We start from the raw sequence: 57,671 nt of genomic DNA, 5'->3' as shown, positions 1-57,671 counted from the left end.
CGGTTGGCGACGTTGTCCCAGTGCTTCGACGCGATCTCGGTTTCGAGGGCGACGATGCGGCCGGCACGCTCAGCCGGGGCATCGAGACCGGCGAGCGTGAGCATCCGCTCAATAAAGGTTTCGTACTTGGCGAGAATTTCGGCGAACTTTTCTTCGCGGTAGTACGACTCGTCGGGAAGGCCGAGGCCGCCCTGCTCTAGGAAGACGAGGTAGCGCTCGGGGTTGCCGGGGTCGTTGTCGACGAAGAGTTGGAAGAAGCCACTCGTGCCGCCGCGTTCGAGGCGACCGAGAGTGCTGAGAAGAGTGGGGATGGAATCGACAGCGGCTACGTCGGCAAGCTGCGGTGCGATGGGGGTAGCCCCGAGCTCGTCGGCACGGGCCTCATCAAGGAAGCTTGCATAGAGGTCGCCGACCTTGCGCGCTTCAGTGCCCGGCTCAGCCGACTGCGACTCAATGATGATGTCGCGCACAGCGGCTTCCGACTCTTCGGCCAGCACCATGAACGAGCCATAGCGCGCCTTGTCCGACGGAATCTCGGTGCGGTCAATCCAGGCACCATTCACATGGCGGAAGAGATCGTCTTGAGGGCGCACCTTCTCATCAAGATCGTTGACGGCAATTCCGGAAGGCAATGACGATTCGACACTCATGCACCCCAGCCTAGAGCGTTCTTTACAAGGATTCGCTGCGAATCTGAGACCAGTGGATAGCCCTACACTTAAGCGATGACAGCCTCTGACTCGGCCGCCACACCACCATCTCTTCCCCACGGCCTCACCACCCACCAAGTGCTTTCGTGGCGCAACGCGATTGCAACCCTCTTCGCCCTCGCTGGCTTCTCTTTTGCCAGTTGGGTAGGTCGCATCCCGACCGTTCGCGACACCTTCGATGCCAGTCACTCCGAAATCGGCGTGCTGCTGTTTGGGCTCGCCATCGGTTCCCTTCTGGGGCTTGTCGTCGCGGGCAAGTTGGTCGAACGATTCGGCGCAAAGATCGTCGTGCGCGCGTGCGTCGTGCTGTTTGTCGCGTCACTAGCGGCCACCGCGATCATCATCGGGCTCGTCGGAAGCTTCTTCGGCGCGGTGATCTCGCTCGCCGTGTTCGGCTTGGCCTTCAGCACGTACGACGTTGCCATCAACCTGTCGGGCACCGCCAACGAACGGCTGCTCGGTCGCTCGAGCATGCCAACGCTCCACGGGTTCTACAGTCTCGGAACGATGGCCGGGGCTGGGTTCGGAGCCGCGGCGGAAGCCCTGCACGTTCCTCTCGCCACCCACCTGATCGTGGTGTCGATCATCGTGCTGATCACCGCACTGGTCGTTTCCGCGTTCATCCTTCCGGAGCGCCTGGCGGATCCCCCGCCCAACACCGTCGAGATGAAGATCGCCGCGGGAGAGCTGACCGCGCCGAAGCTCAAGAGCGTCTGGCTCGAACCACGCACCATCCTGATCGGCATCATCGTGCTCGGGATGGCATTTGCTGAAGGCTCCGCAATCGACTGGCTCGCTCTCGCCATGGTTGATGGCTACGAAATCTCCAACGCCTTCGGCACCCTGATTTTCGGTGTCTTCGTGACAGCAATGACCGCGACCCGCTTCTTCGGAGTTCGCGCCCTCGACCGCTTCGGTCGCGTTCCCGTGCTGCGGACATCCGCTGGCCTAGCCGCTGCCGGCCTGCTGCTCGTCATTTTCTCGCCCGTTGTCTGGCTCGCGGTTGTGGGCACCGCGCTGTGGGGCGCAGGTGCTGCGCTCGGATTCCCCGTGGGAATCTCGGCCGCCGCCGACGACCCCAAGCGCGCCACCGCCAGAGTCACCGCCGTCGCGACGATTGCGTACGCTTCGACCCTCATCGGACCGCCCATGATTGGTGTGCTGAGCGACCAAGTCGGCGTGCTGAACGCGCTGCTACTCATCGTCGTTCTCGCGATTATTTCCGGGCTGCTTTCGCCGTACGCCCGCGAGTTGGCAGGCCGCCACGCGTACACCTACATCGACTTCTCTTCGCCGGGTCCAACATCCGCTGCCGTCAGTATGGCGACGACCGAAATGCACTTCGTCATCACTCCCGAGCAGATCGAAGAAGCGCAGCGGGAGAACGCGCGGCGGGGTCTCGGCAAGTTCAAGCGCAAGCGCCCCGGCAAATAGCGCGGCAGCAAATAGCAACTGCCTGCCGCACACCGTTAGGCTCATCGGGTGCGACTTGTCATAGCCAAATGCTCCGTTGATTACGCCGGACGCCTCAGTGCCCACCTGCCCCTCGCGACGCGACTGCTGTTGCTGAAGGCCGACGGCAGTGTGCTCGTGCACTCCGATGCGCTCTCGTACAAGCCGCTCAACTGGATGAGCCCGCCCTGCGTGCTTTCCACCCTTGAGCCCGAAGCCGAGCAGTCGGATGCCGGAGTCACCGAGATCTGGAAGGTCGCCCACACCAAGTCGGCTGACATGCTCATCGTCTCTATTCACGAAATCCTGCACGATTCAAGCCACGCGCTAGGCGTCGACCCCGGACTGCAAAAGGATGGTGTCGAGGCTCACCTGCAGAAGTTGCTGGCCGAGCACATCGATATTTTGGGTGACGGCTACCGCCTCGTGCGCCGCGAATACATGACCGCCATTGGGCCGGTCGACATTCTTGCGACCGACGAGAAGGGCGCGAGTGTTGCCGTGGAGCTCAAGCGCCGCGGCGACATCGATGGTGTCGAGCAGCTGACGCGCTACCTCGAGCTGATGAACCGCGACCCACTGCTGGCTCCCGTCACGGGCATTTTTGCCGCCCAGGAAATCAAGCCACAGGCACGCACGCTCGCGAAGGACCGCGGCATCCGCTGTGTGCTGTTGGACTACGACGAAATGCGCGGCCTCGACGACCCCAACATGCGATTGTTCTAGTATTCAGGCGCGCGCCTTAGGCTGGTAACAAATGGCTAATAACTGGACTTGCATTCTCGTTGACCTCGACGGCACGATCGCTGACTCGGCGCCCGGAATCACGGCGTCGCTCGCCTACATGTTTGAGGAAATGGGCTACCCCGTTCCCTCCGCTGATGAGCTGCGCGCCTACGTTGGCCCGCCCATTGTGGACTCGTTCCGTGACCGCGCCGGGTTCACGCCCGTTGAAGCGGCGCAGGCACTCTCGATCTACCGCCGCCATTACATGGAGGGCAACAGCGCCAACGGAAGCGACATCTTCCCCGGCATTCCCGAGGTGCTGAAGACGCTGCACGCGAGCGGGATTCCGCTGTCGCTGGCCACCTCGAAGCCCGAGTTTCCGGCATCCGTGATTCTGGATCATGCGAACCTCACGCAGTACTTCCGCGTGATGGCAGGCGCCTCGATCGATGAGATTCGTAGCGCCAAGAAAGATGTGGTGGCCGAGGCCATCACCCGTCTGAAGATGATCGGTGCCGACGTCAGCAACCCGGTGATGATCGGTGACCGCTTCTACGACATCGAGGGTGCTGCCGAGCACAACATCCCCACGATTTATGTCGACTGGGGTTACGGCAACCCCGGCGAATCCGACGGCTCCATCGCTGTGGTGTCGAAGGCAGAAGAACTGCTGCCGCTGCTGCTTCCTAGCTAGCGGGTAGCGACCGGGTTTCGGCCCGCACCGGCACGAGCGCTGCTCCGACTACCCGAATTTAGGGTCAAGCGGGTATTTGATTTCGCAGAGGTACTGCACCGCATAGAACTTCTCTTTGTCGAAGTCTTCAGTCTCTTCCCAACCGATGCCGCCGTCCTCGACCGTAACGTCGAATCCGTGAGAGCTGAGACAGTCGGCACGGGCGATCGGTAACTCTTCGATCGTGACAAAACGTACGAACGATGCCTCAGGCACTTCGACGTCGGGATACAACTCCAGCAACCTCTCCAACGCTGCATCAGCCTGCTCTTCGGCACGCTGCGCAGTTTCTACCGGAGGAAGGTCTGGCTGGGCAATTGTTCGAGGACCCTCGGACGTGCAGCCAGCGAGAGTCGCCGCGGCGACTGCGGCAATGAGCGCGATCGAGATTCGGTGTGATGTGCGCATCATTGACATCGCTGTCTCTTTCTTTGCCGCAGGAACGTGGTCTTGTCTCAAAGTACGTCGCGGCCTGAAGACCGTCAATGCGATTCAGCAGGTTTACAGAGAAAAAATCATATTTGTGGGTTGGATGCTCACCGGTAGTCTCTGCTGCTACCTCGCCGGGCCCTCTACCTCGCGAGGCTTTCCACCACACGACCGTAGACACCGGGCAACCGCGCGGCGAACGGCACGATGGCTCGGCGCAGCGGTGAGCTCGCGGCCGCCACGAGCCCGGTGGTGAGCAGCCGGAAGTCGCGGGTCACTCGACGCCACTCGCGTTCGTAGCGTTCGGGTTCGCCGGCGACTATGCACTCGATTGCGGCGCGCGCCTCCGCCAGCCCTAAGCGGATGCCCTCCCCCGTGATCGCATCGACATAGCCAGCGGCGTCGCCCACGAGCAGCACTCGGCCCGCACGCTGCCCGGTCGTGTTCTGCAATAGCGGACCAGCACCCCGCACGCTTGACGCCGGCGTCGCCCCGCGCAGTCGTTCGGCGAGCGCCGGCACACTCGCCAACGCCTCCTCGAACGACGTTCCACGCGGGCCCAGCACCGCAATACCCACTTCGGTATCGCTCACCGGCGTGACATACAGCTCGGCATTCGGCGCCCAATGCACCTCCACGAGATCAGTCCACGGAGCAACCTCAAAGTGCTGCCGGATGCCGAACCGCCGAGAATCACGTCGCCTCACGCGGCGAGGGCGCGCGGCCAGGCCGACCAGCTCACGCACTGTGGAGTGCAGACCATCGCAGCCGAGCATCCACCGCCCCTCGATGGTGCGACCGTCAGCGAGGTGCGCGGATACCGCGCTCGCGCTCGCTTGCGCCTTCGCGCCACTCCGCCCGCTTACTTCACGGTTCGCACTGCGGCTCCGGATACCCATCTGCGCCCCGTCGCCAGGCTGCTCAATCGCCTCGACCTTGCCGTGGTCGAACTCGACGCCGAGCTCAACCGCTCGTTCGCTGAGCGCCCGGTGCAGTTCGGTGCGACGAACGCCGAGCGCGGCATCCGAGGCGAAACGGTGTTCGGCCGTGCGGGTGCCGTCTTGATAGCTGATGCCCGCGATCCTGCGCCCGTGCGGGTGAACCCCGAGGGCGGCGAGTTCGGTGACGGCTCCCGGCATGACTCCCTCGCCGCAGGCTTTGTCGATGCTGCCGGTGCGGGGTTCGATCACGAGCGCGGTGAGGCCGTGCATCCGCGCGTTGATGGCGGCGGCGAGACCGATCGGCCCGCCACCGACGACGAGAACGTCGACGACTGGCGAAGCGCTCGGTTCTGCCACAACATCATCGGCCGCACCTGTAGCAACCGCATCCGCGCCCGCCGCGCTCATGGCGTCAGTTCGCGCAGGGCCCGGTTTTCGGTCGGGATGCGGAACGCCAACAGCAGCACCGCATTCAGCACGGTGAAGACAATCGCCGTGACCCAGGCGGTGTGCACGAGCGGCAACGCGATGCCCTCGATCGCGACAACCAGATAGTTCGGATGCGGCAACCACGTCAGCTTGTACGGTCCGCGGTTCTGCACGCGGCCGGCTCCGGGCACCACGATCACGCGCGTGTTCCACTGAGCGCCGAGCGAGTTGATGATCCAGTAGCGTGCCGCCTGGCTCAGCAGAGTGATCACGAGCATCGGAATTCCGAGCCACAACAGGAAGGGGCGGTCGGCGACGATCACTTCGACGACGCAAGCAATCAGCAGCCCGGTGTGCAGGGCCACCATCCACGGAAAATGCTTCTGCCCATACTCGCGACCGCCGCGCTCGAAGGCTGCGGCGGCATTGCGCTTCGAGATGCGCAGCTCATAGAGGCGCTCCATGCTCGTGCCCACGATGAGGGCGATGTAGGCAATGACGGTCATACTCACCACTCCAAGAGAACGAATTCGGCGCTCACGCCTGGCCCGAGAGCGAAGGCGAGAGCGTGACTGCCGGGGGCTGGCGCCGGGTTGGAGTGCAGCGCATCCGCCAGCACATGCAGCACGGCCGCCGACGACAGGTTGCCGACGCGAGCGAGGCAATCCCAACTCGACTGCAGGTCGCTGCGCTCGAGCCCAAGCGAACTCTCGAACGCTTCGAGCACGCGCGGACCACCCGGATGCGCGATCCACGTGTCGATGTCGGCGATCGTCAGACCGTTGCGGCCCAGAAAGTCGCTGACCTCGCCCGGGAAGCTGTTCTGAATTACGTCGGCCACGCCCGCGCTCAGCACGATCTCGAAACCGGTGCCACCCACGTTCCAGCCGATCACGTCGTGACTGTCGGCAACGAACGTGCTGCGGGTGTCGATCACGCGCGGGCCCGGTTCGCTGCGGTTCTCCCCCACCATCACGACCGCTGCGGCACCGTCGCCGAAGAGGCCGGTGGCAACAAAGTTGGCCATGGTGTGGTCATCGCGCTGCAGGGTGAGCGAGCACAGCTCGACGCTCAGCAGAACGCCGACCTCATCCGGATGCCCGACCAAATAGTCATGCACGCGGGCCAAGCCCGCGGCTCCCGCCAAGCAGCCCAGGCCAAACGAGGGAACCCGTTTCACGTCGGGGCGTAGCCCCAAGCGCGGGATCAGCAGCGCGTCGATCGACGGCGCCGCAATGCCGGTGACGGAAGTGAAGAAGACGAAGTCGACATCGCTCGGGGCGAGGCCGGCATCCGCGAGCGCGGTGGTCAGTGCACGCTCAAGCAGCTCGGTCGAGACGCGGATGAACTCATCGTTCGTTTCGCGAAAACTGCCGAGTTCGGGATACCGCTCGAGTGGAAGCGCCATGTGGCGACGGTCGATGCCACTGGCTCCGTGCATCCGCTCAATCACGGCCTCATGGCGAGGATTCTCGGCCAACAGCGGCGCGAGCATGCCGGTCATTTCGGCCTGCGTGTAGCTATATTCGGGCACTACCGGGGCGACTGCCGCGATCCTGCTCATTCAGCGACTCCACTCATCCAGTGACTCTGCCCATTCTGTGAAGTTATCACGCACCGAAGCTGCGGCCGTCGTTGCGGCGATAGGCACGCCACGCGCGCCAGGCGCCGGTCGACCAGAGCGCCCAGAGAACAAGCACGGGCTGGAACGGCATCCGAATCCAGCGTTTGAGGTCAGTGTCGAGACCGAGTGAGTCAACCTGATTCACGAGCTGCGAGATGTTGCCGGGGTAGATAGCGATGAAGAATGCCGCCGCGACCCAGCCCACGTAGGGGCGGTATTTCTTGGTGAAGATGAGTGCACTGCCGAGCGCAATCTCAACGACTCCGGATGCCACGACCACAAAGTCTTGGTCAAACGGTTGCCAATCCGGCACTTGCGCCTGAAAGTCTTCGCGCGCAAAAGTGAGATGGCCGATGCCGGCGAACACGAGGGATGCGCCAAGCGCGATACGTCCGATGCGGCGGCCGATGCGGCTGGCACGGGATGGCTCGGTGGGCGCGGTTGAATCTCTAACAGACGCGACTTCGATCTGCTCGCGGGGTGGTGTCGGCTCCATCTTCCCTATCTTGGTGCGCTCGGCTTAGAGTCTGCCGAGCCTGAAGCCGCCCGCGGCCCAAAGATGACGAACATAATGGCGACGAGGATCGCCCACGCGGGATACGTCAGCCACACCCATTCGGCTCCCGGCTCACCGGAGTCGGCGAGGGCGTAAATCACACCGGCCGAGCCGCTTCCGACCGCGCCTCCGATCGCGTTCGCGAGGCCCTGCACTCCGAAGTAGCTGGCGACGGAACCGTCGGGGGCGAAGCGAGACACCGTGGCGTTGAGCACGGGCTGCACCAGCATCTGGCCGACGATGAACACGGCGACGCCCACGAGCATCCCGACCAGATTGGTCGACAGCCCCATGAGCCCGACGCCTGCGCCGAGACAGGCGGTAGCACCGGCGAGCGTGATGCGGTCGGGCAGGAAACGATTGGCGGCACCCGTGAGCGGCAGCATCGTGATCACCATCACCACGGCCGCCCCCGAATAGATGAAGCCGAGGTCAGACGGCCCCGAGGTGAACTCGGCAGCTCGGAACGGGATCACGAGATAGAACTGCGCGATGAGCACCGCGGTACCCGCGACGAGCGCGCAGTAACGCAGGAATGCGGCATCTGCGAAGGCCACTCTCAAGCGCGGAGGCGTGCGGGCCCGCTCTTCGTCGCTCGGGTGCGGCAAACCGAAGGCGCTGATGATGAACGCGATCACGAACATCGCCGCCGCCGACAAACTCACGAAGGCAAAGTCGGCGCCGGCGAGAAAACCACCGATGATGGGGCCAACAATGAAGCCGACGTTGCTGACGACTTCGCGAGTCGAATACACCCGCACCCGGTCGCCGCCGGTTGTCAGAGCGGCATAGGCCGAATAGCTTGCGGGGTGAAAGAGGGCACCGCCCAGCCCGGTAAAGATCGATGCCACTACTAGCAGCGGAATCGACTCGACAGTGCCGAGCATCGCGAAGCCCAGCGCCCGAACCAATACCCCGATCAGGATGGCGCGGCGAAAGTTGATGCGGTCAGCAACCCACCCGGCGATCGGCATCATCCCGTTTTGGGCTGCCGTACGGAGTGCCGTGAGGGCTGCGACGACCGCGATCGTGAGGGTCAGATCTTGCAGAAAGTGATACGCCAGCAGCGGCACGAGCATGTAAAAACCGACGGCCATCGTGAAGGTGTCGCCATAGAGAACCTTCAGCGCAAACGAGATCGGCGGGCGTTTCGCCACTCCCCTAATCCTGTTCGTCGTTGACGGGAGGCTTCGGGCCCCACGCCCGCACGCCCACGTAGACCGGCAGCGCGATTGCAGCGAAGGGCGCGATCGTCGGAAGCAGAATCGACACCACGAGAGTCACCGCAATCGTGAACGAAACGAAGAGTGCGCGACGCGGATGCTGCAGCATCAACAGGAATCCCTCCCGTACCCAGGTGCGAGCATCCGCTTCCGGGCTGAGGGTCGCGGCGGCGGTCGTGGCGACGAACAATACGCACACGCCAGCAGCCACCGGGATGACGGCGGCACTGAGCATCAGCGCGATCGAGCCGCCGCCCTGGGCCAGTTGGTACGCCAAGAAGACGCCATCGCCGACCATGATCGCAAGCACCACGGTCGCGATGATGCCGAGGCCGAGCGTGCGACGCCACGTGTCACGAAACTCCCGGAAGGTGTTCGAGAAGACCTTGTCGTCGTTGTCGACAATCCAGTGTGCGAACGCTCGCGCCAGAGCAATCGCAGCAGGAAGCACCGTGATGATGCCGAGCGAGAGAACCAGCACCGCAAGCGAACCCAGAAAAATGTTGCCCGGATAGGTGAGCGCGGTCAGCATGCTGCGCTCCCACCGCGGCGTGCGGCGCTTGGTTCTCTTCGGCTGGCTCATCGTCGCGCGTTCGTGCTTCCTTGGAATCCTTCGCCAATGACAGCGGTGGCGCCGAGAGTGGGAGCGTCGCCATCAAAGCCCAACGATACGGTTTCGGTCACTCCGTCACGCTCGATCTCCACACGCACTCCCCCAGCTGCGACGTCGTAGCGGATGGTCGCGGGTGCGGTGTCATCCCAATTGCGCGACTCCAGCACTGTCACAAACCGAGCGCTCATGGTTGGTTCACTCAGCCGCTTGAGCGTGTGCTGCTTCTTGCTGATCGCCAAGCTCGGCGTGGATGACGTGGGGTTGGCGTGCACGAACGTTTCGACGATTTCGCTGCTGGGGTTGTCGTCGAGCGCTGCGATCGGCATGACACCGTGTCCGGCATCCGCTCGCCACCGCTTGTCGCCGATGGCGACCGGAGCGTTGTCGGTTTGCAGCAGCCAGGTCCAGGTGCGCGGTTCGTCGGCGGCGAGGTCATCGGCGATCACGAGGCTGCCACCGGGCGTCAGTACGAGGTGGCGGCGCACTCGAGTGACACCGAGGTCCCGGTCATACATCGCGGATGACTCGCTCACGGCGTGCGTCCAACCATCCTTGATCGTGGTCGTCAAAATCTCGGCCGTGAACTCCTCGGCCAGCTCTTCGAACACGTGGTAGCGGTCTTCGTTCACGAAACCGTTGCCGTCGATGAGGATCGAGTTGTGGTGCTCGGTGAGCTTGCGCGACGAATACCCTTCGTCGATTGCGAGGTACGAGCCGTGGCCGAGGAACACAAAGCTGCCCGAGTCGGGGTGGTGGTGTCCCGCGTTCAGCGTGACCCAGCCGTTCTGCTCGCGCTGACGGTGCGACTGATTCCAGGCCTTGTGGCCGCCACCGGGTGATGCCTTGAACGACACGAGTGCCGCCTGCTCGTTCCACGACGTGCGACCAACAACAAGGCCAAGGTCTTCGAAGTACTTGCTCGGCGGGAGAGTTTCGGGGCCAGCAGCCTCGACGCTGGGGTCGAACCACAGCAGCTCTTGGTAGGCCTCGGGGCGAACGCCCGGACGCACGCCACTCTCGTAAGCTTCGCGCCAGTAGAACTCGGTTGACACCTTGTTGGCCAACCACTGCGCCTGCGGAATGCGGTATTCGGCAGCCAGCTTGTAATACAGGGCGACCGGATGCCCGCTGCGGCGGTCGTGGCAGTCACCGTGATCGACAATCCGCTCCAGGTCGGGAGCCGCCTGGTAGAGGCGGTACCAGAACGTTTCCTTCAAGTAGGTGCCGCGGTTGAACCAGTCGAGGCCCTCTTGATCGCGAAGTACGTCGAGGTAGCTTGCGATCCATGGCACTCCGTAACGCCAGTAGACGACACCCTCGTTGTTGGAACCGTCGTCGGGAAGCGAGTCGAGAACGAGGGCGAAGTTGTCTTTCGCGCGCTCGGTCCAGGCTTTCGCTTCGGGGTACTTCTCTTGCAGCGCGTACCCGGCGGTGGCGAGGCCGGCGTAGCAAATCCAGTTGTGGTTCTGCCAGTACGACGACGACCACCATCCGCCCTCTTTTTCGACAGCGAACTCGTACATGCGCTGGCCCTGCAGTAGCAGTTTGTCTTCCAGCGCCTGCTTCTCTTCAGGACGCAGCGCGTCGCCGGCCCACGAGTACGCGAGCGAGAGCCCGTGCAGAATCCAGCCAGCATCGAGGTCATGGTCGGGCAGATTCGCCTTGCCCCAGTGCGGGAACGACAGCGGCGGCGCCAACCAGCGACGCAACTCTTCGAGGTAGGCCTCTTGCCCGGTCAATCGGTAGGCAAGCGCAAGGTTCGCCGAGCCTGGCCCGAAATAAGTGATGGATGCCAGCGGGTGTTCCTGCGGAAGTTCCATTCCCTTCGCGCGCTCACACTCCTCGAGCAGGCGACGGAACTGCGCGCTCAAGGGGCCGTCAAGTGCGCTCCGCAGCTCAGCTTCGCGGCTACCAATCAGCATGGGGGTGGTCACAGTGCTACCTCTATTCGGGAAGTGTCGTGGTCAGCGGTGGCGATCTCAATCACCACAGAGGTATCGGAAATATGGGTCTCAATGGAGTCGATGGTGGCGTCGGGATCGAAGCTGTAAACGCTCACGAAAGTCGCGGCCGGAGCCGTCGTCACCCAGTCGCCGATTTCTTGGAGCCGGCTCGGGTCGTCGGAGGGTCCGCGACCCGCATGCAGGTCGAGTGTGCTTTCGCCGGAGGCCCAGTGCCAGCCGTTCAAGGCCGGCAGAGTCTGCTCGCCAGTTTTGGCGTGCGCGCCCGCGGGCGAACCAGTCGCTCCCGCACCAGCACCCCATGTCGAACGCCACGAGTCGCCGACAACTCTGACGCTGAAATCGACGGCAGGGCGAAGGCCAAGCGCAATCGTGTGCGGTGCGCCGTCGTCGCACGTGACGCGCACAACATCCACGAGCAGTCCGTCGGCGAGCTGCACCGTGCGGCTCAGGCGCACGCCCTCGATCGCGGTCGTCGTCACGGCCGTGACGCGAGAGGCAGCAGCATCCCACGCGGTGATCTCGGCGGTTGCTTCGACCTGATCGGCGCCATCAATGCGAACGGTCGGATGCGCGATTGTGCGCGCATAGTACGAATGACGCAGCGCGTGCCCATACGGCGGAACCGCGGGAGCCGGCTGCCAGCGAACACCATCGCCGTACAGATAGAGCGCAAGCTTGTCGAAATGACCGTGGGCTCCGCCGTGGGGTCCAGCATCGAGGATGCCGACCATGCGATTGCGTGGATCACGCAATACGACATACCCGGCATCCTCGAATGCTCGCGAACCGACCACCACCGGTGCGCGGTCAAGCGGTGCTCCCACGAACCAGCCATCGAGCATCCACTCGAGACCATCGTGGTCAGCACCAAGTCTTTCGACGACCCACGACTGCACAGTCGCGAGGCCGGTATCGCTGAAGAACTGGGCACTCAGGGTGCAGATCTCCAACACTTCGCGGTGCATGGCGACCCGGTCGTAGGGGCCGTCGTGCAGCGCGGGCAAGAAACCGTCGGGAGCCGCGATCGACACCAGCACGTCGATCATGCGGCGCAGCGTGTCGACGACTGCGTCCGGAAGCTCGGCGAGCTCGACTCCGCGCAATCCCAGCAGATAGGCCCGCAAAACGAACACGTGATAGTAGGTGGATGCCTCCCACTCCCAGCCGTCGGAACGCACCGCGAGCTGCAGGTGATCCACGATCGCGGTCTCGAAGTGTGCGGCAATAGGCTCGCCACCCAGCGACTCGCGGGCTAACGCGATGAGCCGAGCGGCGGCATCCAACCACGCGGTGTAGTTGCTGCGCTGGTCGTTGCGGTCTTCGACGAGGATGCGGCGGGACTCGGCCAGCGTGTCAGCGAGCCCCTCGAGAGTGCGGTTGAGGGTTGCCGACTCTTGAAGTTCAGGGATCGGGCCGAGCGTGATGATCGCATCCGCGAAGCCAACGGCCCACTGCGCCTCAGAGAGTGCTTGGGCAAAAAGCTTGCCGCGCAGCATCCACGATTCACTGCGTTCGCTCCAGCCGCCGGCCGAAATCTGGTCGTACAGTGCGGCGTAATCGAGCACGAGCTCGACAGCACGCTCACGATCGGCGACGTCACCGTGCAGCGCGTACCGTCGCGCAGCAACCCGGGCGACCCGAGCCAGGGCTTGATGTTCAAGCGCGAGCCAGGCCGCTTCGATCTTGTCGCCGGTGAGGCGACAGCCGTAACTGCACAAAAACTCGTTACCCTCACGGGCACCCAACTCGACGCCGTGAGTGGGGCAGACATAGTCATGCCACCACCCGCCCGGCTGCTGCGGAACTGAACTCATCGGAAGTTGAGGCCTCCGTTGATGTCGACAACTTGGCCGGTGACATACGACGAGAGGTCGGATGCCAGGAACAGAGCAACGTCAGCAACGTCACCGGCGGTGCCAGCCCGACCGAGCGGGATGCCCGCCACGATGTTCTTCTGGGCTTCGCCCGGAGTGAAGGTCTCGTGGAAGGCGGTCTCGCCGATGAAGCCAGGGGCCACCGCGTTGACGGTGATTTTCTTGCCGGCGATCTCCTTGGCGAGAGCACGCGTGAAACCGACAACGGCAGCCTTCGAGGTTGCGTAGACAACCGATCCAGCACCACCACCGTTTTCGGCAGCGAGAGATGCCATCGTGATGATGCGGCCGTGCTCCGACTCGGCGAGCGCCGGGAGCGCCTGACGAGTAGTGAAGAAGGTGCTCGCGATGTTCACATCCATGACCTCGTTCCAGCGCACATCCGTGGTCTCGGTGATCGTCGCGCGGCCCACCAAGTGGCCGGCGTTGTTGACGAGGATGTCGAGGCCGCCAAGGAACTCGACTGCGGCATCTACGAGCTTTGTCGCCTGCTTCGAATCGGTGAGGTCGGCCTGAACGGCGAGCGAGCGACGACCACCCGCTTCGATCTCTTCCTTTACGGCGGTGGCTCCCGCTTCGCTGTTCGCGTAGTGCACCACTACGTCAGCTCCTGCCGCCGCCAGTGCTTTCGCGATGGCCGCGCCGATTCCTGCTCCTGCGCCTGTTACGAGTGCGCGTCGTCCGGTGAGGTCAATGCTCATGTCTAATTACCGTGCCTATCTATTGATTGGGTGTTGATTAGTCGAAGGTTCGTGCGGTGCCGCCAGTCGTTCAGGGTGGCTACCGTGCTGTTCCGCTACTTGATGCCAGCGTTGGTGAAGCCTTGAATGAAGTACTTCTGGGCGAAGATGAACAGCACCACCATGGGCACCGTCGCCATCGTTGTTCCAGCCATCAGGTACTGCCATTGCGTGTTGTCGAGCTGCTGGAACACTGCGAGCCCCACCTGAATCACGCGCAGATCGCTGCTGGTCGTCACGAGCAAGGGCCACAAGAAGTTGTTCCAGCTCTCTTGGAACGTCAGCAGCCCGACGGTCGCGATCGCTGGCTTGATGAGCGGCGTGTAGATCTGCGCGAAGATACGAAACTCGCCAAGCCCATCGATGCGCGCTGCCTCTTCGAGGTCCTTCGGCAGCGACAAATAGAACTGACGGAAGAGGAAGATAGCGGAAGCGCTGAGCCCACCAGGAATGATGAGCGCCCACCAGGTGTCGAGCCAACCGCTACCGCCCTGGCCGAGAATGTCGTTGCCGCCGAACAGGGGCATGAATTTCACGAGCAGGAACTGCGGAACGATCTTCGTGTAGGTGGGGATCATCAGCATCGCGATAAAAGCGAGGAAGATCGCCTCCCGCCCCTTGAAGTAAATGCGGGCCAGCGCATACCCCGCCATGGAGCCCAACACGACAGTGATGAGGGTGTGAGTGGTGGCGATCACAAAGCTGTTGCGAAAGTACAGGCCGAACGGCGCAGCATCCAGAGTCGCCGCGTAGTTGCTGAACATCCACTCTTGCGGAAAGAACGTGGGCGGAAACTGTGCCAGTTCGGCCGGCGACTTGAGGCTCGTGAGCACCATCCACAGGAACGGCACCAGCATGGTGATCGAGCCAAGGATCAGCGCCACATTGATGAGCGCCGCTTGACGGCCCTTCGCGTGGTGGAACCACCGCTTGCGCGGAACAACCGTGACCTGCTCGCTGATCGCGAGGGCTTTGATAGTAGGGAGAGTCATCACTAGTCCTCTTCTTTGGTGACGCGACGGCTAATGAGAGTGACAAAGAGGAGGAAGGCAAAGAGTACGACCGACTGAGCGGATGCCATTCCCATCCGGAATTCTTGGAACGCCGAGCGATAGACCTCGTAGGTCATCATCGTCGTGGCGTTCGCGGGGCCACCGTCGGTGAGCACGTAGATCTGGTCGAACACTTGGAAGGCGCCGATGATCGAGATGATGAAGACGAAGAATGTGGCCGGCTTGAGCATCGGAACGGTGATGCTGAAAAACTTGCGAATGGAGGATGCGCCGTCGAGCGATGCTGCCTCGTAGAGCGATTCGTCAATGTTCTGCAGTGCCGCGATGTAGATGAGCATCTTGATTCCGATGCCCTGCCACGCGCCGACCAAGATCACCGAGGGCAGCGCCCACTGCGGGTCGACGAGCCAGGCTTGACCGGGAATGCCGATCGTTTCCAGCATGGCGTTGAGCAGACCGTACTGCGGGTTGAAGATCCACAGCCACACCATCGCGATGGCGACGGTGGCGGTGACCTGAGGAAGGAAGAAGGCGGTGCGGTAAAACTTCTGCAGCTTCAGGCCCTGATTCAGCAGCACGGCCACCACGACAGCGACGGCCATTGATACGGGCACTGTCCAGAACGTGTACCAAATGGTGTTGCCGATGGACTGCATGAAGACGGCGTCGTTGAACATTTCGACGTAGTTGTCGAACCAGATCCACTTCGGCGCTTCGAAAATGCCGTAGTCAGTGAACGAAAGATAGAAGGTCGCGATAACAGGGATCAGTGTCCACAGTCCTACGTGGATTACCGATGGCGTGATCATCAGCCAGCCAGCACGGCGACGCTTCTTCTCCGCGGTACTGATCCGCTTGCGTTTCTTCGGTGCGGTGGATGGGGAACCCTGCTTCGCTGCCGCTTCCGCGCTGCGAATGGGGTGTCGCTCTGTAGTGGTCATCACGCCCTCGTGTGGTTGAAGTCTGGGGAGGTAGTGCCCGGGCGGGTTGGTCGCCCGGGCACTCAGGGGAGGAACTAGCGGTCTATTGCTGTCTGAACGAGAGCAGCGAGATCGTCAAGTGCTTCCTGGGGAGTTTTCTGTCCGAGCAGAGCGCCCTGAACTGCGGGGGCGAAATCGCCACGCACCTCAAGCCACTGTGACGGGCCACCCTCGCGCTGGGCGACATCCAAGTTCTCCATGGCGAACTGCACGAAACGGTTCGACTGCACGTAGTCAGAGTCGAGCAGTTCGGTCAGAGCCGGAACGTTGCCGCGCTGTTCGTTGGCCGCGAGTGCTGCGTCAGGGCTCGAGAGGAACTCGAGGAGTGCGCGAGCTGCCTGCGGGTTCTTCGAGTTGTTGGCAACAGTCGCCAAGGTTCCGCCGAAGAACATGCCGGATGCTTCGCCCTGAATCACAAAGGGCTCAAGGTTGTCGAGCACGGTTTCATCCGCTTCGAGCGCTTGCGTCCACAGGTTGTTGTGAGCGATGCCCATTGCGGCCCGACCATTGATGAGCGGGTTCACGATGTCATCCGTCGACGTGAAGCCGATGTCTTCAACTTCGTACTTGTTCACGAGGTCAGCCATGAGGCCAAGAGCCGCAACACCTTCATCACTGTTGAAGGCGGGTGCCGTTGCGTCGTCATTGAAGAGTTCGCCGCCGGCCGAGAAGAGAATCGTTTCGAAGGCTTGGCGGGCATCCAGCGACATCATGTCGAAGCCTGCACGCTCAAGCGAACCGTTGGATGAGCGCACGGTGGTCGCTTCGGCGATCTCGATGAGCTCTTCCCATGAGGAGGGCGGGCTGTCGTAACCAGCTTCTTTGAGGATGTCCATGCGAGCGACTCCGAAGCGAGTGTCGAGCATGATCGGTACGGCGTAGACATTGCCATCCCACATGCCGGCTTCGACGATCTCGTCGGTGTAACTCTCCTTGAGGGTGTCTTCGCTCAAGCCGAGTTCGCCGAGGTCGGCAAGTACTCCCTTGTCGGCGAAGGCTTCGATCCAGCCGACGCCCATGAGCATCACGTCGGGCACGAGGCCCGAGACGACAGCCGTCGTGAGCTTCTCGTTGAGGTTGCCATAGGTCGTGTAGTCCACGTTGACCGTGACATTGGGGTACTCCTCGTAGAACTGCGGAAGCAGCTCGTCTTCGAGAAGGTCTTGCCCGGGGCTTCCTTCAAAGATGGGGGTGAGCAGGCTGATCTCGCCCGAAACCTCGTCGGGGTTGAGATCAGCGTCTGCTTCTCCTGCTGAACAGGCGGCGAGACCGAGACCCAACAGGGCCACCATCGCGACCGATGCTGTGCGGCGCATTCGTGACTTCACTTCCATGTGCATGTCCTCTCAAGCTGAGATTGAGCGACGGCTCCAGTGCCTTCGTTCCGCGACGTCGTCGTCGGCTCATTCGATTCCTGGCCGATTTCCTAGGGGGGTGGGTGAAATCGGTGTAACGATGCACTGACCATAGACGAGTCTGTCTCGTTACGTCAATAGGTTTTATTTGAATAGGTTCTACGCTGGCGCGAGTGGTTCAGAGGCCGTTTGCCGAAAACCAATAAATCGTTACACTGAAACAGCGATCATCAGGATCGCCATCAACCAAAGGAGGTCACGTGGCTCGAGTAACCATCCAGCATGTGGCGCAGGCCGCTGGCGTTTCCCCCAGCACCGTCTCCAACTTCCTCAACGACCGTCAGGGTCGAATGGTCGCTGCGACACGAACACGCATTGAGACGGCGATCTCAGAACTCGGCTACCGGCCCAACCGTGCGGCCCGCCAGTTGCGCAATGGCAAAACTCAAACCGTTGGCCTCGTCGTGCCGTCTGTCGGCAACCCATTCTGGGGAGCATTCGCTCACGAGGTTGAGGTGGCAGCGCTGGCTTTGGGATGCAGCGTTCTGCTCTGCAACAGCGAGCGCGATCCCGAACGCGAGCGCCGCTATGTCGAAGAGTTGTGGGAAGACGGCGTGCGCAGCATCATCCTCTGCACCTCATTGCCGTCGCTCGATCACGTCAGCAATGTGATCGCCGAGGGCCTCCGCCTTGTCACTTTTGATCGGCCAGCTCAACCGAATGATCCCGAATCGGTGGTGAGCATCAGCATCGACAACAACGTGGGCGGCCAGGTCGCGACCGCTCACCTTCTGGAATTGGGTCACACCAGCATCGCTTTTGTGTCTGGTTCGATTCGCTCGGTCAACCGTTCAGCGCGCTACCGCGGGTATTGCGATGCCATCGAAGCTGCTGGACTCTCGGTCGCTGACATGCCGCAATGGACAGGGATGGATGCCGCACACTTCGGCGACGTCGAAGCTGCCGAAGTGGGGCGGGCTGCCGCACGCGACCTCTTCGCTGACCCGAAGAATGCCCCCACTGCGGTGGTAGCGATCAATGACATGACGGCACTGGGATTCTGCCGCGGCCTGCGCGATTTGGGGCTCAAGGTCGGGCGCGATGTTTCCGTGATCGGCTTTGACGACATCATCCTCGCTGACCTTTATGACCCGCCACTGACGAGCGTTCGCCAACCCATCACGCGGATGGCGCAGCTTGCCGTTTCGGAGGCTGTCGAGCGCGGCTCGAACGAGTCGACCGACCCGGGCAGCTCGGTTCTCTTGCGCCCAGAGCTTGTGGTGCGAGAGTCTACGGAGCATGTCCCCTCAACCCCACGACCGTAAGCGTCCCGCTCTTCTCCGCCACTGGAATGCGACCGCGATCACTTTCGCGGTGCTCTCCATCATCGGTCTGGTCGGCACGTGGATCTTCAACGCGCTGGCAATCGTGCAGATGCGCGACTACCTCGGCGACTGGTTCGGCAGCGGCCCGGCCGTCAACTCGCTCGGCGTTGACCTTCTCATCGTGGCCGTTGCGGGCAGCATCCTGATCATCATCGAAGCGCGCCGACTCGGGATGAAGCGGGCCTGGCTCTACATCGTGCTCTCGGGCATCACGGCCTTCGCGTTCACCTTCCCGCTGTTCTTGGCAATGCGCGAGCGCAAGCTCGTGGAGCTCGGGCGTCGCTAGCCAGGAGAACAGAAAAGGGGAGCAGCCGCGACGCGGCCACTCCCCCACTCGCGAAACTACGCCCGACGGATGAGCTTGCGGTTCACGAACTCGGCCATGCCGTATTCGCCAAGCTCTCGGCCCATTCCTGATGACTTCACTCCACCGAAGGGGAGGTCGGCCTGGGTTTGCGACGGGGCGTTGATTGCGACCATGCCGACTTCGAGCTGCTCGGCAACAACCTGAGCTCGCACGTCGTCAGTAGTGAAGATCACACTTCCGAGTCCATACGGCGAATCGTTGGCGAGGCGGATAGCCGCATCCTGATCCGCAACCCGGTACACGGCAGCGACAGGTCCGAATATTTCTTCGCTGTAGGCGCGGGTGCCTGGTTGAATATCCGCGATGACGGTCGGCTGCACATAGGCACCGGGGCGATCGATGCGACCACCGCCAGTGAGGAGCGTTGCGCCGTTAGCGACCGCATCCTCTACCTGACCAACAACCTGAGCAGCAGCGGCCTCGGATGACAGGGGGCCGAAGGCGACGCCTCCCTCTCTAGGCTCACCCACCTTCAGCGCCTGAACCTGAGCCACGAAACCCTCAACGAAACGGTCGTAGATTGCATCGAGCACAATGATGCGCTTCGAGGCGTTGCAGGCTTGACCGGCGTTGCCCATCCGGCCTGCAACCGCACCGGCGATAGCTGCATCGAGGTCAGCATCGTCAAGAACAATGAACGGGTCCGATCCGCCGAGCTCAAGAACGAGCTTCTTCATCTCGCGGCCCGCGATCGCGCCGACGGCACGCCCAGCACGCTCAGAACCGGTCAACGAGACACCCTGAATAACGGGGCTCCCGATGATCGTCTCGACCTGCTCGTTGGTGGCGAAAACGTTGACGTACACGCCTTCCGGCAATCCGGCATCCGCAAAGATCTCGGCAATAGCTTCGGCCGATTCTGGGCAGCTCGGGGCGTGCTTGAGCAGCATCGTGTTGCCTAATGCGAGGTTCGGCGCCGCAAAGCGGGCGACCTGGTAGTACGGGTAGTTCCACGGCATGATGCCCAGAAGGGCGCCAATGGGTTCGCTGCGAACATAAGCCGAACCGGATGCCACATCGATGGGCTTGTCAGCCGCGAACGCCTCCGCGTTGTCGGCGTAGAAAGCATAAATGCTCACGCACAGGTCAACTTCGCCAAGAGCTTCCGCGGTGGTCTTCCCCATCTCGCGGATGATGATCTCAGCAAGCCGTTCGCGATCGGAAGCGTAGCGATCAGCAACCTTCCGCAGCATGGCCGCACGCTCCGCGATGGGAACGAGACGCCACTGGCGATAGGCCTCGCCTGCTGAAGCGACAGCCGTTGCTACCTGTGCGTCGGTCGCGGTCTCGTAGCGTTTGACAACGAGACCGGTAGCGGGGTCTGTGACCGCGTAGTCGATCATGAAAGTTCCTTGTCAACTGAATCGGATGCCACCGGCGCGAGCTCTCCCGCCACCAGACGGCGAGTCACCTCAGCGATAACAGCGAGACCGGCCACGAGGTCTTCGTCGGTGGTGTACTCGCCTTCAGCGTGAGAGATTCCGTCGACCGAGGGAACGAAGAGCATGACGGTGGGAACAATATCTTTCATGTTGGTCGAGTCATGACCGGCAACGGTCATGATGTCCATGTGCGAAAGGCCCAGTGCTTCCGCCGAGGAGCGACTGACGTCGACGCCCTCAGACTGGTAAGGATTGATGCCCCACGAGTGCGACAAATCGATGTCGACCGAGACTTTGGCATCCGCTTCAATCTCGGCAATGGTGCTGGCGAGAATCTCGTCGGCTTCCTTCAGAACTGCTTCGTCGCCTGACCGCAGGTCGAGCAGAAGGGCGACCCGTGAGGCTACGACAACAGGCGAGTTGGGGTAGACATCCAGTTGACCGACAGCAGTGTGGAGGCTGCCGGGGAAACGGTCGGCGAGACGACGAGCAGCGACTACGAGCAGCGAAGCGCCGAAGAGGGCATCGTGACGATCCTCCATTACAGTCGCGCCGGAATGAGCTTGCTCACCGTTGATCACAATGCGGTACTTGCTGGCAGCCCAGGTGGCCGTGACCAGGCCGATCGTGACCTTGGCATTTTCCAAGAGACGGCCCTGCTCGATGTGGATCTCTGCACAACCAACGGCCTGAGGACCATCACCCGTGCCCACGAAGCCAGTGTCAGCCAACGCCTCCTCAACCGTGACGCCGAGGTGGTCGGTGACGGCGAGCGCCGTCTCCAACGCCATCTTGCCGGTATATACCGAGCTGCCCATCATCGATGGCGCGAAGCGTGAACCCTCTTCGTTGAACCAGTTGACGACTGCGAGGTTGTAGGCAGGAGTAACCGAACCCTGCTCCCACGCTTCCTTAAGGCGGAAGGCCGAGTGCGCAGCAGCGAGAACACCGTACGCGCCGTCGTACTTGCCGGCGGTCGGCTGCGAGTCCATGTGAGAACCGACGATGACGTAGGGAGCACCGGGCACCAGTTCGAGAAGACCGAACTGGTTCGCGATGCGGTCGTACTCCACAGTGAATCCGTGAGATTCGAGCAACCCAGCGAACCAACGTCGCTGTTCGATATCGGCAGCGCTGGCGGCCTGACGGTCAACGCCACCGGATCCGGTGGCTCCGAACAGGCTCATGGTGGCAAAGTCGGCCAAGAATGCGGCGTCGGTGGTGATGTCGTTAGCGTCCACGGGGACGGGTCCCTTCTTCGTTTGTGGCAAGAGCGCTCAAGGCGAATGCCCTCTTTGTGCTTTCCTGCTGCTCCGCTGAAGTCGGCGAGCGATCTCGGGAGAACTGTTCACCCCGCCAGGATCCCTCTGACCATTTGCACACCTCGATAACGAGGCGTGTGCGGTCAGGGTTTGCTGACGATAGAACCGGTGAATCAATGATTCCAACGATGTTGAGTTCCAGCAATCACGGATACGCGTATCATTGAGCAGACATTGTGTGCATCTGCACAGACTGAAATCTGTTCGAAATGTGATTGAAATTGACCGAGCTCTCTGTGCCCACAATCCTCTCCCGCGCCACCAGGGCGTGCCTGAGTGAAGTCGACACCCTCGTTGAACGATGGACAGTTCAGCTCGGCACGATCGAGGTGTACACAGAGGGCCTCGTCGACTTGGATCGTGTGATCGCCGATTGCCGGATGATCTTCATCCGCCTTCTCACAGACATCGGCGGGCATGAGATCCCATCCGAAGCCCGTGACGTCTCAGAGCGCGTCGGCCACACTCGGGCGCTGCAAGGAATTCCCCTCGTGGATGTGATGTCGGCGATCCGTCTCGACTACCGCGTGATGTGGGAGGCAATCTCGACACACACCACCGATGTCGAAATGCGTGAAGTGTTCGACAGCGTCCCGCGAATTTGGGATGCGATTGAGCGGCACAGCCAAGAACTCACCAGTGCTTACACCGCCACACAATTTGGCATGGCTCAAGTGCGTCAGGATGAGCGACGCCTGTGGTTTACTCGCCTCCTCGAAACTGACGGTAAGAACCACGTACTCAATACTCGGGCGTGTGCGGTGTTATCGTTCGCACCGGAAAGCGATTTCACGATCTTCACGCACGCCGACAGAGTAGATGAGTCGCTCGATCGCCTGAACGATACTTTGCACCGGGCCGGGATCGTCGCCCACCAGCACGAAACCGAGTCCGGACCGGTGCTCATAGCGCAGATGCCACGTGAGGGCTCCATGCCGTTGAACGCGATCACGCACGAACATAAAGTTCTGATGCTCGACGGTATCCCCGGAATCTCGTCAGTTCCGGCCGCCATTCGGGTCACCCAGGCGGTGGCGCTAGTTTTGCCGCCCAGCGATACTCGCCTAGTAAATGTCACCGACTTTTGGCATGTCTCTGTCTTTCAGAATCCGTTCGATACTGGGCGGATAATTCACCAACGCCATGTCGACGCACTCCTAAAACTGCCCGCTTCTGAGCGTGCCGTGCTCGAACGCACCGCAGACGAATTTCTGACAAGCGGTTCTATCGCCTTGGCTTCGCGGGCGCTCTTTTGCCACCGCAACACCATTACCAACCGACTCGACAGCCTCGAACGAGTCACCGGCTTGGATCTGCGGCTTCCGGCAGAAGCGTCGCTCTACATCTTGGCGCGCAATGCTAGCCGTGCCGAAGCAACCTCACACAACGGCTCCAGCGCGGATGCCGCTCGAGCCCGTCCAACCGCGTTACGCTAGCGCCGCGCTGGTTCCCGCAGTTCTGTTACGGAGGAAACAGCCGAGAACAGGCCACTGGCGTCATGGCTCACTAGCCCGCCGACGATGGTTGCAACGACCTCAATCTGACCAATCTGGTCGGGCCGAACATCCACGGGGCTATCTCCCAGCACCACGAGGTCGGCAAGCATTCCGCGCGCCAGCGTGCCCTTGCGAGAAGCCCACCCTGTGGCTGCTGCAGAACCGACGGTGTACGCCCGCAGTGCTTCGTAGGCCGTGATTCGCTCCCCCTCGCCATAGCTCGCTCCCGACTGGGTCAGCCGCTCAACGAAGGACTGCATCACTGCGAGGGGTGCACCAGGGGCAACCGGGCGGTCCGAGCTTCCGGGAAGCACGACGCCGGCGTCGAGGAAGGAACGGGCGCGATAGCTCCATTGCGCCCGCTCGGCGCCTAGGCGTTCGATCATCCCGTCCCCGAATAGTCGGATGAAGTGTGGCTGCGGCACAACGCTCGCGCCCGATTCAGCCAGTCGCTGCATCTGATCGGGTCGGATGACGCCACCGTGTTCGATTCGGTTCGGCATTCCGTGACTCGACGTATCTTTGCGCGCGCTTTCCAGAATGTCGAGAGCAAAATCCAAGGCCCCATCGCCGATGGCGTGCAATGCGAGCGCCCATCCCGTGCGGTGAGCCGCCAACGCGCGCTCCCGCAATGAGTCCGGGTCTCCCTGTAGGTAACCGTGGTTGTGGGCGGCGCCTTCGTAGTGCTCGGTCATGAGCGCTGTGGAAGCAAGAAGCGAGCCATCAGTGAAGATCTTGGTGGGGCCGATCTGTAACCACTCGTCGCCAGCTCCAGAACGGATGCCCGCAGAGAGTCCCACTCCGGCGGAGTCTTCGCTGTGCCCGGGGAGCTCCTCAAGCGCGTCCAAGCTGATCATCACTTGCATGCGAGAGCGCAGCGTTCCCGCATCTTTAGCATTCTGATAGCCGGCGAATTCGCGGGGACTGTGCCCGATCCAGCCGCCGGCGATACCGGCATCCGTCACGCTTGTGAGGCCCTCGCGAGCGTACTGAGTGGTGGCTTTCGCCAGAGCGTCCTCAATCACCGTCAATGGATACGGCAGCACGAGGGCCTGAACGAGACTCATTGCGGTCTCTTCAAGCAGCCCGGTGGGGCGGCCAGCGTTGTCGACGACGACGCGTCCTCCGCTGGGCACCGGTGGTGCTGAGTTCTCAGCACCGACGAGTTTCAGCGCCACACCATTGAGCACGCAAGCGTGACCCGAGCTGTGTTTGATCCACACCGGCCGGCCGTTGGAAACCCGGTCGAGGGCATCCCGGTCAGGGTACTGGCCGCCGGTCGCGTGGTGGTTGAGGCCGCTTGCGATGATCCAGCCGTCGCTTTCCGAGCGTGCGGCGGCTGCGGCAATCACATCGTAAATATCGTTCAGAGCAGTCGCGCCACTCACATCGGCTTCGATGAGCGTGAGCCCGAACCAGACACTGTGTGCGTGAGCATCGTTGAAGCCGGGCACCACGGTCGCACCGTGCGCGTTGACGCGGTTGCACGCTGTGATTCCGGTCAACTCGTCGTCGACTCCGACAATCACACCGTGATTGATTCCGATGCTGTGGGCGCGCGGGCGCGCCTCGTCCATCGTGACAATCTTCGCGTTTTCGATAATGGTGTCGATGAGCACAGGGCCACCTTCAGATAAGGAATCGAAGTCGACGTCAATGGATGCCGGAACTTCCCGACATTGGTGGCCCTAGTTAACCGGTGCAGAAAGTCACTATCAATGGGATTTTGCGATCAGAATACGCAATAGGCTGTGCAGATCACCAAAGCACGGGGCTTGGCCCTGATCGGGGTTTGCGATGAAGGCACGAGACACTAAACCGACACGGGTCGAAAGCGCAGTGGATGAGGAGTGGTCGAGTCTCGTCGATCGCTTGTTTGCTCACATTGAGGAAATCGTCGCCGACTTCCTCAAGCTTTTCGCCGAAGCTGACTACTACGAACCGCGGATGGTTGATAAAAGCGACCTCACGCGAACCGCGCATGACACGCTCACCATGCTGCTTCACAAGCTGGGTAATAAGCCACTCCCCCAGGAATTGAAATCCCTCTCTCACGAGTTTGGAGCACGGCGAGCGCGTCAGGGCGTTCCCGAAGATGTGCTCCTCGAGGCAATCCGTCTCGACTTTCGGGTGCTCTGGTACTCCCTTCAACGGCATGCCGGCCCAGACTCGGACGCTCTGCTTGTGCGCAACGTCGAACGCGTGCTGACCACCGTTGAGGACTACGTGAGCGAAGTGCAGCAGTCTTTCTTAGCGGAACAAGCACGCCTGAGCCGCGACTCTCGCCTACTCACCGCGCGCCACGTGTCGCGCCTGTTCACCAGCGACCTCACCCGCCCCGAGTTGGTCGCGGAGATCGCGGATGGGCTTGGCGTCTCCGCCGCTGCGCAGTTCGAGATTGTGCTGGTCGTGGGCGAAGGCGTAGCGGAACTTCAACTGCAACTCGCGAGAGGAACAATCTCGTCGAGTTGGTTTGGGTATGACCGTGGCGATGGATTTTGCATGTTTCGCGAGCAGGGCACCCCCACTGCAAGCACGTCCGTCGCGGAAGAACTCGCCAACCTCCCCGGCGGCTACATCGACGAAGTGATCGGCCTTGCGAACGTCCCCGCGGCTGCAGATGCCGCCGCCCTCTTCGCCCGTCAAGCCTCGCGATCGTCCCACCCTCGCATGCTGGGAACCAACGAAGCCTGGCTAGCCGTGGCCCGAGATTTGTTGGCGTCCGCAATCCCTGACTTTGGACGGGATGTTCGCGAAGCTCTCGCCGAGTGCACCCAGTACGAACGGGATCACCTCGTGCGCGCGGTACTGGCGTACTCCGAGACTGGATCGATCAAGCTAACATCGGAACGTCTCTTCTGTCACCGCAACACCGTTGTTAACCGGCTCAGCACGTTTCGCCAGGTCACGGGTCTCGACATCACGGTTCCCCGGGATGCCGCAATTGCGTTAGTTGTACTGCACTCACCGTGACTCATATTTCCAGCATGTTTCGCGAGTGATTCCTAGCGATTCATTTCTTCGGAATTTTGGGCAATTGCACACTGAATCATGAATAGTCGCACAAATGCGACATTGCCTATGACTCTTTGCTACATCTAGCGTTGCTTCAACGAACCGGAACGCACGGTTTTGGCAGTCGGAACCATGGCCATCAGACACGACAAATGTTCGTTGCTCATGAACCCCACCTCTGCCCACGTTTTCTTTCAGCAGTCAGGAACGCACATGAAATCTCTCCTCTTCGATGGCGTCGGCACCGAGCCCTATCTCGCAGAAGTTGCTGTCGCCGATCCACGTGCCGGTGAAGTGCTCGTTCGCATGACAACCGCCGGCGTCTGCCACTCCGACCTTCACGTCATCAACGGTGACTGGCCATTCGACCACCGCGTCGCTCTTGGGCACGAAGGTGCCGGAATCGTCGAAGCTATTGGAGATGGCGTCAGCGACCTCACGGTCGGCGAGCAAGTGGTGCTCTCCTGGTTCGCCCCTTGCAACACCTGCGCCTCGTGCATCGCCGGTCAATCTTGGCTGTGCCAAGCCTCAGGAGCTGCAACCAACGGATTGCCCGATGGCACCACGCCTCTCACCGCGGCCGACGGCAACGAAGTCCGTCCGTACCTCGGAGTCGGAACGTTCTCCGACTACGCAGTTGTGCCCCGCTCGGCCGTCGTGCCCATCCCGGCTGAAGTGCCGGCAGCAGTCGCAGCACTCATCGGATGCTCGGTCACGACCGGAGTAGGCGCTGTCATGAACACCGCCGACGTTCACGCAGGGCAATCTGCCGTCGTCGTCGGATGCGGTGGCGTTGGCCAGACCATCATCATGGGCCTGAAGCTTGTGGGTGCCAGCACCATCATCGCGATCGACCTCTCCCCCGACCGCTTGGAGACAGCAGCAGAATTCGGCGCGACGCACACGCTCCGCGGCGACGACCCAGAACTTGCCGAGAAGATCGTGGCCATCAGCAACGGCGGCGTGGATTACGCGTTCGACGCGATTGGCCTCGCCGCGACATCCGCTCGCCTTCCTGACTACCTGAAGCCGGGTGGGGCAGCCGTTCTCGTGGGAATGCCTGCGCGCGATGTGGAAGTTGGCTTCAAGACCTGGCACCTCGTGGCAACCGGAAAACGTATCCTCGGCTGCAACTACGGCTCATCACGACCTCAGGTCGACTTTCCTCGAATCGCTCGCCTGTATTTAGGCGGCCAACTTCCCCTCGACAAGCTGATCGGCGACACCATCCCCGTAGCCGAAGCAGCCCGTGCAATTGACGATCTGCGAGCCTCCACTGGCCGCCGCATGGTCGTTGATCATTCCCTGTGAGCCACTAACTCCGCAGCTTTTCTCGCACGGCCCGCTTTATCTGCGCCCGCCCTCAGTGGGCGCAGTCCTTCCGCAGCATCACTTCCCATAAAGGACACAGCAATGTCTATAACCTCATCACGTTTCCGCCGCCGAGCTCTGAGCACGGTCGCAGCAGCATCCGTTCTCGCTCTTAGCCTCGGAGCCTGCAGCAGCGCTGCAGACGACTCGTCAAGCACGCCCGCAACCAACGGTGCGATCGCCATGGGCTTCGCCGGCATGGACATCACCATCTGGAACGACCAGTTGAAGATCATGCAGCCGATCATCGAAGACGCCGGGTATGAATTCCTGACGAGCGACCCACAGTGGGATGTCCAAACTCAAGTTTCTGACTGGGACGCATGGATCCAGCGCGGCGACGTTAAAGCAATCATGGGTTTCCCCGTGCAGAGTGACGCCATGGTTCCTGTAACCGAGCGCGCTCAAGCTGCCGGTATCCCCGTTCTCGGCTACGCCGTCAAGTGGGATGGTGTGGAGTACGGCACGATCATCGACGCGTATGAAGACGGTCGCCTCCTCGGCACCGCTGCTGGCGAGTGGATCAACGAGAACATGGCTGACGAAGCTGAAGTAACGGTTGCTCTCATCGCCGACAAGACTTCGGACCTCGGAAAGGGTCGCACCGAGGGAATCGCAGATGCGCTCCTCGAGACCGCCTCCAACGCCGTAATTGACGAGCTCCCCGGCATCTCGCGCGCCGAAGGTAACGACAACGCCAAGAGCCAGCTCATCGCCGACCCCGACACCAAGATCTGGTTGGGCACAAGCAACGACAACACGGCCGGCGTTTACCAGGCCCTGCTCGACTCCGGCGTAGCAGCGGATGACGACAGCTACCTCGTCGGCTCGCTTGACGCCACCAACGAGACGCTCGACATCGTGAAGGATGCCAACAGCATGTGGCGTTTCGCCTTCATCCTGCCCGCTCAGCTACTCGCAGAGAGCAACGCCTCGCTTCTGCTCAAGGCCGCGGCCGGCGAAGAACTCGAAGACACCGTGCTGACCTCGATTCAGGTCACTCCCGAGAACGCAGAATCTTTCTACGTTCAGTAAGCACGCAGCACTTGTCCCGCCGTCGACTCCATTGGGTGTCGGCGGCGGGACTTCTAAAAGAGAGCAAGTCATGACATCCACCACTGAGAGCGTTCGACTCCGCTTCGACAAGATCACGATGCGCTACGGCTCAACTCTCGCGGTTGATGGCATCGATCTCTCCATCAAAGCGGGTGAAATCGTCGGCCTGCTCGGCCACAACGGCGCAGGCAAGTCCACCCTGCTGAATGTGGCAACAGGGGCTGCCACAGCGACATCAGGTGCTCTCTGGCTCGACGGCGAAAAAATCCCTGCCGGATCTACACCAGGCGAGATTGCTCACAGCGGGATTACAGTCATCCACCAGGAGCCAGCACTTGCTTCTAACCTCTCGATCATCGACAACCTGTTCCTTGCTCGATCGAATGTGCCGGGCCGCGCAGAACGGTTACGCCGCGGCCGCGAAGCACTTGACTCAGTCGGCGCGGAAGGACTCGCGCTTGACGTCCCCGTTGGTGCGCTGACTCTAGGCGAACGCCAACTCGTCGATCTGGCTAGAGGCTACCTCGCCGGTGAGATGAAAGTTCTCATGCTCGACGAACCGACGGCAGCCCTCGGCGCCGCCGAAACGGAAGCGCTGCACGACCTCATTCGCCGCCTCGCTAGTCAGGGAACCGCGGTCATTTACGTTTCGCACCGTCTTCCCGACATCCTCGAAGTATGCGAACGCATTGTCGTTTTGCGTGGCGGAGAACTCGTCATGGATCACTCCGCCAGCGGCATGAGCCTCGCTGCACTTTCAGCAGCCCTTGCCCCCGAAGTCGACTTCGATTCCGAATGGCATCCCGAGGTCGGCGAAGAACGTCTCGTGGTCAATGACGGCGATCGCCCATTAGTTTTCCGCGACGGCGAAATCGTGGGGCTCTTCGGCATGGCCGCCGGGGAACAGTTCGACCTCCTTGCCGAACTCTTCGGCCTCGGTAAGGCTGTCGACGCAACACTCTCCGGGCTGCGATATCGAGCCCTGTCTCCCCAACATGCGATCAAAAGTGGTGTGCACCTTGTTCCCGCCGATCGTGAGGTCGACGGACTAGTCGTCGGCATGAGTGCAATCGACAACACGTTTCTTCCTTGGCGCGGCCGCCTAGGGCGCGCAGCAATGACGAAGCAGTACGCCACCATCCGGGACACCCTCAATGTCGTCGGCCCCGATGGCGACGCTCCCATTGCGAGCTTCAGCGGCGGAAACCGTCAGAAGCACCTCCTCGCCCGATGGATGTTCCCCGTTGCCCCCAAGGTGCTCCTGCTCGCTCAACCAACGCAGGGGGTCGACATCGGCGCAAAGCACGACATCAAGCTCGCCCTCCGGGCACTCGCCGCAACGGGAGTGAGCATCATCATCGCGTCAGCCGAAACCGACGAAATCGCTTCACTGTGCGACCGCAGCTACGTGCTGGCCCACGGCCGCCACCAAGAACTCCACCGCACTGGAGGCTACGAAGAGCGCCTCCTCAACACCCTTCTTGATCTCACTTCAGCCGAAAGAAGCCCCGCATGAACCGCATCAAAATCGCTCTCGCTCAGAACGGGACATTCATCGCTCTCCTCGTGATGATCATCTTCTTTGCGTCGATGAATCCGCGATTCCTCAGCCTTGCAAATGGCCAGACCATTCTTTTGCAGATCGCTGAGCTGGGAATCATCGCTCTGCCTCTGGCATTCCTCGTCATGTCGGGAACCCTCGACCTGTCCGTAGGTTCCGTCGCTAGCTTGAGCGCTGTCGTATCGGCCATGGTGATGCTCGAAACCAACTCTGCGCTGTGGGGCTTTGCGGCCGCAATTGTGGTCGGAGTGATCACCGGGGCGCTGAACGGACTTCTCGTTGCGTACCTCAAGCTCAATCCCCTCGTCATCACACTCGGGTTCCTCAGTGTGTGGGGCGGCTTAGCGTTGTTCCTCACGCAGGGTTCGACCCTGGTGGGATTCCCCGATTCCTTCAAAGCGCTCGGAACGATGACAATCGGGCCTGTGCCTCTTCAAATCATCATCCTTGCCGTCGGCGTTTTCTTGGCGTGGTACGTCCTGAATAGAAACTCGCTGGGCCGCAATGTGCTCGCAATCGGTGGTAACCCGCGGGCCGCTCACCTCATGGGCATCCGGGTTCCCCGCACGATCTTCTCGCTCTTCGTCGCTACCGGAGTTGCTGCCGCCATTTCAGGAACTCTGCTCGCCGCCAAACTACAGTCCGCCCCTCCTACGGTAGGCAACGGTATGGAGATTCAGGCCCTCACGGTAGTGCTGCTTGGTGGTGTCGCCCTTGAGGGAGGCATGGGCCGCATTACGGGCGTCGTGTCCGGTCTGCTCTTTGTGGGAGTGCTCCGCAACGGCCTCGTCATCATGGGCGTCTCGCAGTTCCTGCAGACCATCCTTATCGGTGCCACTCTGGTGGTCGCTGTGCTGCTCGACGGCTCAGTCCAGCGCCTGCTCAAGAAATCGTGGACGACGCTCGACGTCAAGAAGTCACCGAAGTCCGATACGGCGAAGACCGAGGTCACAGCCTAAGCGCTTCAACCGCGCGATAGCACCTGCCGTTGCAGCAGACACAGAGTGGAAGGTGGGAGAATTAGAGGATGAAGATCCTCTCGATTCAGTCCGCAGTCGCGTTCGGCCATGTCGGCAACTCTGCCGCGGTGTTCCCGCTGCAACGCATCGGCGTTGAGGTGTTGCCCGTTTATACGGTCAACTTCTCTAACCACACCGGCTACGGCGCGTGGCGCGGACCGATGATCGACCCAAGCGATGTGTCTGAAGTTATCGCCGGCATCGAGGATCGCGGCGTCTTCCCCCAGATCGATGTCGTGCTCTCCGGCTACCAGGGCGGCGAGGGCATCGGCGATGTCATCATCGACACGGTTGCACGCGTCAAGGCAGCGAACCCCCGCGCAATTTACTCGTGCGACCCGGTGATGGGCAATGCGAAATCCGGATGCTTCGTGGCCCCGGCCATCCCGATCCTGCTGCGTGAGCGCGTGGTCCCGGTCGCTGACATCATCACGCCTAACCAGTTCGAGCTGGGTTTTCTCACCGAAACCGAGCCCGACACCATTGAGTCGACGCTGGCATCCGCAGATCTCGCCCGCGCCATGGGCCCCAGCACGGTTCTCGTGACGAGCGTCGAGCGCCCCGACCGCGAGTCCGACACCATCGAGATGATGGTCGTGACGGATGCCGGAGCCTGGATCGTGCAGACCCCGCAGCTTCCGATGAAGGCCAATGGTTCCGGTGACGTCACCGCCGCTCTCTTCACCGCCCACTTCACGCAGACCGGCGACGCTGCGGATGCGCTGGCTCGCACGGCCTCGAGCGTCTTCGACCTGCTCGCTAAGACTCTCGAGTCGGGCGAGCGCGAGCTGCAGCTCGTCGAGTCGCAGGAGTTCTACGCGAACCCGCAAATGCAGTTCACTACGCGCCAGGTTCGCTAGCCGGCAGAATACCGGGGCAATCCCCTACAGACCAATAAGAAAAGGCCCACCAATCGGTGGGCCTTTTCTTTTACTTCTACTGTGCAATTGCACTGTGCGCGAGGGGGGACTTGAACCCCCACGTCCTTTCGAACACACGGACCTGAACCGTGCGCGTCTACCAATTCCGCCACTCACGCGTGGGTTGAGTTGAACACTCAACTGAGTGAGATTATCACAGCGCCCAGTGGTTCAGCGATTCCATGCCCAGAAGATCAACAGTGACGATTCCCAGCTTCGTCATATAGAGTCGATAGCTGTCCGTGTGCCTAAAGCCACGGGTTCAACCAGACTTGATCCAAAATCTGTCCAACTAGACAGAACTACAGACCACACCCCTGGGGGTTACCGCGTGAAACGATTGCTGATCATCAGCACAATCATGGCTGTTGTCGTGAGTGTGACTGTTCCAGCCGCAGCACACATGGAGCCTTCGTCGCGCGATATCGAGTCGACTGCTTCTGCAGCGTCGGCATCCGCAATTTTGCAGCAGTCTGCTGCCGTCGCCACGACTGAGCCTGTTCAGAGTGTGCCGATCCAGTCCTTTGCTTCTTCAGTAGAAACCGAAATCAGCGCCGCAGAGCGCGACAAGCTCTCGATCAAAGAACCTGAGCCTGAGCCAGAGCCCGTTGCAGAGGTTTACTCCGCGGGCGCTTCCGGTTCATTTGCGGGAACCTACGACGGTGCCTTCGCTGGATTCCTTGCCGTCTGGCCCGCCAACGCTCCCGTCAACGACGGCTTCGGCTACCGCGGTTCAGAATTCCACGGCGGCATCGACATTATGACCGGCAGCGGGGCGACAATCGTTTCCGCTTCCCCCGGAGTTGTCACCCAAGTCACCTACGGTGGCGGCTGGGGCCAGTACGTCAAGATCGATCACGGCAGCGGAGTCTCAACCCTCTACTCGCACATGATTGCAGGATCGCAAATGGTCTCCCCTGGCCAAACTGTGGCAGCAGGCACCCCCATCGGCCTGAGCGGCAGCACCGGTTACGTCACCGTCGCCCACCTCCACTTCGAGACCTACGTCAACGGCACTCGTGTTGACCCGATGGGTCTCCTGCCCTAATTGCTCGACCGTGGGTAACGGGTTAGCCACAAGCACCGGCTAACATCGACGTACTACAACGAGCCACAACGAGGAGAGCTTTGGGTCTTCTGGACAACTTTGAACGAGGTCTCGAACGCGCCGTCAATGGCGCTTTCGCTAAGACCTTTAAAAGTGGTCTGCAACCCGTCGAAATCACGAGCGCCCTGCGCCGCGAACTCGACACGCAGGCCGCCGTTGTATCGCGAGAACGCATCCTCGTACCCAACAACTTCACCGTGCGCCTCGGCCAAAGCGACTATCAGCGCATGGCTGGCCTCGGCAGCACGCTCATCTCCGAACTGACCGAGTTGGTGCAGCGTCACGCTACCGCCCAGCACTATTCGTTCTCAGGCGGCATCTCTATCGTTCTTGCCCCCGATGACTCTCTCAGCCAGGGAATGATCGAAGTCGATTCCGTCAACGTGAAGGGCACCGTGGCCTGGACTCCGGTGCTCGACATCAACGGCACCCGTCACACCCTCAAACACGCCCGTACGATCATCGGTCGCGGCAGCGAAGCCGACATCACCGTCGACGACAATGGCATTTCCCGCAAGCATGTGGAGATCCTGTGGGATGGCAGCCGGGCTGAAGTTAACGACCTGAACTCCACAAATGGGTCAAAATTGAACGGATCTCCTGTTTCTCGTGCACCACTCGCGCCGGAATCCGTGATTGATATCGGTCGAACCCGTATCGTATTCCGTGTGCTTGCCCAATCTGCAGATGTCGACCAGCCCGCTGATCGTCGCGACGACGGGGGGTTCACCCTATGAGTGAACTAACCCTCCTTTTGTTGCGCGTCGCGTTCCTGGCCATCATGTGGGGCTTCATCTTCGCTATCGTCTACGCGCTGCGCTCCGATCTCTTCGGAGAAAAGGTGCGTCGGATGCCCGTACAGAGCGCAGCTCAGGCGCAACAAGCCGCCGCTCCCACCGCTCCTGCTCCCGCCGCAGCCCAGCCCACGCGCCCCGTAGCGCCAGCTCCTGCCGACGGAAGCTCGCTTGATGCCACGCGCCTGGTGATTGTTTCTGGATCAAAAGAGGGGCTAGAGATTTCGCTCCCCGAAGAGCAGCTGACTATCGGCCGTTCAAGCGAGTCCGGCTTGGTTATCCGTGACGACTACACCTCAACCCATCACGCACGCTTGTTGCGTTGGGCCGATAGCTGGGTTGTTCAGGATCTCGATTCCACGAACGGCACTTTCTTGGCTGGCCAGCGGGTGAGCGTTCCGACGCCGATTCCGTTGAATACGCCGATCAAGATCGGCACTACTAGCTTCGAACTGCGACGGTAATTGAATGGCCACTTCGGGCAACAGTGCTGCCGCATCCCATGTGGGTAAGGTTCGGGCTAATAACCAGGACAGTGCGTACGCCGGCAGTCATTTATTTATTGTTGCGGACGGCATGGGTGGCCACGCCGGTGGTGATGTCGCCTCGGCGATAACGATCAAGCACGTTGCAGAAGCCGACCACGTTTTCGAGACAGCGGAAGAAGCTGCTCAGGTATTGCACGACACGCTACTCGCCGCCAACCGCATCCTGTCTGACACCGTCATCGAGCACAATGAGCTCACCGGTATGGGCACCACGGTCAGTGGAATGGTTCGTGTCGGCGACAAGATGGGCATGGCGCATATTGGCGACTCGCGCATCTATTTGCTGCGCAACGGCGCCATGAAGCAGATGACGCACGATCACACCTTCGTGCAGCGTCTGGTTGAGAGCGGTCGCATCACGCTTGAAGAAGCGGCCGTGCATCCGCGCCGATCTGTCTTGATGCGGGTGTTGGGCGACGTTGATGCGTCACCCGAGATCGATACGGACGTCTTTGACACGCAGGCCGGTGACCGTTGGTTGCTGTGCTCCGACGGGCTGAGCAGCTTCGTCACCGAAGAGAAGATCGCGGCAATCCTTCGTCGCGTAACCGATTCGCAGGTCGCGACCGAGCGTCTTGTTCAGGCGGCTCTCGATCAGGGCGCCCCCGACAATGTCACCGTCGTGTTGGTGGATGTCGGTGACGACGCGTCGTCAGCCCACGAGCCGCCGCTCATGGTTGGTTCCGCAGCTTCCCCGCTCTCATTCGAGCCGACGATCGTGAAGAAGCCGGTTCGTTTGCCGAACCTCTTGCTGCACCCGTTGAAAGCGACGCAGACCGACGACAGTCACTTCGAGCCAGAGTCTGACGAGTACTACCAGGCCATCATCCGCGAGGATCGCCGCCGCGTTCGCCGCCGCCGCATTTCGTGGATTACGTTCATCACTCTCACGATCGCAGCAATCCTGGCTGGTCTTGTTGTCGGCTACCAGTACACCCAGCAGCAGCACTTTGTGGGCACGGATGACGGCAAGGTCGCGATTTATCAGGGTGTGCAGCAGAGCATCGGCCCAATTTCGTTGTCGCACGTCTACCAAATCACCGACGTTCGCGTTGTCGATTTGCCCCTCTACTTGCGCACGAGCGTTGAGCACACCATCAACGCGAGCGACCTCCAGGATGCCCAACGCATCGTAGAAATGTTGTCTGATGCCCGCATCCCCTAGCGCTGATGCTCGGGCCTCGGCTGCAGCCGGCCCTCGAGCTATCACCGAAAACATCCGCCTCAAGCTGCGGGTTCCTGCCCGCCTGCGCAATCTTGAACTGCTGCTGATCATTGTGGCGATCGGCATCAACTTGGGTTCGATCGCGCTCGTGCAATTGGGCGCGCTTGGCCACCTTGGCTACACCGTCTTGGGACTCTCGGGACTGCTTGGTGTGCTCGTGTTCGCAATGCACATCACGCTGCGCAAAACAGCGCGGGATGCCGACCCTCTGATCTTGCCGATCATTACGGTGCTCAATGGCCTCGGTATTGCCATGATTTACCGCATCGACTTGGCTGATGAATCCACCGGCTGGGGCAGCGGTGGCGTTCGCCAGATTGTCTGGACCGGCATTGCCATCGTCATCGCCATGGCGGTGCTGATCATCATCAAGAATCACCGTGTCCTGCAGCGCTATCGCTACATTGCGATGTTCAGCGGTATCGCACTGTTGCTTCTGCCGCTCGCTCCCGTGATCGGTGACACACGTTTCGGCGCGCGCCTGTGGGTCCAAATTGGTGCGTTCTCGTTCCAACCGGGCGAGCTCGCCAAGATCGCCCTCGCTGTGTTCTTCGCCGGCTATTTGGTGTCGGCGCGAGATTCCCTCTCCATGGTCGGCCGCAAATTTATGGGAATGACCTTCCCGCGTGCCCGCGATCTCGGCCCCATCATCGTTGTCTTCGTGGCATCCATGCTCGTGTTGATCTTCCAGCGCGATATGGGTACCGCCCTGCTTTACTTCGGGCTGTTCCTTGTGATGATCTATGTCGCCACGGGGCGTTCGAGTTGGATTCTGCTCGGAATGGCCATGTTCTTGGGCGGCGCTTTTGTTGCCAGCCGCTACCTGACCTACATTTCTGGGCGCATCGATGCATGGCTCGATCCGTTTAACCAGGAGGTCTACGAGGCAACCGGAGGAAGTTACCAGTTAGTCCAGGGCCTCTTCGGTTTCGCTGACGGTGGCCTTATAGGAACCGGCCTCGGGCGCGGCAGTCCCGAGATCACGCCCCTCGCTGAGAGTGACTACATTGTGGCGTCGCTCGGCGAAGAACTGGGTCTTATCGGCATCTTCGCAATTCTGGCGTTGTACCTTCTGTTTGTGTCTCGTGGATTCCGCATCGGCTTTGCCGGTCAAGATGATTTCGGCCGCCTCTTAGGGGTCGGTCTCGCTTTCGTGATCGCTCTGCAGGTGTTTGTTGTCATCGGTGGTGTCACGCGAGTGATTCCGTTGACCGGTCTCACGACGCCGTTCTTAGCTGCCGGTGGATCATCGCTGGTTGCTAACTGGATCATTGCAGCGCTTTTGCTGCGTCTCTCTGACACCGTGCGTCATCAGCCGCAACTCGTTATTGAGCCTTCGATCGAAAACCGATTGGTGGTGGGACAGTGAACCGTGAACTTAAGCGAGTGAGCACCGTCGTGCTTCTCATGTTCGTGAGCCTATTCATCTCAAGTTCTGTTATTCAGGTCGTCACAGCCGACAGCCTGCAGGCGGATGGCCGCAATGTTCGAACGCTTTACGCAAGCTATTCGGCCGAGCGTGGCCCCATCCTCGTCAACGGCGAGCCGATCGCGTACTCCGAGCCTGTCGATGACGAATTCAAGTTCTTGCGGGTCTACCCGAAGGGCGAGTTGTACGCGCCCATCACCGGCTACCTCACTCTGAACCAGGGAAACACTGGTCTGGAGAATTCGCTCAACGACTACCTCAGTGGTTCTTCCAACGATCAGTTCTTTGATCAAGTGAACTCGATCCTCACCGGACAGAACCCCACGGGTGCTGCGGTCGAACTGACAATCGATCCTGTAATTCAGCAAGCGGCGTGGGATGCACTCGGAGATCTCAAGGGCGCGGTCGTCGCAATCAAGCCCGATACCGGCGAAATTTTGGCCATGGTGTCCAAGCCGTCGTATGACCCCAACGAGTTGGCCGTTCACAACACGAGCGAGGTCATCGATGCGTACGACCGTTTGCTCGCTGACCCCGACGACCCGTTCTTCAACCGCACGCTTGCCGGACCTTTGGACCCTCCCGGGTCGACGTTCAAGCTCGTTGTCGCGGCTGCCGCTCTCGAGAGCGGCGACTACACCGCAGAGAGCACGTTCCCGAACCCTGCAGAATTGCAGTTGCCGGAGAGCACCTTCGTCATCAGCAACTCCGACAGCGCGACGTGTGGCTCGGGCAGCACCGCGTCAATTGCTACGGCCATCCGCCTGTCGTGCAACATCCCCTTCGCTCAGCTGGGTGCAGAGCTCGGTTCCAACGCTATTCGCGAGCAAGCCAACCTCTTCGGCTTCAACGAGAGCGTCTCCGTGCCACTGGCATCAACCGAGAGCGTTTACCCGCGCGCTCTTGACGCTCCCCAGACGATGCTCTCGGCCTTCGGTCAATCCAGCGTTCGTGCTTCCCCGCTGCAGATGGCCATGGTGTCGATGGCGATCGCCAACAGCGGCACTCTGATGCAGCCCAATCTTGTTGAGAGCATCGTGTCCTCCGATCTCACAACCATCCAGTCCTTCGAGCCAACTCTGTTCAGTCAGGCACTCAGTCCGCAAACCGCCGCCGCACTCACCCAAATGATGGTGGATGGGGTCAGTAACGGTGCTGCGAACACTGCCAGTATTGATGGGGTTGAGGTTGCAGGAAAGACCGGTACAGCAGAAAACGGAGAAGGCGAGCCATACACGTTGTGGTTCACCGGATTCGCTCCGGCAAATGATCCAGAAGTTGTTGTCGCGGTAGTTGTCCAAGACGGTGGCGGGCTAGGACAGTCCGGCACATCGAGTGGGCTCTCCGCACCAATTGGGCGTCAAGTACTAGAGGCGGTGCTAAACAGATGAGACCAACTAGTGGACTCACATTCGGCGGTAGATACCAGCTTTCCAGTCGCGTAGCGATTGGCGGCATGGGTGAGGTCTGGCAAGCAACAGACCTCGTGATCGGCCGAACGGTTGCGATCAAAATCCTTAAGGATGAGTACCTCGGCGACCCCGGGTTCTTAGAGCGTTTTCGCGCCGAAGCGCGCCACGCTGCCCTCGTCAACCACGAGGGCATCGCCAACGTCTTCGATTACGGAGAAGAAGAGGGCAGCGCCTACCTCGTCATGGAACTCGTTCCTGGCGAAGCTCTCAGCGCCATTATTGAGCGCGAACGCGTGCTCGACCCCGACCGCGTTCTCGACATCGTGTCTCAGACTGCCGCCGCTCTTCAGGCTGCTCACGCCGCAGGTCTCGTGCACCGCGACATCAAGCCCGGAAACCTTCTCATCACGCCAGAAGGCCGCGTCAAGATCACCGACTTCGGCATCGCCCGCATTGCCGACCAAGTACCGCTGACCGCGACCGGTCAGGTCATGGGAACAGTGCAGTACCTCTCGCCCGAACAGGCCAGTGGTCACCCCGCCTCCCCCACGACTGACATTTACTCCCTCGGAATCGTCGCCTACGAAGCTCTTGCCGGGCGTCGCCCGTTCACGGGCGAATCGCAAGTCGCGATCGCGATGGCACAGATCAACGAGACTCCACCCGAGCTGCCGATGACGGTGTCCGAACCGGTGCGCAACCTTGTGTACGCGTGCTTGGCTAAGTCACCTGGCGACCGCCCGGCATCCGCTTCGCATCTGTCCCGTGCAGCGCAGTCGTTGCGCCGCGGGGATGTCGCTGCTGCGGCCACCGCTGTTCCCGGCATCTTGGGCGATAACTCTCATGCCGCCACGGTGGGCCTCAACTACGGCAACAACACACAGGCAACTAGAGTTCTCACGACCGCGAACCCGGCCGGTGCTGCCGTCACCACCGGTGAGGTCCTCGAGGAAACCAAGCGTCGCAATCCGTGGACCTGGCCAATCGTTGCGTTGATTTCGCTGCTTGCGGTTGTCTTGATCGGTGCGATCATCGCGCTGCTCGCCAGCCCGGGCGACGAAGAACCTGTCGCGACAAGCGCATCACCGAGCGCATCAGAGACCGTAGCTCCCGAGCCAGAACCCACGTCCACGCTAGTCGCGCTCAGTGAGGATGAGCTCTTGGACCGCAAGCAAGACGCGGTCGCGCAAATCTTGGAAGACAAGGAACTCGTGCTCGATGCTCAAATCGGCACCGAAGCGCCTTCGTCTGAGAAGGTCGGATTCTCCTACCAGGCAGCCCCGACCGGCAACGTCTCTAAGGGCGAAACCATCACGGTCTACTTCTACGACAAGATCGCGGTGACGCCGAATCCGACGCAACCTTCTGCAACGACCCTGACTCCACTCGGCCCGTACTACGGAGACGAGTCTGTCACTGTGAAGTGGACGTCCTATCAAGGTTGCCCCGCTGGTCATCCCCTCACCTCGTTCAACTTCCTCGTTGTCGGTGGGCCAAGCGCAGGAGCTTCCAGCTATGCCGCCGGCGTGAACCAGTTCGAAATCACGTTGCCGCCAAATGAGGGCGACACTACAAAGATCTCGTACACCGCCGTGTGCACCGATCTTGAATCGCCGTCATCCGAACCTGTAACGGTCACTATCGTTGCCAGTCCGTGAGGCAATATCACTACTCGCAACGGATAGACTGAGGCGGTACTAACCGCGACAACAAACAGGAGTGAACCAGTGAGCGAAGGCGTGGCACAGGGCGTACGCCAGCTCGCTGGGCGATACCAAATTGGCGAGCTTCTCGGCCACGGCGGTATGGCCGATGTTCATTTGGGAATGGATACGCGACTGGGGCGCCGGGTAGCAATCAAGCTACTCAAGCCCTCGCTCGCTAACGATCCCGCTTTCCGCACCCGTTTCCGTCGTGAGGCCCATGACGCAGCGAAGATGGCGCACCCCACTATCGTGCGAATTTTCGATGCCGGCGAAGAGTCCGTTATCGATGAAACGGGTCATGAGACCCTCATCCCGTTCATCATCATGGAATACGTCGACGGTCGGCTGCTGAAAGACATCGTCGCTGAAGGCCCGATTGCCCCCGACGAGTCGGCGCGCATTGTGTCGCAAGTACTCACCGCTCTCGAATACTCACACCGCGCTGGCGTCGTTCATCGCGATATCAAGCCCGGCAACATCATGGTCACCAAGAGTGGCCAAGTGAAGGTCATGGACTTCGGTATCGCCCGTGCGGTGTCGGATTCTGCTGCCACGATTGCCGAGTCGAGCGCTATTGTCGGCACCGCCCAATACTTCTCGCCGGAGCAAGCCCGCGGCGAAGGGGTGGATGCGCGTTCCGATCTCTACTCCACCGGCGTTGTTCTCTTCGAACTTCTCACCGGACAGCCTCCGTTCACGGGAGAGAACCCTGTTGCCGTGGCCTACCAGCACGTCAACTCCGAGCCTGTTCCCCCGAGCACGATGGTGGCCGCGGTCTCCCCCGCTCTTGATGCTGTCGTATTGCGGTCGCTCTCCAAGGATCGCTTCGACCGCTACCAAAGTGCTGCCGAGTTCCGCACCGATGTTGAGGCTGCTGCTGCCGGTTCCGTACCCGAACGCAAACAGCTCGCATCCACAGACTTCAATTCCACGCTCTTCGGCGTCAATCCGAACGCAACGGCCGGCAGTGACGCCACGTTCCGCCAGCTCGCGGTTGATGAGAATGACCGCACCCCGCGCACTCAGAACCGTCCTCCGGTTGCCTGGATCTGGGGCGGCATCGCCCTCATGGCCGTCATTATCGTGTCCGTTGTGGTCTGGGCGTTCAGCCTCACCCCTGCGCAGCTCAGCGGAACCAGCGCCGTAGATATCCCCGATGTCGCAAGTCTCACCTATGACGAGGGCGCCGCTCAGCTCACCGAGCTAGACCTCGTTCCCAAACGCGTCAACCAGGCCAGTGAAACCGTCGAAGAGGGCATCATTATCCGCACGGATCCTGGCCCCGGCCAGACTGTTCCGCTCGGTCTCGAGATCCAAGTTGTGGTGTCGCTGGGGCGCACCCCGGTGACTGTGCCCAATGTCAGCAATATGCAAGAAGACGCGGCGATTAAACTCCTTGAGTCTGCGGGGTTGGTCTACGGAACAAGTTCCCAAACCTATTCGCCGAACCTCAAAAAGGGCACCGTAATTAGCTCTGACCCGCGCGGCGATGCCGAGCGCAATGCAGACGGCGCCATCATCCGTGAAGGCGAGACAGTCAACTTGGTTGTTTCCAACGGACTCGTGCAGGTTCCCGATGTCACCGGCAAAGACATTGGCGAAGCCAACACCACGCTCACTGGCCTGCAACTTAGCGTGAAGCTAAATGCGGACTTCGGATGCTCGGGCAATACGGTCAGCTACCAATCGATCGTCGGCGACCAAGCTCAGAAGTCCGAGATCACGCTCCAATACTGCGCCGGCTAAAACGGCAACAACGAGCCGCCGCCTCACTGAGGGCGGCAAGGTTCGACCGTACGCCGCAGCGCGCGCCGACTCCTCTAATTGTGAACGAGTGGCGTAAGCGTCTTCGCAAGCGCGGGCGCTTCGGTCATCCCGACCCGAGATAACCAGTTGCCGAGCATCAAGTAGCCACCCTCGGTGAGCACAGACTCGGGATGGAACTGAACGCCGTACACCGGCTGTGTCGCGTGCTGCACGCCCATGATGATTCCATCGTGCGTGCGCGCCGTGACCACGAGCTCGTCTGGCACAGTGCCGTCAACGATCGCGAGCGAGTGATACCGCGTCGCCGTGAATGGCTGAGGAAGGTCACGGAAGATCAGGCTGTCGTCGTGTTCGATCTGCGACGTTTTGCCGTGCATGAGTTCGGCCGCGTGAGTGACCGTTGCGCCAAGCGCCTCGGCGATCGCCTGATGCCCGAGACACACTCCGAGCAACGGAATACCCGAGGCAAGAGCGGCGTGCACGATCGGGATGCTCACTCCAGCGTCGGCCGGCGTGCCCGGTCCAGGCGAGAGCAGCACGGCGTCGTAGTCAGCAAGAACAGCGGCTGCGTCATCCGCGCTAAAAGCGTCATTGCGCACGACCTCGGTTGTAGCGCCGAGTTCGAGCAAGTACCCGTTGAGGGTGTAAACGAAGCTGTCGTAGTTATCAACGACAAGGATGCGGGTCACTGTTGCACCGTCGCATCCAACGGGGTGACGAGCGGCAACGCCCACGGGAAGACCCACATGAACAGCGCAGCCACAATGGCCGCAGTCAGCATCAACACGATCAGGATGCGGACAATTACGGGGCCAGGAAGCACCCGCCAGAGGGCAGCGTACATTAGCCAGCTCCTTCAAGATTGAGGGCGATCGCCGCGATCTCCGAAGGAGCTCCTTCGGAACGCGGGTACCACGTGTCGTAGACGCCGTACGCGATGATGCGTTCATCTGCGGTGTGAATGGGGTTGCAGCTCGTGAGCGTAATGATGCGATCGCTGGCCGCGGCGCCGCCAAACTGAGGCACGGGCTCAAGCACGCCAACGCCAGATGCCAGCACGTATTCGAGCGAGCGGTAGACGTAACGGTACCAACCTGCTTCAGTCTCGACATAGATGCTGTCGCCCAGCTGGAGCTTGTCGATGTCGAAGAAAGGGTCACCATATCCGGTGCGGTGAGCAGCAACCGCGAAGTTGCCAACCTCGCCAGGCATTTGGGTGCCGGTGTAGTGGCCAACACCTTGAGAGTTGAGCACGCTGTAAAGGCTGACACTCTCGGCGATCGGAACCGCATAATCTTCGCCGAAACGCGGAACAATCAACGTGCCGAAAGCAACTGCTTGCGCGGGAGCTTCGTCGACTACCGGAACACCGGGGTCGGCGCGCTCGTCGGGGGCCAGCGTGAGGGCTTCGCCCTTGTTCCACTCTTGGCTGAGCTCAAGCGCATCATCGCGTTGGGCGTTGCTGACGAAATAGCTGTTAACCCAGGTCTGCCAGACAAGAAACAGCAGCACAACGACGCCTGCTGTGATGAAGATTTCACCAAGCACTCCGATGAAGGAGATAGGGCGGCGGGCCTTCGCACTGCGCCGCACGCGGCGGCCGTCTTCGAGAACCATAAGCGCAATTCTATCCGCAGACTCTGCGTGGTTTCCGCGCGGCCGTTCGGCACTCAGGGCGTTCGCGCTAGAATCTCTCCCATGGCCCGTAACTCTGCAGAAAAATCATCGTCGCGTCCCGCTGAAGACGCTCCCAACGCGGTCTGGTTCAAGCCCGTCATGTTTGGCTTCATGCTGATTGGGCTCGCCTGGATCATTGTGTTCTATGTCAGCAACCAGCAGCTGCCCATTGCTTCGCTCGGAAGCTGGAACATCCTTGTTGGTTTCGGCATCCTCTTCATCGGATTTCTGATGACTACGCGGTGGCGTTAGAAATTACACGCGTGTAGTTATACCCAGTGTTAATAACCCTGTGGATAACTTTTAGTCAGCTATAGAACGAAGATCCGCACCAGCGTCAGGCTGATCAAAGCCACGACAACGAGCGCCACTAAAGCGATCTCGGTATTCGTGCTTCGCTTGTTGCGTTGACGCAAGAAGATGAGTGCGAGAACGGCACCCGTGATGAGTCCACCCACGTGGGCCTGCCACGAGATGTTCAGTCCGGGAATAAAGCCGGCGACCAAGTTGATCACGAGCACGATCAACAGCACTCGGTTGTTCACGCCCATGCGGCGCTGAATGACGAAGAACGCGGCGACGATTCCGAAGATCGATCCGGATGCGCCCAACACGACCGAGGTCGGGGCAAGCAGCAGCACGGCGACCGAGCCGCCCAGCGCGCTGATCAGGTAGAGCGCGATAAACCTCGCTCGCCCCAGCGGAATCTCCAAGGTGCGCCCAAAGATAAAGAGCGTGAACATGTTGAAGCCGAGATGGAATATGCTGCTCGTCGAATGCAGGAACGCAGAGGTGATCATCCGCCACGGCTCAACCGCCGTCAGGGGCGGGTAATACACAAGCGCTTGAGTCACGCCGAGACCTGGAATGAGCTGCAGCAAGAAGATTGCGACAGTCAGGCCAATCAGCGTGTAGGTGACTACAGGCTTGCCTTGGGAGGCTCGAGCCGCGCGAACCAGAACAGGTTTACGTTTCGGCCCATTAGCGCGGGCTTCTTTAATGCACTCGGGGCAATGTACGCCCACAGCTGCCTGCGTTTGGCAGCTGGGGCATACGGTGCGCCCACATCGTTGGCAGAGTGTAAAACTTTGCCGGTCAGGATGCCGGTAGCAATAATTGCCGCTGGCATCCGGAGATGTGGTCACGAAGGTTAGACCTCGTCGATCGTGACGGACTCGATGACGATGTCGGTGAGGGGCTTGTCGCTGCCGTCGGTGTCAACAGCTTCGATTGCGTCGACTACCTTGCGGGACTCGTCGTCAGCAACAGCACCGAAGATGGTGTGCTTGCCCTGAAGCCACGGAGTAGCAACGGTGGTGATGAAGAACTGCGAACCGTTGGTTCCCTTGCCGCCGCGCGTTCCGGCGTTCGCCATAGCGAGGATGTAGGGAGCCGAGAAGTCGAGCTCGGGGTGGATTTCGTCGTCGAAGTTGTAGCCGGGGCCACCGATGCCCTTACCCAGGGGGTCGCCACCCTGAAGCATGAACTGCTTGATGATGCGGTGGAAGATCACGCCATCGTAGAGAGGTGCGTTGGTCTTCTGACCGGTAGCGGGGTGGGTCCATTCGATGTCGCCCTTGGCGAGACCAACGAAGTTAGCAACGGTCTTCGGCGCGTGGTTGCCAAAGAGGTTGAGACGGATTTCTCCGAGGTTTGTCTTGATTGTGGCAACTGCGGTGTGTTGAGACATAAGGTCAATTCTTACATAGCCAACCTGAGCCTATGATCCGGGTTATTCAGCGTGCTCACAGCCAAAGCAGTGCGCACACAGAAGAGGCCATGGCAGTATGGACTCACCGATCGACCATCTTTGGAGGTTTCCCGTGGCACTAACTCGCAAACGCCGGAAAGAACTCAAGCGCTTGAAAGGTCAAGCTGAAGACCTGTGGGCCGACCAAAAGGAGCTGCTTGACCATGCTTCTGCGGTTGTCCGAGAGGCTAGCCACCAGGCTGCCAACTACGCCCGCGAAGAAGTCAGCCCCAAGATTCACAACACGATCGACTCCCGGGTGAAGCCCGTTGTGTCGTCATCCGTTGCTGGAGCCCGCTCAGTGGCCGAGAGCACGCGCTCCAAGGTCAAGGGTGATGTATTGCCTGCAGTCACGTCAGCGCTCGGCACAGCCCTTGCCGCTCTCGAGGTAGCTAAGAATCAGCAGGTTCGGGATGCGTTCGCTCGCGTTTCGGGTCTCGCTGCGACTGCCGGCGAGAAGACTGGGCTTATGAAGGCACAACCGCAGCCCAAGTCGGCCGGCTTCGGTCGCTACATCCTCATCGGTATCGGCGTAGTCGCTGCAGTGGGCGTCGCGTACGCCGCGTGGCAGACACTTCGCGCGGATGATGACCTGTGGATCGACGACGAAGCAGAGACGGCGTAGCCTTCCGCTGCTTCACACCGCACACGGTGTAGCTCCAACCTCTAATAGTTCTGGCCCGGTTCCCAAGGAACCGGGCCAGAACTATTTTTGTGCGTGGAGTGATCGCTCGCGCTGACTAAGTCAGGCAAGTGCTCCGTTGGCGACAATAACCTGGCCGTTGACCCCTCGGGCGAGCCCAGGCGCCACAGCACTGACTGTGACGTCTTTGCCTCGCAATACGCGGGCAAGTGTCACCGTGAGACTTTCCACAGCCGCTTTACTCGCGCTGTACGGCCCATAGGGGGGGGAATGGCGTGCACTCCACCGGGGTGGAGAAGTTCACGGGTGCTCCGCCCTCCTGCACCCGTCTAGCGGCCCGCTGAGAGACCACGAACGTGCCGCGGATGTTGGTGCGGTGCATCCGATCTCGTCGGCGACATCGCCGCTCACTGCGAGTGCCCCCGGGGAACGCAAAAACCCCGGCCAGAAGACTGGCCGGGGTTTTTGTTTCTTGCTGTGGAGCCTAGGGGAATCGAACCCCTGACCTCCTGCTTGCAAAGCAGGCGCTCTACCAATTGAGCTAAGGCCCCAATTTAAGGAACCTCTTGTGGAGATTCCAGTGGGGGTACGTGGACTTGAACCACGGACCTCTTCGTTATCAGCGAAGCGCTCTAACCGCCTGAGCTATACCCCCGTTGGGCAGATACGAGAGTACCGCATTCTGACCGTTTGGCGTAATCGACTAGTTGTTAGTGAAACCCACGAGGATTCCGCCAGTAAGTCGAACGCTGAAGTTATAAAGCATACTCGAAATTGCACCGAGTGCAGTACCGATCAAAACGTTCAGGATCGCAACGACCAGCGAGAATCCGCCGACCTGTGCGAGCGAGAACGTTGTGGCCACACTAAAGGTTTCGTCGCTCAGAATATCGCGGAAGATCTCATCGAGTTTTCCGAAAATTCCGGTGGAGTTCAGCACGATCCACACCAGGAGCGATGCCACCACGAGAACGATTCCTAAGGACACTGCTACTAGGAATGAGAACTTAACAGCCGACCAGAAGTCGATGTACACCAGCTTTAGGCGAACCTGTTTCACTGATGTTTGGCGCTGCGACTTGCGCTGCAGCTTCTCTGCGACACTACTCATCTACCGACTCGTCCTTCCCAGCAGGGGCATCTTCGCTTGGAACACTATCGTTCCCAGCTTCAAGTTCTTTTTTCTCTAGATTTCGTTCGCTGTTTCGTGCGATTGCAATGATCTTGTCATCCGCCGCAAAGCGAGCAAAGACCACGCCCATAGTGTCACGGCCCTTGGCCGGAACCTCAGCGACAGATGAGCGTACCACCTTGCCACTGGCAAGGACCACAAGAACTTCGTCCTCATCCCCGACCATCAAAGCGCCCGCCAAGTCACCACGAGTGCCGTCAAGTTTGGCAACCTTGATGCCCAAACCACCACGACCCTGAACACGGTATTGGTCGGCAGCAGTGCGCTTTGCGAAGCCACCCTCAGTGACGACGAACACGAAGCCACTGTCGGGCACCACACTCGCGCTGAGCAGCTGGTCATCCTCACGGAAGCTCATACCCATCACACCCGACGTTGAACGACCCATGGGGCGCAACGCTTCATCGGATGCCGTGAAGCGAATCGACATTCCCTTGCGCGACACCAACAACACGTCGTCGGTGTTCTCCACCAGCAGGGCCGACACGAGTTCGTCACCTTCCCGCAAATTCACGGCGATGATGCCACCGCTGCGGTTGGTGTCGTATTCCGCAAGGGCCGTCTTCTTGACGAGACCGTTGAGCGTGGCCAGTACTAGGTAGGTGGACTGCTCGTAGTCGCGGATGTCGAGAATTTGAGCGATCTCTTCGCCGGGCTGCAGCGCCAAGAAGTTGGCAACGTGCTGCCCCTTGGCATCCCGGCCACCCTCTTGCAACTCATAGGCCTTGGCGCGGTACACGCGGCCGGTGTTCGTGAAGAACAGCAACCAGTGGTGCGTCGTGGTGACGAACAAGTGGTCAACGATGTCATCGGCACGGAGTTGCGCGCCCTTGACTCCCTTGCCTCCGCGGTGCTGGCTGCGGTAGTTGTCGCTGCGGGTGCGCTTGACGTAACCGCCGCGCGTCACAGTAACCACCATCTCCTCTTCGGGGATGAGGTCTTCCATGCTCATGTCGCCATCGAAACCCATCATGATTTCGGTGCGGCGGTCGTCGCCGTACTTGGCAAGCAACTCCGTCAGTTCTTCACTGACGATGTTGCTCTGGCGTTCCTTGCTCGCAATGATCGCCTTGAATTCAACAATCTCGAGCTCGATAGCATCGTGCTCGTCGATGATCTTCTGGCGCTCGAGGGCTGCGAGTCGACGCAGCTGCATGTCGAGAATTGCGCGAGCCTGAATTTCATCGATGTCAAGAAGGTCGATCAGACCGTTGCGGGCATCTTCAACGGTGGGCGAACGACGGATGAGCGCAATAACCTCATCGAGAGCATCCAGAGCCTTGAGGTAACCACGCAAGATGTGGGCACGTTCTTCAGCCTTACGCAGGCGGAATTCGGTGCGGCGAACGATCACTTCGATCTGGTGCGTAGCCCACTCGGTGATGAAGCCATCGATCGAGAGCGTGCGCGGAATGCCATCGACAATTGCGAGCATGTTCGCGCCGAAGTTTTCCTGCAGCTGCGTGTGCTTGTAGAGGTTGTTGAGAACAACCTTTGCCACAGCATCGCGCTTGAGCACGATGACGAGGCGCTGGCCCGTGCGGCCCGAAGTCTCATCGCGGATGTCGGCGATGCCGGCAAGCTTGCCGTCCTTGACGAGGTCGGCGATTTTCAGTGCCAGGTTGTCGGGATTCACCTGGTACGGGAGTTCGGTGACGACGAGGCACGTGCGACCCTGAAGTTCTTCGACATTAACTACGGCACGCATCGTGATCGAGCCACGACCCGTGCGGTACGCATCCTGAATTCCCTTGATACCCAGAATCTGCGCGCCGGTCGGGAAGTCAGGTCCCTTGATGCGCTGAATCAGTGCCTCAACGAGCTCTTCGTGAGAAGCATCCGGGTTGGCCAAGTGCCAGAGAGCACCCTCGCCAACTTCGCGGAGGTTGTGCGGCGGGATATTCGTGGCCATACCGACCGCGATACCCACTGAACCGTTGACGAGCAGGTTCGGGAAGCGGCTCGGGAGAACCGTGGGCTCTTGAGTGCGACCGTCATAGTTGTCTTGGAAGTCGACGGTGTCTTCTTCAATGTCCCGCACCATTTCCATAGCGAGCGGGGCCATCTTGGTTTCCGTGTAACGGTGGGCAGCAGCACCATCGTTACCGGGAGATCCGAAGTTTCCTTGGCCTAGCGCCAGTGGATATCGAAGGCTCCACGGCTGAACCAAACGAACGAGCGCGTCGTAGACCGACGAGTCACCGTGCGGGTGGAACTGCCCCATGACATCACCGATGACACGGGTGCACTTGGAGAAACCCTTGTCTGGGCGGTAGCCACCGTCGTACATTGCGTAAATAACGCGACGGTGCACAGGCTTCAAACCATCGCGCACCTCGGGAAGCGCACGACCCACGATGACGCTCATCGCGTAGTCGAGGTAGGAGCGCTGCATCTCCAGTTGGAGATCGACCTGGTTAATCTTGTCGTGCCGGTCGTCTACGGGTGCATCTTTGAAGGTCTTCTTCGGAGTTTCTTCGTCAGCCATTAAGTGTCAATTCCAGTCTGTATCAGTCGCGAGTGCGGGCGCCGTGTGCTCTGAGCGAGCTAGATGTCTAGGAAGCGGACGTCTTTGGCGTTGCGCTGGATGAAGTTTCGGCGAGACTCAACGTCTTCGCCCATGAGGGTTGAGAAGATTTCGTCTGCTGCGGCAGCGTCATCCAGGGTGACCTGAAGCAACGTGCGAGTGGCGGGGTCCATCGTGGTTTCCCACAGTTCTTTGTAGTCCATCTCACCAAGACCCTTGTAGCGCTGGATCCCGTTGTCCTTCGGCATGCGCTTGCCTTCGGCGAGTCCCATTTCGGTCAGGGCATCACGCTCAGCATCGCTGTACACGTATTGGTGCTGCGCGTTGCTCCACTTGAGGCGGTAGAGCGGCGGCTGCGCCAAGTACACGTAACCCAAATCGATCAGCGGACGCATGTAACGGAAGAGCAGCGTGAGAAGCAACGTCGTGATGTGCTGACCATCGACATCAGCATCGGCCATCAAAACGATCTTGTGGTAGCGAGCCTTCTCGGGGTCGAAGTCTTCGCCGACACCCGCGCCGAACGCGGTGATCATTGCTTGGACTTCCGCGTTGCCGAGTGCGCGATCGAGGCGCGCCTTCTCGACGTTCAAAATCTTGCCTCGCAGCGGGAGAATCGCCTGGAACTCGGGGTTACGACCCTGAACGGCGGAACCGCCGGCCGAGTCACCCTCAACCATGAAGATTTCAGACAGCGACGGGTCTTTACTCGAGCAGTCGCGCAGCTTTCCGGGCATTCCACTCGACTCAAGCAAACCCTTACGACGAGTCTGCTCGCGCGCCTTGCGGGCAGCGAGTCGAGCTTGGGATGCCTGAATGGCCTTGCGAATAACGTCGCGTGCCTGAGTGGGGTTGCGATCGAACCAGTCACCGAGCTGCTGGCCGGCGATGCGCTGAACGAATGCCTTGGCTTCGGTGTTACCGAGCTTTGTCTTCGTCTGACCTTCGAACTGAGGTTCGCCGAGCTTGATCGAGATAACCGCGGTCAGTCCTTCACGAACGTCATCTCCCGAAAGGTTGTCATCCTTTTCTTTGATGATGTTCTTGTCGCGCGCATAACGGTTAACCAGAGTGGTGAGCGCAGCGCGGAAACCCTCTTCGTGGGTTCCACCCTCGTGAGTGTTGATGGTGTTGGCGTAGGTGTGAACACTTTCGGAGTATCCCGCCGTCCACTGCATCGCTACTTCGAGCGAAATCTTCTTCTCAGTGTCTTCCGATTCAAAGGCGATGACATCCGGGTGGATGAGTTCGTTCTTCTTCGTCTTGTTCAAGTACTCCACGTAGTCAACGAGTCCACGCTCGTACATGTAGCTCTCGGCGATTTCTTCTTCACCGCGCTCGTCAGTGATGGTGATGCGCAGTCCCTTGTTAAGGAAGGCCATCTGCTGGAAACGTGCGCGGAGCGTCTCAAAGTCGAACTCGACTGTCTCGAAAGTCTCTTTGCTCGGCCAGAAAGTCTGCTGGGTTCCTGTTTCGTCGGTGCTTTCCCCCTGGGCAAGGGGACCTGTCGGCACACCGTTAGCGAAGCTCATCCGCCAGACGTGTCCCTGACGACGAACCTCGGTATCGATTTCTGCGGAGAGTGCGTTCACGACGGAAATGCCCACACCGTGGAGTCCACCCGACACGGCGTAACCGCCACCGCCGAATTTTCCACCCGCGTGAAGGATGGTCATAACGACTTCTACAGTGGACTTCTGTTCTTGCTGGTTCAGATCGACCGGGATACCACGGCCGTTGTCGCGAACCCGAACCGAGCCGTCTTTGCGAAGCCAAATGTTGATCGTGTCGCAGTAACCCGCGAGAGCCTCATCCACAGAGTTATCCACAACCTCATACACAAGGTGATGGAGACCGCGGGGGCCGGTGGAACCGATGTACATACCGGGGCGCTTGCGCACGGCCTCAAGACCCTCAAGGATCTGGATCTGATCGGCACCGTAACTGTCAGCGGCAACATGACCGTTGGCAATGATATGGCTTTCGGGCACGTCGTTCTCGGGCGTCGATGTCATCTGAAGTTAGGCTCCTGCCGCTAGTTCACGCTGGCCATTCGGAGCGGATAACTCCCTGAGGAGGCGCGTCCGACGGCTTCTGAGATTCTACCAAATTCCGAGAGGCTGCGGCGCTCAAATTGCCTTCTGCGGGAGTTTCTTTAGTAGCGTGACCTATTTTGCCTTCCTAGCCGTAAGTATCTCGCGGGCCCCTACCTGGAATTGATCTGGGGCCTCTTTTCCACGAAGGGGCGTTGGGCCCTTCAAAGCGCACCGATTCCACGCCGGCTTCTGGATGCTGTTGAGCAATCGTCGTCGTGATGTGTCCACGCATGAGTCGAAGCTGAGTTGCCCACGCTGTCGAATCGCACCGAATGGTGAGAACACCCTCTTCAATTCCGATCGGTTCAGAATGTTCCGCAGTCTCGGCACCGACGATTGTTGTCCACGCTAAGAGCAATTCGGAGCGCGCCAGCGGAGAACTCCACCCCATACTCACGGTGAGGTTATCCATCACATCGCCTAATCCATGCGGATCGCGACCGGGAGCAAAAGGCACGCTTGTGCCGGGTTCTTTACGATTGCGCTTGCGCGCCATATAGGAACGTTTACTGGCATCGCCAAAAACATCGCGGAATCTGAGGTAGACCGCTACGTGTTCATCCACAGTGGGATCGCGGTCATTCATTGCTGATTACCTCCCCGGCGCTGATGCGAACCACATTCGCGGCGAGCTCGGTCGGAACGTCTCCGAAGACTGCGGCCGTAATGAGCACCTGCTCGAATCCTGCGATCGACGTCGCCAATCGTTCGCGACGAGATTGATCGAGCTCAGCAAAGACATCATCCAAAATCAGCACGGGGTCTCCGGCTGAAGACTCACGACGCAACAGCTCGGCGGATGCCAATTTCAGTGCGAGGGCGAATGACCAGGATTCACCGTGGCTGGCATACCCCCGCGCCGGCAACCCATTGAGTCCGAAGATGAGGTCATCGCGGTGTGGCCCTACGAGAGTTATCGCCCGGTCTCGTTCTGCTTTTCTTACGGATGCCAAGGCGGCAGTAAACGATGCAGTCGCGTCAGCGACCGAAATTATTTCACCGACTGCACTGGTGGCCACGGCGTTCTCAGGGTCATCCTGCCGCGAAATGATGCTCAGCGAGTTTGCTAATGACGCACCGTGATCGGCACCGACAATGCGTTCGTACGCACTCGAAACCTCCGGGCTTAAGTCGGCGACCAGTGCGCTGCGGGCGCTTATGATTTCGGAACCAAATGCAACGAGCCGCTCATCCCACACATCAAGGGTGCTTAATTGGGTGTCCCTAACACCGGATGCGCGTGCCGACTTCAGCAGCATGTTGCGTTGTTTCACGACACGTTCGTAATCGCTCATCACGCCGCTAAAGCGCGGAGAGCGAAGCACGAGAAGTTCATCGATGAAGCGTCGACGACCCGAAGGTTCGCCGCGCACGAGCGCCAGATCTTCGGGCGCGAAGAGAACACTCGAGAAGTAGCGCGGAAGTTCGCGGGTGCGGATGACCGAACGATTGATCTGGGCACGGTTAGCCCCGGATCGATTGATCTGTACCTCAGCCAGAAACTTTCGTTCGTTGTGTTCGAGACGAACTCGAACAATCGCGGCATCCGTCGACTGCCGAACCATGGCGTGATCTGTAGAAACACGGTGTGAACCAAGGGTGCTCAAGAAGCCGAGCGCCTCGACCAAATTTGTTTTGCCTTGACCATTCGAACCAACAATGAGGGTCGGTCCTGCCCCGAGTTCAAGAGTCAGGCCCTTGTAATTACGAAAGTCCTTGAGCTCCACATGAGTTACACGCATTGCGGCGAAGCTTAACTCTTGCGGACGCTATGCCCGCCGAACTGATTGCGGAGAGCGGCGACCGCCTTCATAGAAGGGGAGTCTTCTTGGCGAGAAACAAAGCGCGCAAAAATGGCGGCACTAATAGTCGGAACAGCAACGGCCTGGTTGAGGGCTTCGTGCACGGTCCAACGGCCCTCCCCTGAATCCTCGACGTAGCCAGCAATGTCAGCAAATTCGGGATCTTCTTCGAGAGCTTTGACGAGAAGTTCAAGTAACCAGGAGCGAACGACTGTTCCTCGCTGCCAGGCTTTGAAGGTGCCGGGAACGTCTTCGATGAGATCCTTGCGGCTGTCGAGGAGTTCAAAACCTTCGGCCCAGGCCTGCATAAGGGCATATTCGATGCCATTGTGGACCATCTTGGCGTAGTGACCTGCACCAACGGGGCCAGCATGAACAAAACCCTCTTCGCGCGGGCCTTCGGGGCGAAGCGCGTCGAAGATCGGCATCGCTCGTTCGATATCCGTCTTGTCCCCACCGGCCATCAGCCCGTAGCCGTTTTCAAGTCCCCAGATTCCGCCAGACACTCCAACATCTACGAAGGAAAGTTTGAGTTCTGCGAGCTGATCACGGTGAAGTTGGTCATCGGTAAACCGGGTGTTTCCACCATCGATGACGAGATCGCCCGGTGTGAGCAATGCCGCAACATCGGTAATTACAGAATCTGTGATCGTGCCGGAAGGAACCATGACCCAAATAATTCGGGGCGAAGGCAGCGCATCTACAAGATCCGACAACGCTGTGACATCACTCACCTCAGGATTGGGGTCGTAGCCCGTCACTGTGAGGCCATGAGCTCGCATGCGCTCGCGCATGTTGCCGCCCATTTTTCCTAGGCCAATAATTCCAACATGCATGGTTTCTGCCATGACCTACCTCAACAAAAGGTTGGGCTGCAGGAGGTACTTGTAGTTATCGCTGCCCGGCTGATCCTTCGACGACTGACTTGTAATGAGCACCGGGCCAGGCTTGTTCGGATTTTCGGTTTTGGTAAACGAAATTCGTACAAATTCTGAATGCACCGAACTCAAGCCATCAATCAAGAACTGAGGCTTGAGCGAAACGACCGTGTCATCGCCGGTCAAGAAGGCATCGATGGTCTCGGATGCCTGAGCTTGCTCCGAACCGATCGCTTCCAAAGTCACACCTTCAGTCGTGAAAGTGAAGCGCAACGCGGCTTCTCGCTCGAGCACGAGAGAGACTCGACGAACTGCCTCGATGAGCTCGCCCGTGTTCATGACAGCGAAGTTATCCACAGTCTCGGGAAAAAGTCGGCGAACCGGTGGAAAGTTGCCCTTGATAAGCAACGACGTCACAGTTTTTCTGTCTGCTTGGAACGCGATGAGCTCGCGTTCGTCAGAACTCGTGATGGCGACGGAAATCTCTCCGCTGTTGCCGAAAGTCTTTCCCACTTCAACCAAAGTCTTGGCCGGCACCAGGGCTGTTGCTGCTTCGACTCCGGATGCTCCGGCATCCCATTCGATGTCACGAACTGCTACTCGGTAGCGGTCAGTGGCAACAAGCGAGATGTTATTTTCAGAAACTTCGAGCTGCACACCTGTAATGACCGGGGTGACGTCGTCACGCGATGCAGCTACGGCGACCTGAGAAATTGCGGCGGCAAAGAGATCAGCCTTGAGCGTTCCCACCTTGTCGGAGATCTGAGGAAGTGAGGGATACTCTTCAACCGGCATGCTCGACAAGGTGAAATGACCGGTGCCACACGCAACAGTAATTTTGTTGTCTTCGGTGCTAAAACGCACGGGAGCATTGGGAAGTCGGCTGGCAATATCTGCCAAAAGCTTGCCAGAAACCAATACGCGACCGGGCTCTTCGACCTCGGCGATGATCTGTGTTCGAGCGGAAACTTCGTAGTCGAACGACGAAAGAGTGAGCCCTTCGTCGGTAGCTTCGATCAAGACACCGCTCAGAATCGGCAGCGTTGTTCGCTGCGGCAACAGTTTTACCGCGAACGAAACCGCCTCGCTGAAGACGTCACGATTGACTTGAAACTTCATGAACTACCCCTAACCGGATCACGCTCTGGCCGTTAATACTGGCACAGCCAATCCACTTGCGAACTACAGGTTATTTGGGATTCAAATTTCATTCTTTAAAGGTCACACTCTTAACCGTTGTGGATTCTGTGAATAACTCGACGGATTTCATGTAATTACTGGAAACTACATTCGTGTGACTTGTTGACGAGCAGTGGAGAACACTCGCACTCTTCGTGGAAACTCGAATCACAGGAATTCTTGATTCCACAGAAATTTTCTTGTGGTCAACAATCTTTCCGGCGAGTTGGGGAGGTTATCCCCAAGTTATCCCCAAGTAGGAAAACCTATTTTTGGCTGAAACGCTGGTTTTGTTTGATGCGGCTAGTGAGCTCGGTGACCTGGTTATAGATCGAGCGACGCTCTTTCATGAGCTCGGTGATCTTCTTGTTGGCGTACATCACGGTGGTGTGATCGCGGTTTCCGAACAGCTGACCAATCTTGGGCAAAGAGAGGTTCGTCATTTCTCGACAGAGGTACATCGCGATCTGACGTGCTGTGGCGATGGCTTGCGAACGAGAAGAGCCATAGAGGTCGTCAACCGAAAGCTTGAAGTAATCAGCGGTGTGATTGATGATGTCGACTGGCGCGATGACGTTGTCTTCATCAAGAGTGATGAGATCTTTCAACACGGTCTGTACAAGAGCCATGTCGACTTCAGTGCGGTTGAGGCTCGCAAACGCGGTAACCCGAATCAACGTTCCTTCGAGCTCACGAATATTCGACGAGACCTTCGACGCCATGAATTCGAGGATGTCGTTGCCCACCTGCATCTTCTCGCTCTGAGCCTTTTTGCGAAGAATAGCGATTCGCGTTTCAAGGTCTGGCGCCTGGACGTCAGTAATCAGGCCCCACTCGAAGCGTGACCGCATCCGATCTTCAAAGCCGGTGAGGTGCTTCGGGGGCAGATCACTGGTGATGACCACTTGCTTGTTGTGATCGTGCAAGGTGTTGAAAGTGTGGAAGAAGGCCTCCTGAGTGGAGTCCTTACCCTGCAGGAACTGGATGTCGTCGATAAGCAGAATGTCGATCTCACGGTAGCGAGACTGAAATACTGACGCCCGGTTATTAGCGATCGAGTTGATGAAGTCGTTCGTGAATTCTTCTGAGCTCACGTAACGCACTCGGATGCCGGGGTACAGGCTTTCGGCATAGTGCCCGATGGCGTGCAACAAGTGAGTTTTACCTAGACCCGACTCTCCATAAATGAAGAGGGGGTTGTAGGCCTTGGCCGGCGCTTCAGCTACGGCGACTGCCGCGGCGTGAGCGAAACGGTTGGATCCACCAATAACGAAATTGTCAAAGCTGTATTTGGGGTTGAGTCGCGAATCGCTGCGACGAGGTGTTGATGTTTCGACCGGCTTTTGTGGTGTCGGTTCGATGTAAGGCTGCTCGGTGCGCGGTATTTCTTGCGAAAGCGCATCTTGCTGGATTTCTGGGTTTACGACGGTGGCGAAGTTCGAAATGCCGTGTTCGTCGTCGAGAGCGGCAATCGCGTCGATGAATGGCTGGCGAAGTCGCTGCTCGAGCATCCCGCGCGTGAGCTCGTTGGGAACCTCGAGATAGAGGGTGCCGGCCATGACGCCTTTTGGTTCAACCAGGTTCACGAACCCCTGTAGTTGAGGGGTAATTCGCTCATCACCGTTGAGGTGTGTCAGAACTGTTTGCCACAGTCCTTTAGTCGGGTCGGGTGTTTCCGACAT

General features: G+C 60.0%; 53 protein-coding genes and 3 tRNA genes (1 of these 56 running past the window's edge). 22 read left to right on the top strand and 34 right to left on the bottom strand.

From position 1 onward, the window contains the following. A protein-coding gene (locus tag ACWFSR_RS00280; protein WP_447522767.1) for a M13 family metallopeptidase crosses the window boundary here: on the bottom strand, positions 1 to 650 show its start. Its footprint begins 1,318 nt before the window's first position; the window shows 650 of its 1,968 coding nt (coding positions 1-650); it begins with the start codon at positions 648 to 650; the stop codon falls past the left edge of the window. Between the two features lie 75 nt (positions 651 to 725). Between ACWFSR_RS00280 and ACWFSR_RS00275 the strand changes: the two genes are divergently transcribed. Genes ACWFSR_RS00275 through ACWFSR_RS00265 form a run of 3 tightly spaced genes read left to right on the top strand, consistent with a single transcriptional unit; the run spans position 726 to position 3,582 of the window. Beyond that, the gene (locus ACWFSR_RS00275; RefSeq protein WP_197106927.1) at positions 726 to 2,144 is read left to right on the top strand and encodes an MFS transporter; all 1,419 of its coding nucleotides are present in this window, start codon (positions 726 to 728) and stop codon (positions 2,142 to 2,144) included. Between the two features lie 48 nt (positions 2,145 to 2,192). Next, on the top strand, positions 2,193 to 2,888 hold the full coding sequence (gene nucS / locus ACWFSR_RS00270; protein ID WP_197106926.1) for an endonuclease NucS: 696 nt from the start codon (positions 2,193 to 2,195) through the stop codon (positions 2,886 to 2,888). Positions 2,889 to 2,919: 31 nt separating this feature from the next. After that, entirely contained in the window at positions 2,920 to 3,582 is a 663-nt protein-coding gene (locus tag ACWFSR_RS00265) for an HAD hydrolase-like protein (RefSeq protein WP_447522766.1), read from the top strand. A 48-nt stretch (positions 3,583 to 3,630) separates the two neighbouring features. On the opposite strand, the gene ACWFSR_RS00260 is transcribed toward ACWFSR_RS00265, so the two are convergent. The 13 genes from ACWFSR_RS00260 to ACWFSR_RS00200 all read right to left on the bottom strand — a co-directional run bounded on the left by ACWFSR_RS00260 (position 3,631) and on the right by ACWFSR_RS00200 (position 17,341). After that, the gene (locus ACWFSR_RS00260) at positions 3,631 to 4,038 is read right to left on the bottom strand and encodes a hypothetical protein (protein WP_447522765.1); all 408 of its coding nucleotides are present in this window, start codon (positions 4,036 to 4,038) and stop codon (positions 3,631 to 3,633) included. A gap of 155 nt (positions 4,039 to 4,193) precedes the next feature. Next, positions 4,194 to 5,399: an NAD(P)/FAD-dependent oxidoreductase gene (locus ACWFSR_RS00255; RefSeq protein ID WP_447522764.1), complete on the bottom strand. Its 1,206-nt coding sequence runs from the start codon at positions 5,397 to 5,399 to the stop codon at positions 4,194 to 4,196. Further along, positions 5,396 to 5,926, bottom strand: a complete 531-nt coding sequence (locus tag ACWFSR_RS00250) for an isoprenylcysteine carboxyl methyltransferase family protein (protein WP_197109147.1) — start codon at positions 5,924 to 5,926, stop codon at positions 5,396 to 5,398. The genes ACWFSR_RS00255 and ACWFSR_RS00250 overlap by 4 nt, the downstream gene beginning before the upstream one ends. 2 nt (positions 5,927 to 5,928) lie before the next feature. Further along, a complete protein-coding gene (locus tag ACWFSR_RS00245; protein ID WP_447522763.1) occupies positions 5,929 to 6,984 on the bottom strand; it encodes a type III polyketide synthase in 1,056 nt (351 codons plus the stop codon). A gap of 46 nt (positions 6,985 to 7,030) precedes the next feature. Then, complete coding sequence (locus tag ACWFSR_RS00240) at positions 7,031 to 7,540, bottom strand: DoxX family protein (protein ID WP_447522762.1); 510 nt, start codon at positions 7,538 to 7,540, stop codon at positions 7,031 to 7,033. A gap of 5 nt (positions 7,541 to 7,545) precedes the next feature. Next, complete coding sequence (locus ACWFSR_RS00235) at positions 7,546 to 8,757, bottom strand: MFS transporter (protein WP_447522761.1); 1,212 nt, start codon at positions 8,755 to 8,757, stop codon at positions 7,546 to 7,548. A 4-nt stretch (positions 8,758 to 8,761) separates the two neighbouring features. Further along, entirely contained in the window at positions 8,762 to 9,355 is a 594-nt protein-coding gene (locus tag ACWFSR_RS00230; RefSeq protein WP_447522760.1) for a DUF624 domain-containing protein, read from the bottom strand. 47 nt (positions 9,356 to 9,402) lie between these two features. Further along, positions 9,403 to 11,370 carry a DUF4962 domain-containing protein gene (locus tag ACWFSR_RS00225; RefSeq protein ID WP_447522759.1) on the bottom strand — a complete coding sequence of 656 codons (1,968 nt, stop codon included), beginning with the start codon at positions 11,368 to 11,370 and terminating at the stop codon, positions 9,403 to 9,405. Continuing rightward, entirely contained in the window at positions 11,367 to 13,214 is a 1,848-nt protein-coding gene (locus ACWFSR_RS00220) for a heparinase II/III domain-containing protein (protein WP_447522758.1), read from the bottom strand. The genes ACWFSR_RS00225 and ACWFSR_RS00220 overlap by 4 nt, the downstream gene beginning before the upstream one ends. Continuing rightward, on the bottom strand, positions 13,211 to 13,975 hold the full coding sequence (locus tag ACWFSR_RS00215) for an SDR family oxidoreductase (RefSeq protein ID WP_447522757.1): 765 nt from the start codon (positions 13,973 to 13,975) through the stop codon (positions 13,211 to 13,213). The genes ACWFSR_RS00220 and ACWFSR_RS00215 overlap by 4 nt, the downstream gene beginning before the upstream one ends. A 95-nt stretch (positions 13,976 to 14,070) precedes the next feature. Further along, positions 14,071 to 15,006, bottom strand: a complete 936-nt coding sequence (locus ACWFSR_RS00210; RefSeq protein WP_231599614.1) for a carbohydrate ABC transporter permease — start codon at positions 15,004 to 15,006, stop codon at positions 14,071 to 14,073. Between the two features lie 2 nt (positions 15,007 to 15,008). After that, the gene (locus ACWFSR_RS00205; protein ID WP_197106915.1) at positions 15,009 to 15,968 is read right to left on the bottom strand and encodes a carbohydrate ABC transporter permease; all 960 of its coding nucleotides are present in this window, start codon (positions 15,966 to 15,968) and stop codon (positions 15,009 to 15,011) included. A gap of 74 nt (positions 15,969 to 16,042) precedes the next feature. Continuing rightward, on the bottom strand, positions 16,043 to 17,341 hold the full coding sequence (locus ACWFSR_RS00200) for an ABC transporter substrate-binding protein (RefSeq protein WP_197106914.1): 1,299 nt from the start codon (positions 17,339 to 17,341) through the stop codon (positions 16,043 to 16,045). Between the two features lie 281 nt (positions 17,342 to 17,622). Here ACWFSR_RS00200 and ACWFSR_RS00195 point away from each other — a divergent pair, with 281 nt between their 5' ends. After that, positions 17,623 to 18,687, top strand: a complete 1,065-nt coding sequence (locus tag ACWFSR_RS00195; protein ID WP_197106913.1) for a LacI family DNA-binding transcriptional regulator — start codon at positions 17,623 to 17,625, stop codon at positions 18,685 to 18,687. After that, positions 18,662 to 19,033, top strand: a complete 372-nt coding sequence (locus ACWFSR_RS00190) for a DUF2834 domain-containing protein (protein ID WP_231600495.1) — start codon at positions 18,662 to 18,664, stop codon at positions 19,031 to 19,033. The genes ACWFSR_RS00195 and ACWFSR_RS00190 overlap by 26 nt, the downstream gene beginning before the upstream one ends. A 56-nt stretch (positions 19,034 to 19,089) precedes the next feature. Here the strand turns inward: ACWFSR_RS00190 and ACWFSR_RS00185 are convergent, their stop codons facing one another. Further along, on the bottom strand, positions 19,090 to 20,457 hold the full coding sequence (locus ACWFSR_RS00185) for an NAD-dependent succinate-semialdehyde dehydrogenase (protein WP_197106912.1): 1,368 nt from the start codon (positions 20,455 to 20,457) through the stop codon (positions 19,090 to 19,092). Then, positions 20,454 to 21,737, bottom strand: a complete 1,284-nt coding sequence (locus ACWFSR_RS00180) for a M20 family metallo-hydrolase (RefSeq protein ID WP_307783750.1) — start codon at positions 21,735 to 21,737, stop codon at positions 20,454 to 20,456. Before ACWFSR_RS00180 ends, ACWFSR_RS00185 begins: the two co-directional genes overlap by 4 nt. Before the next feature lie 302 nt (positions 21,738 to 22,039). On the opposite strand from ACWFSR_RS00180, the gene ACWFSR_RS00175 reads away from it, so the two are divergent. Next, positions 22,040 to 23,254, top strand: coding sequence for a helix-turn-helix domain-containing protein (locus tag ACWFSR_RS00175; protein WP_197106911.1), 1,215 nt, complete (start codon positions 22,040 to 22,042; stop codon positions 23,252 to 23,254). Here the strand turns inward: ACWFSR_RS00175 and ACWFSR_RS00170 are convergent. Next, positions 23,251 to 24,933: an amidohydrolase gene (locus ACWFSR_RS00170; protein WP_447522756.1), complete on the bottom strand. Its 1,683-nt coding sequence runs from the start codon at positions 24,931 to 24,933 to the stop codon at positions 23,251 to 23,253. The two genes, ACWFSR_RS00175 and ACWFSR_RS00170, sit on opposite strands and share 4 nt — an antisense overlap. A gap of 178 nt (positions 24,934 to 25,111) precedes the next feature. On the opposite strand from ACWFSR_RS00170, the gene ACWFSR_RS00165 reads away from it, so the two are divergent. The 6 genes from ACWFSR_RS00165 (at position 25,112) to pdxY (ending at position 32,196) form a co-directional block, all read left to right on the top strand. Then, a complete protein-coding gene (locus ACWFSR_RS00165; protein WP_197106909.1) occupies positions 25,112 to 26,287 on the top strand; it encodes a helix-turn-helix domain-containing protein in 1,176 nt (391 codons plus the stop codon). 255 nt (positions 26,288 to 26,542) lie between these two features. Then, complete coding sequence (locus ACWFSR_RS00160) at positions 26,543 to 27,640, top strand: alcohol dehydrogenase catalytic domain-containing protein (protein WP_447522755.1); 1,098 nt, start codon at positions 26,543 to 26,545, stop codon at positions 27,638 to 27,640. A gap of 102 nt (positions 27,641 to 27,742) precedes the next feature. Continuing rightward, positions 27,743 to 28,735 (top strand): sugar ABC transporter substrate-binding protein, encoded by a 993-nt coding sequence (locus tag ACWFSR_RS00155; protein WP_197106907.1) that lies wholly within the window; start codon positions 27,743 to 27,745, stop codon positions 28,733 to 28,735. A gap of 70 nt (positions 28,736 to 28,805) precedes the next feature. Continuing rightward, positions 28,806 to 30,272 (top strand): ATP-binding cassette domain-containing protein, encoded by a 1,467-nt coding sequence (locus ACWFSR_RS00150; protein WP_447522754.1) that lies wholly within the window; start codon positions 28,806 to 28,808, stop codon positions 30,270 to 30,272. Then, positions 30,269 to 31,276: an ABC transporter permease gene (locus ACWFSR_RS00145; RefSeq protein WP_197106905.1), complete on the top strand. Its 1,008-nt coding sequence runs from the start codon at positions 30,269 to 30,271 to the stop codon at positions 31,274 to 31,276. The genes ACWFSR_RS00150 and ACWFSR_RS00145 overlap by 4 nt, the downstream gene beginning before the upstream one ends. Positions 31,277 to 31,344: 68 nt before the next feature. After that, a complete protein-coding gene (gene pdxY / locus ACWFSR_RS00140) occupies positions 31,345 to 32,196 on the top strand; it encodes a pyridoxal kinase PdxY (RefSeq protein ID WP_447522753.1) in 852 nt (283 codons plus the stop codon). Positions 32,197 to 32,291: 95 nt separating this feature from the next. Here pdxY and ACWFSR_RS00135 read toward each other — a convergent pair. Then, positions 32,292 to 32,375 (bottom strand) — tRNA-Leu (locus ACWFSR_RS00135). 212 nt (positions 32,376 to 32,587) lie between these two features. Between ACWFSR_RS00135 and ACWFSR_RS00130 the strand changes: the two genes are divergently transcribed. From ACWFSR_RS00130 to pknB, 8 genes are all read left to right on the top strand, one after another. Further along, entirely contained in the window at positions 32,588 to 33,304 is a 717-nt protein-coding gene (locus ACWFSR_RS00130) for a M23 family metallopeptidase (RefSeq protein ID WP_307784130.1), read from the top strand. A gap of 80 nt (positions 33,305 to 33,384) precedes the next feature. Beyond that, positions 33,385 to 34,101: an FhaA domain-containing protein gene (locus ACWFSR_RS00125; protein ID WP_197106901.1), complete on the top strand. Its 717-nt coding sequence runs from the start codon at positions 33,385 to 33,387 to the stop codon at positions 34,099 to 34,101. Beyond that, on the top strand, positions 34,098 to 34,622 hold the full coding sequence (locus ACWFSR_RS00120) for an FHA domain-containing protein FhaB/FipA (protein ID WP_197109159.1): 525 nt from the start codon (positions 34,098 to 34,100) through the stop codon (positions 34,620 to 34,622). Before ACWFSR_RS00125 ends, ACWFSR_RS00120 begins: the two co-directional genes overlap by 4 nt. 4 nt (positions 34,623 to 34,626) lie before the next feature. Then, positions 34,627 to 35,871 carry a Stp1/IreP family PP2C-type Ser/Thr phosphatase gene (locus ACWFSR_RS00115; protein WP_447522752.1) on the top strand — a complete coding sequence of 415 codons (1,245 nt, stop codon included), beginning with the start codon at positions 34,627 to 34,629 and terminating at the stop codon, positions 35,869 to 35,871. After that, a complete protein-coding gene (locus ACWFSR_RS00110; protein WP_447522751.1) occupies positions 35,855 to 37,300 on the top strand; it encodes an FtsW/RodA/SpoVE family cell cycle protein in 1,446 nt (481 codons plus the stop codon). Before ACWFSR_RS00115 ends, ACWFSR_RS00110 begins: the two co-directional genes overlap by 17 nt. Then, positions 37,297 to 38,751 carry a peptidoglycan D,D-transpeptidase FtsI family protein gene (locus ACWFSR_RS00105; RefSeq protein WP_197106897.1) on the top strand — a complete coding sequence of 485 codons (1,455 nt, stop codon included), beginning with the start codon at positions 37,297 to 37,299 and terminating at the stop codon, positions 38,749 to 38,751. The genes ACWFSR_RS00110 and ACWFSR_RS00105 overlap by 4 nt, the downstream gene beginning before the upstream one ends. Continuing rightward, a complete protein-coding gene (locus ACWFSR_RS00100; RefSeq protein WP_447522750.1) occupies positions 38,748 to 40,430 on the top strand; it encodes a protein kinase domain-containing protein in 1,683 nt (560 codons plus the stop codon). Before ACWFSR_RS00105 ends, ACWFSR_RS00100 begins: the two co-directional genes overlap by 4 nt. 69 nt (positions 40,431 to 40,499) lie before the next feature. Then, positions 40,500 to 42,224: a Stk1 family PASTA domain-containing Ser/Thr kinase gene (pknB, locus tag ACWFSR_RS00095; protein WP_197106895.1), complete on the top strand. Its 1,725-nt coding sequence runs from the start codon at positions 40,500 to 40,502 to the stop codon at positions 42,222 to 42,224. Between the two features lie 74 nt (positions 42,225 to 42,298). Here the strand turns inward: pknB and ACWFSR_RS00090 are convergent, their stop codons facing one another. The 3 genes from ACWFSR_RS00090 to ACWFSR_RS00080 are packed head-to-tail and all read right to left on the bottom strand — an operon-like array spanning position 42,299 to position 43,862. Then, positions 42,299 to 42,934: an anthranilate synthase component II gene (locus tag ACWFSR_RS00090; protein ID WP_197106894.1), complete on the bottom strand. Its 636-nt coding sequence runs from the start codon at positions 42,932 to 42,934 to the stop codon at positions 42,299 to 42,301. Beyond that, the gene (locus ACWFSR_RS00085) at positions 42,931 to 43,089 is read right to left on the bottom strand and encodes a hypothetical protein (protein WP_447522749.1); all 159 of its coding nucleotides are present in this window, start codon (positions 43,087 to 43,089) and stop codon (positions 42,931 to 42,933) included. The genes ACWFSR_RS00090 and ACWFSR_RS00085 overlap by 4 nt, the downstream gene beginning before the upstream one ends. Continuing rightward, positions 43,089 to 43,862: a class E sortase gene (locus ACWFSR_RS00080; protein ID WP_197106892.1), complete on the bottom strand. Its 774-nt coding sequence runs from the start codon at positions 43,860 to 43,862 to the stop codon at positions 43,089 to 43,091. Before ACWFSR_RS00080 ends, ACWFSR_RS00085 begins: the two co-directional genes overlap by 1 nt. An 81-nt stretch (positions 43,863 to 43,943) precedes the next feature. Here ACWFSR_RS00080 and ACWFSR_RS00075 point away from each other — a divergent pair, with 81 nt between their 5' ends. Next, entirely contained in the window at positions 43,944 to 44,174 is a 231-nt protein-coding gene (locus ACWFSR_RS00075) for a cell division protein CrgA (protein ID WP_447522748.1), read from the top strand. Positions 44,175 to 44,233: 59 nt separating this feature from the next. Here ACWFSR_RS00075 and ACWFSR_RS00070 read toward each other — a convergent pair whose 3' ends face one another. Next, a complete protein-coding gene (locus ACWFSR_RS00070; RefSeq protein WP_307783753.1) occupies positions 44,234 to 44,776 on the bottom strand; it encodes a rhomboid family intramembrane serine protease in 543 nt (180 codons plus the stop codon). A 296-nt stretch (positions 44,777 to 45,072) separates the two neighbouring features. Then, positions 45,073 to 45,612: a peptidylprolyl isomerase gene (locus ACWFSR_RS00065; protein WP_197106889.1), complete on the bottom strand. Its 540-nt coding sequence runs from the start codon at positions 45,610 to 45,612 to the stop codon at positions 45,073 to 45,075. A 133-nt stretch (positions 45,613 to 45,745) separates the two neighbouring features. Here ACWFSR_RS00065 and ACWFSR_RS00060 point away from each other — a divergent pair, with 133 nt between their 5' ends. After that, complete coding sequence (locus ACWFSR_RS00060) at positions 45,746 to 46,297, top strand: hypothetical protein (RefSeq protein ID WP_197106888.1); 552 nt, start codon at positions 45,746 to 45,748, stop codon at positions 46,295 to 46,297. 120 nt (positions 46,298 to 46,417) lie between these two features. Here ACWFSR_RS00060 and ACWFSR_RS00055 read toward each other — a convergent pair whose 3' ends face one another. The 11 genes from ACWFSR_RS00055 to dnaA form a co-directional block, all read right to left on the bottom strand. After that, positions 46,418 to 46,531, bottom strand: coding sequence for a hypothetical protein (locus ACWFSR_RS00055; RefSeq protein WP_447522747.1), 114 nt, complete (start codon positions 46,529 to 46,531; stop codon positions 46,418 to 46,420). Between the two features lie 262 nt (positions 46,532 to 46,793). Continuing rightward, positions 46,794 to 46,866, bottom strand: a tRNA-Ala gene (locus ACWFSR_RS00050). Positions 46,867 to 46,896: 30 nt separating this feature from the next. Continuing rightward, positions 46,897 to 46,970 (bottom strand) — tRNA-Ile (locus ACWFSR_RS00045). Positions 46,971 to 47,018: 48 nt separating this feature from the next. Next, positions 47,019 to 47,426 (bottom strand): DUF3566 domain-containing protein, encoded by a 408-nt coding sequence (locus ACWFSR_RS00040; protein ID WP_197106887.1) that lies wholly within the window; start codon positions 47,424 to 47,426, stop codon positions 47,019 to 47,021. Beyond that, positions 47,419 to 49,995 (bottom strand): DNA gyrase subunit A, encoded by a 2,577-nt coding sequence (gene gyrA / locus ACWFSR_RS00035; protein WP_197106886.1) that lies wholly within the window; start codon positions 49,993 to 49,995, stop codon positions 47,419 to 47,421. The genes ACWFSR_RS00040 and gyrA overlap by 8 nt, the downstream gene beginning before the upstream one ends. A 59-nt stretch (positions 49,996 to 50,054) precedes the next feature. Beyond that, positions 50,055 to 52,049: a DNA topoisomerase (ATP-hydrolyzing) subunit B gene (gyrB, locus tag ACWFSR_RS00030; protein WP_197106885.1), complete on the bottom strand. Its 1,995-nt coding sequence runs from the start codon at positions 52,047 to 52,049 to the stop codon at positions 50,055 to 50,057. 166 nt (positions 52,050 to 52,215) lie between these two features. Next, positions 52,216 to 52,716 (bottom strand): DUF721 domain-containing protein, encoded by a 501-nt coding sequence (locus ACWFSR_RS00025; RefSeq protein ID WP_197109162.1) that lies wholly within the window; start codon positions 52,714 to 52,716, stop codon positions 52,216 to 52,218. Beyond that, entirely contained in the window at positions 52,709 to 53,872 is a 1,164-nt protein-coding gene (recF, locus tag ACWFSR_RS00020; protein ID WP_197109163.1) for a DNA replication/repair protein RecF, read from the bottom strand. Before recF ends, ACWFSR_RS00025 begins: the two co-directional genes overlap by 8 nt. 11 nt (positions 53,873 to 53,883) lie before the next feature. Further along, positions 53,884 to 54,768, bottom strand: a complete 885-nt coding sequence (gene gnd, locus ACWFSR_RS00015) for a phosphogluconate dehydrogenase (NAD(+)-dependent, decarboxylating) (protein WP_197110104.1) — start codon at positions 54,766 to 54,768, stop codon at positions 53,884 to 53,886. Between the two features lie 15 nt (positions 54,769 to 54,783). Beyond that, positions 54,784 to 55,929, bottom strand: coding sequence for a DNA polymerase III subunit beta (dnaN, locus tag ACWFSR_RS00010; RefSeq protein WP_197106882.1), 1,146 nt, complete (start codon positions 55,927 to 55,929; stop codon positions 54,784 to 54,786). 326 nt (positions 55,930 to 56,255) lie between these two features. Continuing rightward, a complete protein-coding gene (dnaA, locus tag ACWFSR_RS00005; protein WP_197106881.1) occupies positions 56,256 to 57,671 on the bottom strand; it encodes a chromosomal replication initiator protein DnaA in 1,416 nt (471 codons plus the stop codon).

The sequence above is a fragment of the Salinibacterium sp. NYA9b genome (assembly GCF_976973725.1).
This window is presented reverse-complemented; position numbering and strand designations above follow the sequence as displayed.

Coding starts and splice junctions, on each gene's coding strand:
- recF (WP_197109163.1), bottom strand. CDS start 53,872: ATGCGTGTAACTCATGTGGAGCTCAAGGACTTTCGTAATTACAAGGGC.
- ACWFSR_RS00155 (WP_197106907.1), top strand. CDS start 27,743: ATGTCTATAACCTCATCACGTTTCCGCCGCCGAGCTCTGAGCACGGTC.
- ACWFSR_RS00110 (WP_447522751.1), top strand. CDS start 35,855: ATGCCCGCATCCCCTAGCGCTGATGCTCGGGCCTCGGCTGCAGCCGGC.
- ACWFSR_RS00025 (WP_197109162.1), bottom strand. CDS start 52,716: ATGAATGACCGCGATCCCACTGTGGATGAACACGTAGCGGTCTACCTC.
- ACWFSR_RS00100 (WP_447522750.1), top strand. CDS start 38,748: ATGAGACCAACTAGTGGACTCACATTCGGCGGTAGATACCAGCTTTCC.
- ACWFSR_RS00160 (WP_447522755.1), top strand. CDS start 26,543: ATGAAATCTCTCCTCTTCGATGGCGTCGGCACCGAGCCCTATCTCGCA.
- ACWFSR_RS00190 (WP_231600495.1), top strand. CDS start 18,662: ATGTCCCCTCAACCCCACGACCGTAAGCGTCCCGCTCTTCTCCGCCAC.
- ACWFSR_RS00165 (WP_197106909.1), top strand. CDS start 25,112: ATGAAGGCACGAGACACTAAACCGACACGGGTCGAAAGCGCAGTGGAT.
- ACWFSR_RS00265 (WP_447522766.1), top strand. CDS start 2,920: ATGGCTAATAACTGGACTTGCATTCTCGTTGACCTCGACGGCACGATC.
- gyrA (WP_197106886.1), bottom strand. CDS start 49,995: ATGGCTGACGAAGAAACTCCGAAGAAGACCTTCAAAGATGCACCCGTA.
- ACWFSR_RS00200 (WP_197106914.1), bottom strand. CDS start 17,341: ATGGAAGTGAAGTCACGAATGCGCCGCACAGCATCGGTCGCGATGGTG.
- ACWFSR_RS00085 (WP_447522749.1), bottom strand. CDS start 43,089: ATGTACGCTGCCCTCTGGCGGGTGCTTCCTGGCCCCGTAATTGTCCGC.
- ACWFSR_RS00150 (WP_447522754.1), top strand. CDS start 28,806: ATGACATCCACCACTGAGAGCGTTCGACTCCGCTTCGACAAGATCACG.
- ACWFSR_RS00040 (WP_197106887.1), bottom strand. CDS start 47,426: ATGAGTAGTGTCGCAGAGAAGCTGCAGCGCAAGTCGCAGCGCCAAACA.
- ACWFSR_RS00255 (WP_447522764.1), bottom strand. CDS start 5,399: ATGAGCGCGGCGGGCGCGGATGCGGTTGCTACAGGTGCGGCCGATGAT.
- ACWFSR_RS00245 (WP_447522763.1), bottom strand. CDS start 6,984: ATGAGCAGGATCGCGGCAGTCGCCCCGGTAGTGCCCGAATATAGCTAC.
- ACWFSR_RS00145 (WP_197106905.1), top strand. CDS start 30,269: ATGAACCGCATCAAAATCGCTCTCGCTCAGAACGGGACATTCATCGCT.
- dnaN (WP_197106882.1), bottom strand. CDS start 55,929: ATGAAGTTTCAAGTCAATCGTGACGTCTTCAGCGAGGCGGTTTCGTTC.
- ACWFSR_RS00275 (WP_197106927.1), top strand. CDS start 726: ATGACAGCCTCTGACTCGGCCGCCACACCACCATCTCTTCCCCACGGC.
- ACWFSR_RS00260 (WP_447522765.1), bottom strand. CDS start 4,038: ATGTCAATGATGCGCACATCACACCGAATCTCGATCGCGCTCATTGCC.
- ACWFSR_RS00120 (WP_197109159.1), top strand. CDS start 34,098: ATGAGTGAACTAACCCTCCTTTTGTTGCGCGTCGCGTTCCTGGCCATC.
- pdxY (WP_447522753.1), top strand. CDS start 31,345: ATGAAGATCCTCTCGATTCAGTCCGCAGTCGCGTTCGGCCATGTCGGC.
- dnaA (WP_197106881.1), bottom strand. CDS start 57,671: ATGTCGGAAACACCCGACCCGACTAAAGGACTGTGGCAAACAGTTCTG.
- ACWFSR_RS00215 (WP_447522757.1), bottom strand. CDS start 13,975: ATGAGCATTGACCTCACCGGACGACGCGCACTCGTAACAGGCGCAGGA.
- ACWFSR_RS00230 (WP_447522760.1), bottom strand. CDS start 9,355: ATGCTGACCGCGCTCACCTATCCGGGCAACATTTTTCTGGGTTCGCTT.
- ACWFSR_RS00075 (WP_447522748.1), top strand. CDS start 43,944: ATGGCCCGTAACTCTGCAGAAAAATCATCGTCGCGTCCCGCTGAAGAC.
- ACWFSR_RS00115 (WP_447522752.1), top strand. CDS start 34,627: ATGGCCACTTCGGGCAACAGTGCTGCCGCATCCCATGTGGGTAAGGTT.
- ACWFSR_RS00080 (WP_197106892.1), bottom strand. CDS start 43,862: ATGGTTCTCGAAGACGGCCGCCGCGTGCGGCGCAGTGCGAAGGCCCGC.
- ACWFSR_RS00250 (WP_197109147.1), bottom strand. CDS start 5,926: ATGACCGTCATTGCCTACATCGCCCTCATCGTGGGCACGAGCATGGAG.
- gnd (WP_197110104.1), bottom strand. CDS start 54,768: ATGCATGTTGGAATTATTGGCCTAGGAAAAATGGGCGGCAACATGCGC.
- gyrB (WP_197106885.1), bottom strand. CDS start 52,049: ATGACATCGACGCCCGAGAACGACGTGCCCGAAAGCCATATCATTGCC.
- ACWFSR_RS00220 (WP_447522758.1), bottom strand. CDS start 13,214: ATGAGTTCAGTTCCGCAGCAGCCGGGCGGGTGGTGGCATGACTATGTC.
- ACWFSR_RS00185 (WP_197106912.1), bottom strand. CDS start 20,457: ATGATCGACTACGCGGTCACAGACCCCGCTACCGGTCTCGTTGTCAAA.
- ACWFSR_RS00065 (WP_197106889.1), bottom strand. CDS start 45,612: ATGTCTCAACACACCGCAGTTGCCACAATCAAGACAAACCTCGGAGAA.
- ACWFSR_RS00210 (WP_231599614.1), bottom strand. CDS start 15,006: ATGACTCTCCCTACTATCAAAGCCCTCGCGATCAGCGAGCAGGTCACG.
- ACWFSR_RS00205 (WP_197106915.1), bottom strand. CDS start 15,968: ATGACCACTACAGAGCGACACCCCATTCGCAGCGCGGAAGCGGCAGCG.
- ACWFSR_RS00240 (WP_447522762.1), bottom strand. CDS start 7,540: ATGGAGCCGACACCACCCCGCGAGCAGATCGAAGTCGCGTCTGTTAGA.